This is a genomic window from Vibrio sp. 1167 (genome assembly GCF_033340375.1).
Classification (GTDB): Bacteria; Pseudomonadota; Gammaproteobacteria; order Enterobacterales; family Vibrionaceae; genus Vibrio; species Vibrio alginolyticus.
On sequence record NZ_JAWOWK010000013.1, the window covers coordinates 1 to 57,671 of the forward strand.

The window sequence follows — 57,671 nt, forward strand, 5'->3', positions numbered from 1 at the left end:
CGAGGTCTGCCGCGCTTGCCTTGTTTGTTTTGCTTCCACTCGGCTATCGCTTCCTCATCAATCCAAAAGGTCAGAGAACCACGGTTTATTAAGGCTTTGTTGTACTGCGTCCAGTTAGTTGTTTTGTAACGAGGTTTAGGCATGAGGCTACGATGATTAATGGGTGTAGCCGATCAGATCGTAGCTTCTTGATTTAGTTCCATCGATTTAAGCAACAAAGCCAGCTCGCGGGTGAATAGTTACTATCAAAGAACTGATAGATGAATTAGATGTTTTCACCGTGAATTTAGTTTGCAAGCAATGAAAAGGTTAGTGATGATACTGGGTAAATAAAATTTTATCATAAATAAAGCTTGCCTTTTGAATGGCTTCCTTACGGTTATTTACTTTTAATTTTTTATATATGTTGTAAACATGTGTTTTAACGGTACATTCAGCGATAAATAAATCTTCAGATATCTCACGATTGGATGCGCCTTTGATGACAAGTTTAAATATTTGAATCTCTCTCTTGGTTAAATGAGTCTGTTTCGCTTGCAGCTGTAGTGCATAAGGACGAATGTCGGTTATCATCTCTGTCATTACTTTTCTTGGCAGCCACAGATCACCATCAATTACGCTTTTTAAACAACGCGTAAAGTGCTCTATAGGTGCATCCTGGTAGATAATCCCTTTCAAATCTATGAGATACATTAATTGTGTTTCTGCTACTATCATTTCTCCAATTTCTTTAGGAAAATCATAAATTATCCATTTATTGGATAATACCTGTGATAACGTTACTTGGATATCGATAACCTTTTCTAAGGTTAGATAACTAATAAGAACGAGATCAGAGCTGATGGTCTTAGTAGATTTATTAATTTCTTGTAAGCATTTTCTTTCAAAAGAAAAATAGCCACTTTTGTTTATTTCTTGTATTATAAATTGGTTGCTAATCCCGTCATCGCCTATCAAAAGTATATGCTTTATAGCCCGATTACAATTATGTTCTTGTTCTACATAACTCATAGTTATAATTTCCGTTTTTTATTGTGCTCACTTATAGATTAGTCAATTCTAGGTAACAACGCGGAAGTTTGCCAATGTGGTATTCATATTTTGATATATGTATCGCTTTATGGCTGTTGGGATAAATTAGGTTCGATTGATATCTGCAATGTGTCTTCGTATTGACCTCCAGGTTTTTCTTCTGCGTTACCAATAACAAAGATCAGAGGAATAGGTTGACCAGTCGTAGCAGCGTGACGTGGGATACGTACACTAAATTGTGTAAGATTGACGTAGTCGTTGTCGAAGATAATTTGATAGGGAATATCCCACTTGGGTTCATGTGATTCGTGGCGTAATGCACCATGATTTGATGACTCCAAAACAACCGCATAGGCAGAGTTACTTTGAACCCATAGGTTAGGCGATGAATTGATTACTTTGTTTGAGTGTAACGTTCCTAAGTCAAGGTCATAATGTGGTTGTGATAATCCGTAAAAATGAATTTTCGCTGCTGGTGGTACATCCACAGTGACAGGAAGCAAAGTAGGACTTATTTCTATTTTGCCGTCTATTTGTGCATATGACGTAGCAACTTCTAATACGCCTCGATAGATCCCTGACGTTAACCATTGTTTAGCGGGAAAGCGCATTTGTACGGTTGCAGCAGGTTGGTTCTCGGTCAAAGTAAAGCGCCATTGATTAGCTATTGTGTTACCTGATTGCCCACTCCACTCGAAAAAGAGCGAATCTTGACGGCTACTTTTCAATGATTTACTTGTATCGTCAAGCTGTAAAACTAAGTTCAGTTTGCAGCCCTCACCAATAATATTTGCACTCACACGATAGGTATTGGTTGTTGCAAAACTGCTGTTATTGAAGACATCGTATTTTGCTTGTGTTGATACTGGTTGGATAGACAGAGAGTTAGCTTCACAAGCCCAAACAGAAGGTATATTAGCCAATGGTAGCAAGAACAACGCGCTCCGCTTTAGTTGTTTAATCGACATATAACTCTCCTAATCTGATCAAGGTGTCACTTCGTTCACTAAGATTAATAACTACTGACTCTTGTTCTTTAGTGTCAAGAACGAGTTTGTATTGCCCCGGTTTTAATCCAGAAATCGCAAAAACACCACTACGGTTTGTAAAGAATTCAATTGGTTGTTGCTGTGTTTTACCAAGGTACTGCGCAAAGCCCGCAACAAGTGAAATAGGGCTGTTACTTTGACGATCGAACAGTTTACCAATGACGGTTAATACCGCATCAGAACCAATTTGCAGTTGGAATCCTTTTTTATAGCCAGGTTTAACCCAAAAAGCGCCTTCTCCGAGATCGTAACCGGGTGGTAAGTTTTCCACGTCGTATCCGATCACTTGGCTGCTATAGGCCACAAGGTCAGGAACCAACGCAGAAGAGTCTTCATAGAGATAGACGCGTGCTTGCTTACCGTCTCGGGTAGGGTCGATGGCAATGTCGTTCTCTGCAAGGCTTTCATGTTTATTAATGATGGCAAACGCTTCTCTAACGGGTCTTCCTATTGTCACTGATGACCCTGCAAATGCCACCGCACTACTAAGCTTAAGATCGGTGCTATGATTTCTCGTATTATCACTGATGCTCTCAAGGCGAGAGGTGTGACTCGCGCTTAATTCATAGCGGTTTGCCGTATAGTTAACCCCAAGATTAACATCCGCGTCAGTCTCTTTGTTATTAATGGCACTGGCAAATGCAGAAACGCCGCCAGTGCTTCCAATATTATTTTGATAACTATAATCTAAGGCACTTTCATTGAGTTCTGTTGAATAACGACCAACGACACGTGTTTGTTTGCTGAGTGGCCAACTTAAGGTGAGAGTCGTGCTAATGTCATCGCTCCCCCTCTCGTTATTCTTATAATTAACACGAGCGCTCCACGTGGCGGGTGTATCGAATAATCTTGCAGATAGGCTGGGGCTTACAATCCAATAGTCGTTTTTTTTATCAACGCCAGCTCGATAATTTAGAGTAACAGCCGCGCGTAATGAACGTGAAAGATAGATGGATCCAAAAGCACTAGCATAATGAGTCGTTAAATTAATATCACTGCTTGATGCTTCATATGCCGATATTCCACTGAAGCTATTGCTTAAATATTCATAACTGAGGCTTAACTGTGGCTCTAGTGAGTTTGATTTAGAAAATTCGGCATCGAATGCTACTTTATAAGCGTCACCGCGACCATAAATCGGATGATCACTGTGTGAAGCGTTTAATTCAGTAATGCCTAGTTTAGAAGCGAAAAGTGCGCTAGCACCATATTGGTATAGGTTTTCACGCACTTGAGAATTAACTCCTAAGGTTAACCAAGGTGAGACACCAACATCGAGATAACCGTGAAAAATACGTTCATCCGTGAGGTATTCTAATTGTTTATTTTGGATTTCTGATGGAACGCCATACATGATACTGTATTCGAATTCGCCACTGTTTAATAAATCATTACCGGTCGCAATCGAAAATTCAATGCGTTCTTCATTTCCTGAACGATCAGTAATAACGAGCTCAATATCATTGTTTCCTTGTGCTAGTGGAATATCACTGAGATTATAACTGCCCGCACCAAGGGTTAATCTTTGTACAGGGATGCCATCGATATACACATCGACATTAGACGTGCGCTGGAGTGTGAATGATTGACTTGCACGAGGGCGTACATTTTTGGTGGGTATAAGAGTGAAGTCACGCGTCACGCCAACTCCCAAAATGTCTGTTCCATCTTGAAAAGCTTGACCACTGTTGTACATATCGCCTATTACTACTCGAGTACCTTGTTGGGGGTAATCGATATTAAGGCGTGTGCCTTCTCTAATGTAGCTTGAACCGGTTAGAGAACCATTTTCTATAAAGGATTCATATTCAAAATTAAGCATGCTTAGATTGAATGCTGAGTCGAATCGACTGCGATATAGGCTTTCTCGAGCAGAGTCTTCGTCGACAAATTGACTTTCATTGGCGGAAAGCGACACATTCACATAGCCACTCAAAAGGCTTGGCTTCGCATAATTATATAAATTTCCCGCTTCGCTCATAGATAAATTCTGTGTCAGGCTGGACTGTGGTGGGATTGTCAAGACACATTCTAATGAAGCAAAATCAAAGGTTAAACTTACCCCTGTTTGTGCGAAGTGCTGTTGAGACAATATGTCATCACCACTGGATTCTTTAAGCGCATTTATTACCTCTTGTGTCACAACTGACGTTAGGAGAGACAGGGTGTCCTCTTTGGGTAATAAAATTTGGTTGTCTGCCGTAATGGTGATGTCTGCTTCACCTAATATAGTATCACTGACCCTTAGTAAAGAGGTGAGTTTAATATCTCGGCCAGTTGGATTAAGCACCATTTCTTGGCTGTGGGCAGCAGAATTTATTATGAATAGAACCAAGCAGCACATGAAAGTGGGCGTAACCAACGTGCGCATGATCTTAAAAATGTCAGTTTTCATAACCATGATATATGCCAACGGGTAATTGAATCGAAGAAGAATGTACAGTAATAGTAGAATGAGGCGGAACAAACTGCTCACCCAGCGCCTTATGCACGGTCTGATTAATATCATCAGGAAGGTTGTCGAACCTGAGTAATGAAGTGAAGGTAAATCGATTCCCGGTGTTAGTGAGCGTTAAACTACCATGTTCACCAATATGTAACTTTATGTCCGGTTGAAGAGAAGACGAGTGAACGTGTAACAGTGCATTGTAGTGGATCTGTAGATTAATCCCAGTAGACAAACCATTCACCTTTTCAACTTGAGTACTGCTTCGATTTATATCGGCGGTGCTAAAGCGGATAAAGTAACTTTGCGACATTTCGAGAGGCACTTTACTTAGCCATTGTATTCTAAATGTTTGACGCTTTCCGGGCGCGAGCATTGCTGCGGGCGGAAACACCAAAATGTCTTCATTTGGTGAGCTAGACGTAGACGTTTCAAACGTACCATTAGGCGCAAATGTCAAACGTCGAACGTTGGCTTCAAGTGCGAGCGTTTTGGTTGAGTTGTTGGAAACTACCAACTGCGAAGTTAGTTGATGATCCGTATTTAGCTCAATGACCGTGGGGGAGAGTGTAATTCCAAACGCTTGAGTATATATAAAGCACACTATCACTCCGGCTAATAAACGCCATTGCATCGTTACTCCTCCTGTTCAATATCAATTGATAGTGTACGAATGTTGAAGTTCTCGAGTGGCAACATTTCAAAAGAACGTTTGGAGTGGGGCAATACTAACGTCCCTGAGATACGTTGTGAAATTTCATTTCCTTTTAAATAAGTAGATTGAGTGCCATCGGATACTTTCCACGTCGTGTTGGTTAATCGTCCGTAACTGTTGCCGCTATTCAGCACATCTAGAACCCAATTGTCTTTGTCGTTTTGTTTTATACTTGTGACGGAAAACTGGGGCGAGGTGTTTTGCGGACGAACATTGATGAGCGTGTTGAATCGAAGAAGTAAACTCACTTGGCCTTGATTGCTGCTGGCTCGTTCCACTTTAACTTGTTTAACCGCAACCCGATACGCTTTAGATTCAGTGATGGATGGATCGCCTAAGTAACGAATCATAACTGATTGTGCCCGGCCTGGTTCTATAATGGCAGTGACGGGTATGACCAATAATTCTTCATCCGCAGGCACAATGGTCTCGTTACCATATTCATCCATGGTCATGAAATAGGGTTGTAGTTCTACCGTCAATGGCACAGTAGAGGTATTCTCCACCCGCATCGTCATTTGAGCACGTTTCCCTAATGGTGCCATCTCGGCAGACATCGGTTCTACTTTAAAAGCATGTGCGAACATACACGTAAACGACAAAAAGAAAAATGTGAACCAACGAATCATAGCAGTGAGCTCCATCAAAAAAATCTTACATGACAATAAAGGAGGAGGCGAAATACGCCCCCTCATTCTGTACGTTTAGTTTGAGGTGATATTCACAGTTAATGTGTCAGAGTAGCCACCAGCCCAAGGAGATGTCTCGGTAGTAACAATGTCAATTGATGCACCTACACCAGTAGCCAAATTGCCTGAACCACCATAAGATTGAGAAGCTGAAACATCGTTTAGACCAGGGCCACCCGGTGCGTTCAATGTAAAGGATGCTAAACCGCCAGCAGGGTTAAATGTTGCGTCATATTTTAGAGCAAAGTCTTCATTATCATCCGACTCCAAACCACCTTCCGCACTGGTCATGGTAACGGTCGCACCATCTGCATCATTACATTTCAATTCCAGACCACCTACACTAACGCTTTGAATTGTTGAGACGTTACCAAAGTCAATTAACTGTGTGGCAAGGCCAGTCACTTCACAAACAGGTGATACATAACCAACTAACTGAACGTCACCTGGAGCGGCGTAAGCGTTAGCACCAAAAATAGCGGTTACAGCAGCTGCACAGAGTGTTAGCTTTTTCATAAGAAATTCCTTTCACTTTTGATTGTTGGCTCAATTACGGCTGAGCGTATATTGCTCTGCAGTTATTTGCAGAGTTCCTACTTTGTTACGCTATGAATTGAAGGGTATACTTCAATTTCAATAACGTCATGATAATAACCCGCATAAAGCAAGTTATTTTCGAGCGTTACCCTAAGTACTCCTCGTTGAGTAAAAGGAATAACACCAGAGCTGTCTATCATTGCGGGCGAAAGCAATTGTCTACTAAGTCGACTTTCATTTAATCGAAGCTCATCGACTTGCAACGATAATTCGTAATTTTCAATTAATTCAACGCCCTGATGTTCATATTTAAGGCCACCATATTGAGAATTGATGGTGATCCCCAAAGGGCGATTGCAATATAGTGAGAAGGGCAATGATTGCGTCTTCTGCTCAGAAAAGGTCATCACATTGCCTGATAAAAAAGTAATCTCACAACGATCTTTAATTTGACCTGCTAACCCCATGGTCAAGGTGTTCGCACGGACATAGAAAGGGATCGATAGGCTCATAACCGTTAGCGTTATCACGAATCTACGAAGAGTAAAAAATATTTTAGTCATTTACTCGCCCCTATCTGTTCAATTGCATTCGTTGTTTAACAATTCAAACTATAGAAAGCACAGACTTTGGCATAGTAGTAAAAAAAGTTGATTATTAATGGAGAGTAGGAGAAATAGTATGAGTTTAGTTAAAAGAAATGAGCCCATTTGTTTGCAATAGGTTGATATAAAATGAGTTGTATTTATTGAGGTTAAAAGTTAGCGAATAAAGAATATTTTACTTATTGTAAATGTCTGATTTATAAACTAGCAGAAGTATGCGTTTACGATATGTTTTCAGGCAACGAATTGCTAGTACAAAAAGGGGATAGGAATCGACATTTCTGGTATTAATTTATACAAATAGGTGGATTTATCTCCAGTCAGTTGATAAATAGAATATTTTTTGTTGACCAGATAAATTAATCCGTTAAAGTACGCCTCGTTCTCACGGCAAAGGTCGCTGAGACAGATGGTGTCTAACCCATCGCATGATTGCGTTGCCCTGGTGGTGGAATTGGTAGAAACAAGGGATTTAAAATCCCTCGGCGTTCGCGCTGTGCCGGTTCAAGTCCGGCCCGGGGCACCATCAAAATCTTTGGTGACAGAGATACAAAATCAGAAAGGCGCCTTGGCAGAGTGGCTATGCAGCGGATTGCAAATCCGTGGACCTCGGTTCGACTCCGGGAGGCGCCTCCATTCTTTTACTTGTCCATGAGTTCCGATAGTAACCTGTAGGATCTCAACTTCTCAGATTGTTCAAACACCATCGTGTTTACCATAATTTCATCTGCCCCAGTGCGTTCCACAAGTTTCTCAATTTTCTGTCTTACATATGTTTGATCACCATGGATAGATTCACGTAATTGAGTTTCAACGTGAAGCTTTTCCTGTGCTGACCATAGTGGTGCCATACTTTTCACTGGTGCGCGAAGTTTTTCGCGATTGCCGCGAATCATTTTTAAGAATTTTTGCTTCTCTGTTGTCGCGAGAAAATCTGCATGTGACTGAGTATCCGCTACGATAACGTTGGCACAAATCATCACATAGGGTTGAGCTAAATGCTCGGATGGGACAAACTCATCTCGATAAAAGTTTAGAGCACGAGACATTGCATCTGGAGCAAAGTGTGCAGCAAATGCGAAAGGTAAGCCTCTCTTAGCTGCTAAACGTGCGCTGTATGTACTCGACCCCAGAAGCCAAATCGGCAGAGATGTGTTGTTACCTGGATAAGCCGCGACTGGTTGATTTCGAGATACGGGACCAAGAAAGAAATTAAGCTCCTCCAACAGCTCTTCAAAGTCAGGATCCATATGCTCTGGTTCCCGCCTTAATGCATGCATTGTTTGGTAGTCGGTGCCTGGTGCGCGTCCTAATCCGAGGTCAATACGACCAGGGTATAATGCCTCTAACGTTCCGAATTGCTCTGCAATAACTAGTGGTGCATGGTTAGGTAACATGATTCCACCTGATCCTAAACGGATCGAGTTCGTGTGCGCTCCAATATGACTGAGTAATACACTGGTTGCGGCACTGGCGATGTCGGGCATGTTATGGTGTTCAGCCATCCAAAACCGATGATAGCCCCAGGACTCGATTGATTGAGCTAATTCAACGGAGCGTTCGAACGTTTCGGTGAAGTTTGTTCCGTCGGACACGGGTGCCAAATCCAGAACAGATAAACGAGGAAAAGACATAGGATAGTTATAGCCTGTTAATGAATCTTAACTATCATATGGTGGTGAAAGTTGACGTTTAAAAGGGGAGGATTAACCATTCACAATGGATTATTTTTCTTCAATGCCTGGAGAGCGTTTAGCTTACGAGTTTAGCTTTTGCTATGTGATAAAAGCGGCTTTATTACTGTAAGTGGCCACAGTGGTCGATGTCGTTGAATATTCGCATGTAGAACGTTTCCACAGCTACTTTAGATTAAAACATAGGCCTCTTTAACAGCGAACTGCTGTTGCCGACAATAGTGAACGAGCTAGCTTTAGAACGTTTTGACTGATACATAGACTTGTCTGCCGCTGTTAATAATTCATGTACATTCGACCCATGCTCAGGATAGAGTGCAATACCAATGCTAGCTCCGACGCATAACTCTTTACCTTTAAAATGAATTACTTTTTCTATTTCTTGGATATAGCGTAGTGCACATGCAGACAGAGACGTACCTGTTGTGTGTGAACGATGAATAATAATAAATTCATCTCCACCAAAGCGGCCTACCATGTCTGATTCGTCGATAATACTTGATAATCTACTAGCTACAGATTTTAACACTGCATCACCTGCCTCATGGCCATGGCTATCGTTAATATCCTTAAATAAATTTAAATCTATAAAAAACAAACTAAAACTATTCTCACTGCCTCTGAAATTACGCGTAAGCTGGATCAAATGTTTTTCTATTGCTCGACGATTGTAGATATTAGTTAAGGAGTCGTGCTCAGACAAAAATACCAAACTTTCTTTTTGACGATTTAGAACTGAAGTTTGATTCTCTACTTCTTCTTTAAGTTTTGATTTTGATATTGTTGTGTGGTTTAACAATGCCGCCATTTTATTGAAGTAACAAGACAGATTTTCAAATTCCGTGAATTGATTTTCTGAAGGGATTTTATAGTCAAAATTTGACCTGCTTAATTGTTTTATTCCATTTATAAACCTTTGAAAGCTTCTCTTGAACTTTATTTTTATATAAAAGCATAATAGCATAACAACCAGAGAGATAAAAATAATACCTGCTTGAGTGTAATAATTTAAATTTTGTAGTTTTGTAGACTTATTATTAAGTATTTTTTTATAAATATATATTATTTCATTATTCATATCCTGGGATACAATGTTTATTCTGGATTGTATGACAGGATTTGATTTATTATAATTTACGACTGAATCATAATGGCGATCTTTGTCTAGTAAATGATTATTTTCGTATTGAACTAAAAAATACAGTTCGAGATTCATTTTTTTTAGGTCTTTAGTAAGGTATAAAACATCTTCATTTTGAGATAATAATTCGTTTAATTTGTTATGAGAAATCATGAATTGTGTGAAATTGTTTTTTCCCCTATTTTGAGTGTAAGCCCAAAGATAACTACTTAATGACTCTAATGATATTTGTATGTCCATTATTTGGTTTAATTGTTTCTTGGCTTTATAATCTTCTATTTTTATGAAGCTTATGTATACTATAACGCTGATACATAGTATTACGCTTAGACTGAATAGTGATGCTAAATAGTGGTTTAACGAACGATGCATTTTAATCTAGACCATCAAAATATGAATTGATATAGTTTTCTTTAAATATTTTTCTGTAATTTGGAATCTGTCCTTCTACATAGTTTTGTTTTAATGCCCAATTAGCTTCTGATTGTAATGTAAATAATAAAGAATTCGTTAAATTTAATCGAAAGTTATAATCATCCCAACTCCAAGATATTTCTTCAACTGTTGTGTTAAGTTTTTGTGATAGTATTTTCATTGTTAAATGAGGGTTTTTATCCATCCAGTTAATTGAGTGATGAAGTGACTTTATTATTTTCATTACTTCTTGATCTGATTTTTCAATGTGTATTTCTTTTGATACAAGCAAAAAGTAAAGTTTATACACGCCAATAATTCCTATGTTCTTTACTTCTTCATTTATTCTATTCTTGGCCATAAATCCGTATGGCTCCCAAGTAGATATTGCATCGACGTTTCCTTGCATTAAATGATTTATAATAACCTGCGTTGTTGATGATATTTTTTCTACTTTTTCTAAATCAATGTCATTTACCTGTAGCAACAAGTCTAAGTAATATTCGCTAGCGCTCTTTTTTATTACACCAACCTTTTTTCCTGGTAATTTATCTATACTTTCTATGCCAGACCGATTTTTAGTTAGCAGCTTAATATCATTCGTAGAAGATGCAAAAGAAGTGATTAATGCTAAATCTTTGTATTCAAAGCTTTTAAACATCAGTACGCTTTCAGAAAAAGTGGCGTAATTAACATGGTTTTCTAGAAGTAGGTTTGAACATTCGACCCCTCCAAAGCACATGATAAGTTCGACGTTTAAATCGTTTTCTTCAAACGCACCTATGTGCTCTGCAATGATAAAAGGGGCTGACAGAGGCGTCTTAGATATACCGATTGTTGTAGGTTTGTGGATAGCATTTGATACCGTTGTTAACTTTAAATAAGCAACTACTAATGCAGAAAGAACTAAAATTATGATAACTGTAGAAATCTGTTTTGTATCCATCAAAAACAACTCCCTTCATAATAGTAGTAATTAATCTATCAGTTAAATGAGTGTAGTTGCTTATTGGGTTGATGCTAGGAGAGGAGGGGATTTATTTGTATCGTGCCAAATTTATGAGTACCTAGGGGTAATTTCGGTAACTGGCTTAGATATAAAGAATTTATCTTTAGTTAGTTCAAGTTGTAGCAAATGACTGATTTCATAACATGATGATTTATGGAGAGATATCAACTTTTTAAGTTGAAAAATTGTACTCCATTTTTGCCATTTTTCTTTATCTCATACATTGCGTGATCGGCTTTTTGATACACTTCATTAAACGGTTGCTTTCCTTTGTTAAAGAGACAAACACCGATACTCATTCCTATCGTTACTTTATGTAAGTCTTGATTTATCGCTGGAATGATTGAATCTAAGAGTTGATTGCAAAGTTGGGATATTTCCTCTCGACTTGAATGCCAGTTTAAGATAACAAATTCATCGCCTCCTATGCGTCCAACTTGAGACTTGCTTGACGCAAGCTCTGTTAAGCTATTGGCGATATTGATGAGGAGGGTGTCGCCAGTATGATGGCCTAGCTGGTCGTTAACTGCTTTAAAATTATCTATATCAACAAACACTAAAGCAGACTGCTGAGACGGTTCGGTTTGAGGTTGATGATTAAAGTTTTCCTCAATTGCTTTTCTATTTAACAATCCAGTCAATGGATCACTCGAAGCCAACTTGGCCAGTTGCTGCTCATAACGCTTTTCTTTTGTAATATCGATATGAGTACCCATCATCCGTAGTGGTTCGCCATCAGAACCATACTCGACGATGCGCCCTCGATCGTAGACCCAGCTATCACTGCCGTCTTTATGAATCATGCGATGCACTACCTCATAAAGGTCGGTCTTGCCTGCTAGGTGATCTTCAAATGCACCCACCGCAAGATCATAATCTTCAGGGTGGAGATTGTTTTTCCACGTTTCAACCGTCGCGGTTAACTCATGGGGCTGATAACCTAGCATTTTTCCCCACTGCATATTGAATATCGTCAAAGTACCTGAAGGAATATGCTGCTCCCACAAGCACAGTCCATTACTGTCGAGTGCAGCATTCAACTTTTCTTGTAGTCGCGCATTCTTCCGCTTCAGCTCTTCATTTTCTTTTTCTAAGCAGGCAATTCGAGTTAGATATTCTTCCATTTTGCGCATAATTTACGTCGTTTTCGGAGCGACAATATACGAAAAATACTTTGCAATTTCTATGATTGAGCTTGGAGATATAAATATTGAATATGCGGTAAATAATAAAGAATCGGTGATGTTACTTAAGAGCAGTAAAGTAAATGCTTGGAAAACAAAGAAGGAAATAGGGGGTAAGCGAGGGGCTCTCCTGGTGCAAAGTCTTAAATGGAGGCCTTTGCACCGGGACTACTGAGGGTTAGCGGTTTAGTGCACCACAACGCTCAGGTTGGTATGTGATATCGACAATTTCAATTGTCTTCACTTGATTATTTGGCATTGGCCAGTCAAGTTTTTGGCCGACAGACAAACCGATCAGTGCGCTGCCTACGGGTGCAAAAATAGAGATATCATCACTGCTTTTCAGTTCAGAAGGGTAAACCAGTGTCTTTGTCATGGTTCTATCTTCACCTGAAAATTTAAACTCTACAGTCGAGTTCATCGTGACCACGTTATCTGGCATTTGTTCTGGCTCAAGAACTGTTGCTCGGTCGAGCTCTGCTTCTAATTCCACAAGCTCCGCTGCGATGTTTGGCATTTTATCCAACAAAGCCGTGATTCGGTTCATATCTAAGCTTGAGATGTAGATAGAATTGTTTTCTGACATTTTATGACTCCCAAATAAAAGGCCGCCTCACAAAAATGGGACGGCACTCTATATGTCAATTACGGTATCAATCATATGGACGCTATTCCATATGAACTAAACCTGATTTTAGTCTTTATAGTGCGACTTAGCTAGTAAAAAATTTTTGTTGTGAAGCTTGATTTTTCTAAATCTTTCAATCACTTCAGATATTGTTCTCTGATCACCTTGAAACGGTGAAGTCAAGTGAGTGCGTCGTTTAGAAGCAAAGCAGGATTTATCGTAGGTGTGCTCGGTTTCGATGGTCAGCCTAACTTCATAAAAGCAAAACGGTATAGTCCGTTGCTAGCATGGCTTCGGTTATCTCAGTTTGTTAAAACTACCAATATCCGTTAATAAATTACTTTTTATTTCGCAATAGTCAGATAAATACGTTCATCTACCCCTTTAGGGTAGTTTGAAATTGTAATTGATTTACATCATGTATTAATTTTCTTTCACAATTAACAATGAGCTCAGTGATAAGAACCTAACCCTTAGGAATTATAATGAGCAAGTTGAAGCTAGTAGTCATCGGTAACGGTATGGTAGGGCACCGTTATATTGAAGACTTAGTCGAGAAAGCTGATATGTCTAATATAGACATTACGGTTTTCTGTGAAGAACCTCGTGTCGCATACGACCGTGTGCACCTTTCCTCTTACTTTTCTCACCATACTGCAGATGAACTTTCTTTAGTAAAAGAAGGCTTCTACGAGAAACACGGTATTAACATGCTGATCGGCGAACGCGCGATTAACATCAACCGTGAAAACCGCATTGTTTACTCAAGCACTGGCCGTGAAGTTCAATATGACAAGCTGATTCTTGCTACTGGCTCATTCCCATTTGTTCCACCTATCAAAGGTCACGAAAGCAAAGACTGTTTTGTTTACCGTACTATCGAAGATCTTAAAGCGATCGAAGCGTGTGCGAAGAAGAGCAAATCAGGCGTTGTTGTCGGTGGTGGTCTGCTAGGCCTTGAAGCAGCAGGCGCACTGAAAGCACTGGGTGTAGAAACGCACGTTGTTGAGTTCGCGCCAAAACTAATGGCTGAGCAACTTGACCTGGCTGGTGGTAACCAGCTTCGTCAAAAGATCGAGCGTATGGGCGTGAACGTTCACACCAGCAAAAATACGCTTGAGATTGCGGCAGAAGGCACAAACGCACGCAACGTTATGCGTTTTGCTGACGGTTCAGAGCTAGAAACAGACTTCATCGTATTCTCTGCAGGTATTCGTCCACAAGACAAACTAGCACGCCAAATGGAGCTAGAAGTGGCACCTCGTGGCGGTGTTGCTATTAACGACCACTGTCAGACTTCTGATGAGAACATCTACGCTATCGGTGAATGTGCGTCTTGGAACGAAATGTTCTACGGCCTTGTTGCTCCTGGCTACAAGATGGCGACAGTTGCCGTTGATCACCTACTAGGTAACACAGAAAGCAAATTCGAAGGCGCTGACATGTCTGCGAAGCTGAAGCTTTTGGGCGTGAAAGTAGGCTCTATCGGTGACGCAAACGGCCGTACTGAAGGCTGTAAGAGTTACGTTTACCAAAACGAAGAGCAAGAAGTTTACAAACGTCTTATCGTTTCTGAAGACAACAAGAAACTGCTTGGCGCGGTTATGGTTGGCGATACGTCTGACTACGGCGACCTGCTTCAACTTATGTTGAACGAAATCGACCTACCAGAACACCCGGATGCGTTGATCCTTCCTGCACACGCAGGCGCTGAGAAACCAGCACTAGGTGCAGACGCTCTACCAGAAAGCGCAGTGATCTGTTCTTGTTTCGACGTGACAAAAGGCAAGATCGCACAGGCGGTTGCTGATGGGCACCACACATTGGGCGACATCAAAGCCGTGACGGGCGCGGGTACAGGCTGTGGTGGTTGTATTCCTCTAGTGACGTCTGTTCTAAATGCTGAGCTTGCTAAATCTGGTATCGAAGTGAAGAACGACGTGTGTGAGCACTTTGCATACTCACGCCAAGAGCTGTTCCACCTAATCCGTATTGAAGAGATCAAAACGTTTGATGAGCTTCTAGAGAAATACGGTAAAGGTTACGGCTGTGAAGTTTGTAAACCACTGGCTGGTTCTATCTTGGCTTCTTGCTGGGGTGAGCACATTCTTAAGCCACAACTGGTTAAGCTGCACGACACGAACGATAACTTCCTAGGTAACATCCAAAAAGACGGTACTTACTCTGTTATCCCACGTATGGCGGGTGGTGAAGTAACACCTCAAGCACTGGGTGCGTTAGCGAACGTTGCAGCAGAATACAACCTATACACCAAAGTAACCGGTGCTCAACGTATTGGTCTGTTTGGTGCTCAAAAAGACGATCTTCCAGAGATCTGGCGCAAGCTTATCGACGCTGGTTTCGAAACAGGTCAAGCGTACGCAAAAGCCCTTCGTATGGCGAAGACCTGTGTTGGCTCAACGTGGTGTCGTTACGGCGTTCAAGATTCTGTTGGTCTGGGTTCTTACATCGAGAACCGTTACAAAGGCATTCGTACACCTCATAAGATGAAGTTCGGTGTTTCTGGCTGTACTCGTGAGTGTGCGGAAGCACAAGGTAAAGACCTTGGTATTATCGCGACTGACGCAGGTTGGAACATGTACGTATGTGGTAACGGTGGTATGAAACCTCGTCACGCAGACCTACTTGCAAGTGACCTAGATAAAGAAACACTAATCAAGTACATCGACCGCTTCATGATGTTCTACATCCGTACTGCTGCGCCACTACAACGCACATCAGTTTGGATGGAAAACATGGAAGGTGGCGTTGACTACCTACGCGAAGTGATTGTTGAAGACAAACTTGGCATCAACACTCAACTAGAAGCTGATGTAGCGAAGCTTGTAGACGAGTACGAGTGTGAGTGGACTGCGACCATCAACGACGAATCACAACTGACTCGTTTCGCGCACTTCATCAACTCTGACAAGCGCGATGAAAACGTTGTGTTTGTACAAGAGCGTGAACAGCACCGCCCTGCAACCTTCACGGAAAAACATCCTGAAGCGAAAGGCGACATCCTACACGTAGCGATCACTGAAGCATAAGGGAAGGTTGATTATGTCATTTGAAAAGATTTGCCAAATCAGCGACATCGTACCGGGCACAGGTGTTTGTGCACTGGTTGATGGTCAGCAAGTTGCGGTATTCCGCCCAACACAAGCAGAAGAAGTGCTGGCGATCAGCAACACAGACCCGTTCTTCCAATCAAACGTGCTTTCTCGCGGTTTGATCTGTGAGCACCAAGGCGAGCTTTGGGTGGCTAGCCCACTTAAGAAGCAACGCTTTAACCTGACAACAGGTGCGTGCATGGAAGACGAGCGTTTTAGCGTGAAAGCGTACAAAACCCGCGTAACCAACGGCGAAGTAGAAATCTCTGCGTAAGCTTGGTTTTCATTCCCTCCTCTTAGGGGGAGGGAATGAACTGAAACCTAGATTCAATAGACAAAGGCTTTCCAAGCATCATCTCAGGGGAACAGGGAAGCGAGGTGTTGTAGACAGCGTTCAGGTGTCAACGGGAAGCCTTTCTCTATTCAATCTTTAACTTTTTAACTTTCAATTTTGGATAAGGACACATTCATGTCTACTGATTTTAAGCCTGCAGAATTCGTGCAAACCATGATCAATGTTGGTGAAGCGAAAACCAATACAAGCACGCGAGACCTTCTGCTTCGCGGTACGATGGCTGGCGTTATTCTTTCGCTTGCGGTGGTGGTTGCTATTACCGCGATTGTACAAACGGGTATCGGTCTTGTAGGAGCACTTGTTTTCCCCGTTGGTTTCGTAATTCTAAGTGTGATGGGGTATGACCTAGTAACCGGTGTTTTTGGTCTAGCGCCTCTGGCTAAGTTTGCTAACCGTCCGGGCATCACTTGGGGTCGTATCTTCCGTTGTTGGGGTCTTGTAGGCTTGGGTAACCTTATCGGTTCTCTGATCGTTGCTTACCTAGTGGCTATCTCTCTAACAGGTAACTTCTCTCTAGAACTGAACGCAGTAGCGAAGAAATTTGTGGCTGTTTCTACCGCGCGTAGCCTTGGTTTTGAAAACATGGGTATGGACGGATGGATCACATGTTTCGTACGCGGCATCTTCTGTAACCTAATGGTGTGTCTAGGCGTTATCGGCAACATGACGGCACGTTCGGTGTCTGGTCGCGTAGCAATGATGTGGTTCCCAATTTTCATCTTCTTTGCGCTAGTATTTGAACACACCGTAGTAAACATGTTCCTATTCCCACTAGGTATGATTCTAGGTGCGGATTTTGGTATCGCGACTTGGTTGAACTTCAACCTTATTCCAACCATTCTAGGTAATATTGTCGGTGGTCTCGTAATGACTTGTATTCCACTGTACCTAACTCACGCGAAAACAGCGCCTTCTATCAACGTAGTTGAAGAAGAAGTAAAAGCAGAGCCTGCAATCGCAAAATAAACCGCTTTTATCTGGCCCTACCTATGGTAGGTAGGGCTATTCAACTCATTTAACTTTCGATAAGTATTGTATTGATTTAGCTATAAAAAGTAATGACTCCTTGGGGTGATTTTAACCTTGAGTTAATGACTTGAGTGTTACTTTTTATGTCCAAATTTTCGATAGGCGTTGATATGACTACTGCTCACTCATCTTTAAACAGCGGCTTTATTTCTCTTGTTGGTGCAGGTCCAGGTGATCCTGATTTGCTCACAGTAAAAGGCTTAAAAGCCATTCAAGCGGCTGAAGTTGTTGTATACGACCGTTTGGTGTCGAAAGACATTCTAGAATTGGCTCATGCATCAGCAGAGATGATCTACGTAGGTAAAAAATTAGACTTTCACTGTGTGCCTCAAGATCAAATCAACCAAATCTTGGTGCAGAAAGCACAAGAAGGTAAGCGTGTTGTGCGTCTGAAGGGCGGTGACTCATTTATCTTTGGCCGTGGCGGTGAAGAGTTAGAAGAACTAGCGGAATTTGGTATCAAATACGAAGTGGTTCCGGGTATCACAGCAGCAGCGGGTGCAACGGCTTATGCTGGTATTCCATTAACACACCGCGACCATGCGCAAAGCGTTCAATTCATCACTGGTCACGTACAAAAAGATGGTCGTGAGATTGAGTGGCATTCACTGGCGCAATCCAACAACACGCTTGTGTTCTACATGGGTTTGAAGCAAAGCGGCCACATTATGGATAAGCTGATCACTCACGGCTTAGATCCTGAGATGTCATGCGCCATTATTGAAAACGGTACGCGCCCGGAGCAGCGCGTGTTCCAAGGAAAGTTGAACGAGTTATCGAGCATGGCAGAGCAAGCTGTGAGCCCAGCATTGATTGTGGTTGGTAGCGTTACTCAGCTGCACAACAAATTGGATTGGTTCGCAAAGTAATACTGCCCAGAAGTGACTATATTTTACAGGGGCTTTGTTGCCTCTGCATTTCTTGCTTACGCATAGGCATTTGATCAATGAGGTTGTTGATAAACGGCCAGTCTGTTTCTGCGCCCCAACGGTGCTTTTCTAGACCATCTTTACCAAGCAAAATAGCAGTATGAGAACCTTTTTCGACCGCATAAAGACGAGCTAGCATTTTTAGGTCGAACTCTTCTTTAAGCCAAGCAGGAAAAGTATAACCTTGTTCTGTAATGACCAGTGTGACGACATCTCTGTCTTCCAACTCACACTCATTCATAAGTGTTTCTAGCAAGAATTGTTTGACGTATTCATCATTTTCCGGCGCAAAGTAGAGCACACTTCTATGTGGCCAGTATTTGGAGTGCGCTGGATAACCAAATGCTGTCGATGACAAGATACAAGAAAGCAGTATCACTAGTAACTTTCCGCCCATGACAGTTCCCCTAGAAACCCAAATAACTTTTTATACGTTAAGTTTAGTGGAATTGGCTCATTGTGCTTTTTCCAAAACTGGCATAGGGTAGGCAGCAAATAAATTGAGCGTAGAAATAGATGAGTTCGGAAAGCAAACAAAAAATCGCCATTTTGGTTGATGTACAGAATGTGTATTACACCTGTCGCGAAGCGTATCGAAGCAATTTTGATTACAACCAGTTTTGGTATGTCGCTACACAAGGGAAAGAGGTGGTAAGTGCTCGTGCTTATGCCATCGCGAGTAACGATCCAAAACAACGTCAGTTCCACCATATTCTTCGTGGTGTTGGATTTGAGGTGATGCTTAAACCCTACATCCAGCGTCGTGATGGCAGCTCGAAAGGCGATTGGGATGTGGGTATTACTCTCGATGCAATTGAAATTGCTCCCGAAGTTGAGGAAGTGATTCTAGTTTCGGGAGATGGAGACTTTAGTCTGCTAGTAGAGAGAATTCAGCAGTGCTTCAATAAAACGGTGACCGTTTATGGTGTACCTAAGCTAACATCCCAAACTCTGATTGATTGTGCCGACAATTTTGTCGCGATTGATGACGATTTCTTGCTGTAGTGAATAGTGCAATAAAGAAAGGCGAGTCACTCAGGCTGTACGAAACGTACAATGACTCGCCTCTAATTTATCGTTGATTTGGCTAGTTACGAAGGAATGATCATTTGCCCTAGCAAGTAACCCAAGCAACACGCACCAATCACGCCGATTAAGCCCACAGACATGAATGAGTGGTTGAAGTACCACTTACCAATCTTAGTTGTGCCCGAGGTATCGAAGTTCACAGTCGCGATATCTGAAGGGTAGTTGGGAATAAAGAAGTAGCCGTATACCGCTGGCATTAAGCCGATAAGCAGCGCAGGTTCCAAACCTAAGCCGAGACCAACAGGCAGCATCATGCGAGCCGTTGCAGCTTGAGAGTTCACCACAACCGACACAATGAATAATGCAAGCGCGAATGTCCAAGGATAGTTAGTTACCATCTCTACGATGCCAGATTTAAATTGAGGCATAGCGTACTGGAAGTAGGTATCTGACATCCATGCAATACCGAAGATAGCAATCGCCGCCACCATACCAGATTTAAATACCACCCCATTTGGTACGTCACGCGGGTCAGTTTTGGTCGCAAGCAAAATGATACCGCCGAAGCAGAGCATCATCATTTGAATCACAACTGCCATGCTGATTGGCTTCGAGCCATCTACGATGGTACGAATGTCTGGCCACATCGCGATAATGACGATAACCAAGATCGATGCAATGAACAGCAATACAGAGTTACGAGCACTTGTTGGTAGTACTTCATCAAGAGACGTTGCAGTTGTGTTGAGGATTTTTTCTCTCCACACTGGATCTTTCAAACGCTCTTGGTATTCTTCATCGTCGTCTAGCTCTTTACCACGCTTTAGGCTGTAAAGTGACATCAACAACGTACCGAATAGCGTTGCAGGTACAGTAACGAGCAGAATTGAGAGCAGAGTGATCTCGTGTTGAATGTCGGAGAGTTGCGCCAAGTAGTAAACCACTGCTGCTGAAATTGGCGAGGCTGTGATTGCGATTTGAGACGCGACAGAAGCGGCAGCCATAGGACGCTCTGGACGAATGCCATTTTTAAGTGCAACGTCGCCAATGATTGGCATGATAGAGTAAACCGCGTGACCTGTACCAAGTAGGAAGGTCATAAAGTAAGTCACGAACGGAGCAATAAGGGTGACGCGTTTTGGGTTCTTACGAAGCACACGCTCGGCAACTTGCAGCATGTATTTCAAACCGCCAGCGGCTTCAAGAATGGAAGCACATGTTACCACCGCTAAAATGATCAACATAACGGTGACAGGAGGAGAGGTTGGCGGCATCTTAAAGATGAAGACTTCAATCACCAAGCCAATTCCGGATACGACCCCAAGGCCTATACCACCATAACGTGAGCCGATATACAGCATCACGAGCAAAAATAGAAACTCAAGATACAACATGTGGATTTCCTTATTCAAAACAGAGGGCTACATAGCCAAATTACCTCTTTGTATTGTCTCGATATTCAGAAAGAAAATACTTCATGTTGTTCACAATCCGCTGGATAAGAAACAGCAATATTCAATTATTGGCAATAACTCACGCTACACAGGGAAACTGTTAACACAGTTTTATCAGGGTGTTTTTATGCTGTGTATTTTTGCGATCATCTGAGCGTTAAATGCGAAGAGGTTTAAGAGTTTGTTGCTATTCATCGCATACGTAACCAGACCTTACAGCTTCACAGAACTCGGAAATACATTCATAACTAACCCTAAGAGTGCTTCTTTGTTATGAAAACGCAAAGGATAATAGTTTGCATTGCGATTGGTGCTTGGGTATAAAGGTGTCAGAATGACTACACCAACAATAAGCCATCATGTCTGAGCAATTTTTCCCGCAACTGTTTCAAACTTCGAGTGAGATTACACCTTACCTACACGGTGATATCGGCGAGATAGGGCAAGAAGCTATCCATATCGAGAATGATATCAACCCGCTCATCCAAGGCCTTTACCAGCAAATCTCGGAGGCTCATCCGGAAGCGGGAAAAGCATATTGGTTGACAAGAACGTGGGATTTACTTTGTTGGCAGCCAGTTTATGTCGCATTCATCTCTATTTACGGTTACCACACGTTGCCAAACATTCGCGAGATAGCGCAGCACCTCAAACCTTGTTTTGTTTCTGGGTACCGATTCGCCGACGAAGCGCATATACATGGCGAGCCAGAAGCGTTGATAAAAGAGGCGGGGCGTCAAATCCGAGAACTGTTCGACTTCTATCAACAAGAGATGAGTCAATGGACACGCATTCGTCCTGGCTTCACCCATCAATTGATGTCGGACGGAATCATGGCTTGTTTAATTCGTCTCCAACAGCGCTTTCCGCAAATGACTAACTCGACACTTCAGGAGCATGCGGTCTTGTGGCTAAGCGCAATGGGTTTGGATGTTGATAATAGCCGCTCACTTCATGAGACGGAATCTGATCAGCCGCTAAAGTTAGTAAGAAAAAGTTGTTGTTTAGTCTATAAGTGTGAAGGCAGAAAGCTTTGTGCAGATTGTCCTCGTTTAGAGGAAAATCGACAGCTTATGAGCAAGAAGGTTCTTAATTAACATTTATTTAACTTGTGTAACAGTGCTCGATTTGAGAGTGAGAATAAGTATCATTGCATGCTCTTGTTGACAACAAAAAGATAAATACAATGATGAAAAGGACGTTTTCTTTCAATCTCATCGTACTTGCGATGAGCAGTGGATACGCAGTTAGCTCAATAGCAGCAGAAGATCTTCAACAAACATCGACTCCGAGCGATGAGCAATTGGTTGTTGTAGGCAGTGTGATGCCGAAATCGATCTCCGATATTCCAGGAACGGTTTGGTTTGTTGGCCAAGAAGAGATTGCTCAGCAATATCGTGCGGGCAAGACACTGGGTGATATTCTTTCTGCAACCATCCCTTCTTTAGACGTCGGCACCGGTGGTCGAACTAACTATGGTCAGAACCTTCGCGGTAGAGCAATGTTGGTAATGATTGATGGTGTCTCGTTACAGTCTTCTCGCCCGATTAGTCGTCAGTTAGACGCAATAGACCCATTCAACATCGAGCGAATTGAAGTACTATCTGGTGCAACCTCCATTTATGGGGCAGGCGCTACTGGTGGTGTTATTAACATTATCACCAAGAAAGCGTACTCGGATGACTTGTCGTTTGAATCCTACGTGAGTGGCACTACAGGTTTTAATAGCAGCGATGACTTTGATTACAAACTCGCTCAGTCTATCTCGGGTGGTAATGAGCGAATTACCGCTAGAGGTTCGGTTGTGTACACCGAGACACAAGGTGCATTTGACGCAAATGGCGACATTGTCACCCCAGACATTTCACAGGGCTCTTTGCAGTATAATTCAACGCTCGATGTTATGGGATCGACCGAGATTCAAATCTCCGATGCCAGCAAGTTAAACCTTGTCGCACAATACTATGACAGCCAGCAAGATTCGCCATACGGTTTGTACATTGTTAACAATAAATTTGTTGATGTACGAGAGGGGTTCGATTCCGACCGTGAACATGGTACAGAGCGAGTTCTCTTAAGTGCGAACTACGCTCACGACAGCGTATTCGGTCATCAACTGATAGGCGAGTTATCTTACCGTAGTGAAGACCAAACCTTTACTCCTTATTACCAAAGTGCCTCTCAACAAAAAACAGAAGTTTTTGCTGGGCGCTTAGCGTTAGCTAAAAGCTGGGAGTCATTCAAACTTGTTTATGGTGTCGATGCGTACTTAGACCGTTTTGAAAGTAACCAGGCTCTGTTCGATCCAACCATTGCGAACAGCTCTGGGAACTTAATTAATCGAACCTATGCCGAAGTGGGGCGTTACCCTGATGTTGATGTGGCGTCTTACGCAATGTTTGTCCAGGGGGATTACCAAATCAATCAAGATTGGTCAGTACAAGCAGGCTACCGCTACCAATACATGGACAATAAGATTGATGATTTTGTTGCCTATAGTATACAAAAGAAGATCGCATCGGGTAATGGTGTATCAGCGGATGCGGTACCAGGTGGCAGCACTGACTACTCTGTGAGCTTATTTAATTTGGGCACCATTTATCAGCTTAACGATGAATCTCAGCTTTGGGCGAACTTCTCTCAAGGTTTCGAACTCGCTGATCCTGCAAAGTACTACGGCCAAGGTAGCTACGATGCCGCGGATGCAAATGGTCACTACGCGTTGAACAATAGCATTAATGTATCTGACTCAAAAATGTCGGGCATCAAAACGGACAGCTATGAAATTGGTTACCGATTAGATACGGATACTGTCGCACTGCAAGCGGCGGGTTACTACTCGGTTTCGGATAACTCAATCAAGTATGACAAGAAGACGCTCCTAATCACCAATGTTGATGACGAGCAACGTGTATACGGTGCCGAAGCAAACATTAACTACTGGGTAAACCGTGATATTTTGTTAGGTGCATCAGGTCACTATGTGGTTTCTGAGCTTAAAACCAACGGTAAGTGGGAAGATCTAAGCGCGGGTAAAGCAAGTACATCAAAAGCGAACGCGTGGGCGGCTTACTATCAGGATGGCTATTCAGTACGTTTACAAAGCCAGACGATGTTTGATTACGAAGATGACGCAAACAATAAACTAGATGGATACACTACGTTTGATCTTCTTGGTAACGTAACACTACCTATCGGGCAGTTAGGTTTTGGTATTCAAAACCTATTTGACGAAGACTACACAACCGCTTGGGGACAACGTGCGCAGATTCTTTATGCAGCACACTACGATGCTGCAGCGTACGACTACAAAGGAAGAGGTCGCACATTCACACTGAACTACAGTGTCGAATACTAAAGCTAACTATCTCCGAATATCAAAAAAGCCGCTTGAAGCGGCTTTTCTTTTAGGCTTGATCTGTCTGCGCTGTGTCTACAACGTTTTCCGTGTGTTCTGAAGCTTGGTTTTGTTCTTCAGCTTCCATTTTCGCGCGTTCAGCTTTGGAGATATAACGCGGCTTATTGCTCTTATGTAGCTTAGCGTTATGCTTCTTCTGCTTCGCTTTCAAGATCTGATTGATTTTCTTCTTGCGGTTCATGGTGGTGGTCCTTTAATTTAGCGAGGCAGGATAGTTACTTTTTTATCAAGTTACAACTAAATAAGCGCCGGTATCGGTCGCAAAATTCAAGTACGTTCCTATGTCCAATCATCTATCGCGTTTTAATGGAGCCCAAATGAAAACACTGTACACCGAACGTTTGATACTGCGTCTTGTGAGTGTAGATGATGCACCATTTATTCTAGAACTTTATAACCACCCAGACTTCTACCGTTTTGTCGGAGACAAATAAATTCGTACCGAATATGAAGCGGCGCGTTACATAAAAGAAAACATGCTACGCATGCAACAAATTAAAGGCGTGAGTTTACTCGTTGTAGAGAAGAAAGAAGATGGGCAACCCATCGGGATTTGTGGGTTGGTTAAACGTGACACATTACAACACTATGATCTCGGATATGGATTTTTACCTTCCGCTTATGGCTACGGCTACGGAACGGAGTCTGCAACCGCAGTGCTGGAATACGCTAGAGAGGAAATGAAACTCGATAATTTGGTTGCCATCACCAACAATGACAATATTCGTAGTATAAGTTTGCTCAAAAAACTGGGCTTTGAGTTTGAACGAGTTGAGCAGCAATATGATAATGGCCGCACGTTAGAACTTTACACAATGATGTTGTGATTTTTGGATAGCGCATGAGCGATATTTTACTTGGCAAACTCGCCACTGAATTTAAGACAGTAAAAGCCATGGTAGAGGTTTACTGTCATGACCATCATGGAACAAAACGTGACTTATGCTCAGAATGTCGTGAGCTGCTTGAATACGCAGAAGTGCGCCTCGACCGCTGTCCTTATGGAGAGAATAAACCGACGTGTAACAAATGTCCGATTCACTGCTACAAACCAGAGCCGAAAGAACAAATGCGTTTGGTCATGCGTTACTCTGGCCCCAGAATGTTACTGAAACATCCCATCTTGGCGGTTCGTCATTTGCTTCATGAAAAGCGCATGGTACCGGAAAAGCCTGCAGCGAACGCTTCAAACCGTCACAAGCGTTTATCTAAACAAAAATGCGAAGAATAAAAAAACGAGGGCGGCATGCCCTCGTTTTCGTTGAGTTCGTTGAGTAGAAGCGGCGTGATTAGAGGCCAGCGGCCATACGCTGCTTGGTTTTGCTCGCAGCAAGTAGCATGTATACGCCAGTCGCAACCAAAGCGGCAAACAAGTAGCCTAGCAAGCCGTGTTCTTGGCCCATGAATTTATCAGCGACAACAGGACCAGCAACAGAGCCGATGCTGTAGCTAAACAGCATGACTTGTGTCGCAGAGACAATAAAGCGCTCATCAAGTCCTTCGCAACCTAAGTTGATTGCTATTGGGTACAAGGCAAAAGTAGCTGCACCTAAAAAGAATAATGCAGCAGCCAATACCACGGCTGACGAGGAAATAAAGGTCATACCGATCGAAAAAATACCCAAAATACAGAAAAACGCCATTAGCACTGTGCGGCTCATGTATTTGTTTAACGCGGTCACCATTGGTTGAACTAGCATGCCACCTAGAATAACTAGCGCCATCAATGTACCAATGTCTTGATGGCTAATTTTACGGTTAGTTAACTCAACTGGCATTAATCCGTAGATCGCACCTAAGGTCAAACCTGAAACAACACAACCAATAATTGCTGCATGGTTTAGTTTGGCAATTTGCTTAAATGATAAAGCGGTTGATTCATGGCTGTTTGGCTGCTCACACTCAATGAACATTAGCACCAGCATCGCCATTAGGATCAACGTCGTGATCGCAATAAACGGAACGCCGCCACTTACGCCAAGCACGCCAATACCAAACTGGCCTAATGCTGAACCACCATAAAGCGATAGCATGTACAAGCTCAAACGTTTCGCACGCGATGCTTCGTCTCCAGACATTAGCCAAGATTCAACAATGACAAAAACACCAGCAACCGCGATACCCGCAATAAAGCGAGCGGCAAGCCACATCAATCCGTTAGCAAACACGGGTAGTGTGACGATAGTTAGCGAAAATACGGCCAAGCAACCAATAAACGCGTTACGGTGACCAACTTGACGTACGATACGTTCAATAAAAATAGCACCGGTTAATAAGCCGCCATAAAACACACTCGCCAACCAACTCGCGTAATCTGCTGAGATGTTGTATTCACCGAGCATGAGAGGGATCAAGCTCATTAAATAGCCCGAAGCCACCGCATAAAGAGACAGTGCGACGACTGGAACTGTAACTCGTGGTGATGCTGCAGGAACGACTGTGTTTTCCACTGTTTTGCGCCTATAAGTTAAATGAAATCTAAGGGTTATTCGGCGCGAATATGAGGCTAATAGTTAGGCAAGTAAAATGATAAATTTAAGTCGTTTCGATAAATAATATTTGTTACCTAGATAGGTTGATAAGTTGCATAAAAACGCCAACCTACAAACAAGGTTGGCGTGGAAGATTATTTAGTAAGTGCTTGATTTAACCATTGATCGAATTGAGTTTTAGGTAACGCACCATTGATCATATCAACGCGTTGACCATTCTTGAAAACCATAATGGTAGGAATACTGCGAATACCAAATTGCGTCGCAAGTTGTTGTTGAGCTTCGGTATCAATCTTAACAAAACGAGCCGTTCCGGCTTGCTCATGAGCAACATCAGAGAAAACAGGAGCAAAGCCAACGCACGGGTTGCACCATGGGGCCCAAAAATCTACTACAACAGGCATATCACTTTGTAATAGAGCAGAAAAGTTATCTTGTGTACCTTCGATAGGCGAGCCGTCTAAAAGTGCACTTTTACATTTACCGCAAGTTGCAGATTCGGCAACGCGCTCATTAGGGACACGATTTAGACCGCCGCACGAAGGGCAGCGAGTTTTAAACGATGACATGACTTCTTCCTTTATTACGTATTGATGAAAACATGACTTACCAGTCAGCCTCATTATTTGTATACTTATTTTTTAACCTGCCGAAATAACGCAGCGCAGGTTTGTATTTGAGCCTAAGGTTCTAAGAAATTTTATTAAAATACAACAATAAATAGGTCTGCGATGACAAATTACTACGCTGAAATTACAGGTTGGGGGAAATGTGTTCCGCCAGCCGTGCTCTCTAACGATGATCTTAGCACTTTCCTCGATACTTCCGATGAGTGGATTCGTACCCGCACTGGTATCGAAAACCGCCGTATTAGTCATGTAAACACGTCAGACATGGCGACCGTTGCTGCTAAACATGCATTAGCTCGAGCAGGCGTCGATGCAACAGACGTGGATTTAATCATTGTGGCGACCTGTTCACCAGATTCATTGATTCCAAATATCGCGTCTAAGGTACAGCAGAACCTAGGTATTCGTGCAGCCGCTGCCTTTGACTTAAATGCCGCATGTACGGGATTTGTCTATGGCCTAGAAACGGGCACACGTTTGATTCAATCAGGTAACTATCGTAACGCGATCATTATTGGTGCGGAAAGATTGTCTTTCTACATCGATTGGGCAATGCGAGATACCGCTGTTCTATTTGGTGATGGTGCGGGCGCCGTTGTGTTATCAAGAACGGAAAAAGAAACGGGTTTACTACAGTCTCAAATCGGTTGTGACGCAAAAGGCCGCGATATTCTGTCCGTACCAAAGTTTGGTACTTGTATGGATCGCTTTGCGGAAGACAACGGTTACTGGGATTTCAACTTTGTAGGACAAGAAATTTTCAAACGTGCAGTAAAAGGCATGGGGCTAGCTGCGAAAACCGTACTGAAAGCATCACAGTTAACGACGGAACAAATCGATGTTGTGATTCCGCATCAAGCGAATATTCGTATTATTCAAACCTTGTGTGACCTGTCTGGAATTCCACACGACAAAGCGTTTGTTAACATTCAAAACTATGGCAATACTTCAGCTGCGACCGTGCCAATTGCATTGTGTGAAGCGGTAGAGCAAGGTCGAGTTAACCCAGGTGATAATATGCTTCTTGCTGCGTTTGGTGCAGGTTTGACATGGGGTGCGGCAGTATTGAAATGGGGTGACCGCGTAACGCCAGTTTCTGAAAGTGATGCGGTTCTGCCTGAATGTGAGCAATCCGCGTTAGAATTACTTGAGCGTGCCATTAAGCTGTGTAATGAACGCCGTCGCGACGAGGTGTAACGGACACTCTGCAAACATAAGATGAGTAAGGGAGCGCGAGGCTCCCTTATTTGATGATGCGTTCTACAGCTAACCTGTAAAATATCTTAAGCCATAAAACCCAGGTTTGAATGAGTAAAATTACGGATGTTCGGGAAGACGTATTCCAGTGCAGCGTTATCACTCACGCCCATCCACTGTGCTAGTGTTGAACCAACTTGATCAGCGGCAATTTTGGGTATGAGTCGGCCTTGAGAGTAATCATCGTTTCCGCCCAGTATTAGTTCCGGCCATGTACCGATAGGTTGTTTCCCATTTACCGCGCCTCCAATTAATAGTTGATGGCCACCCCAGCCATGATCAGTACCATTTCCGTTGCTCATCATCCGTCGACCGAAGTCAGACATAGTGAAAGAGGTGACTTGCTTGTTTAGCCCTAACCGTTCGACCGCACGATACATTGCCAAAAGGTTTGTCGCGAGATCCTCAAGTAACACTGGATGACGTGCCAGTTGCGAATCGTGTAGGTCATACCCAGAGTGTTTAACGAAAAAGACTTGTCGTTGCTGCTTCAGGACATCTTGGCTTGCTATCAATTTGTACACGGTTTGCATCTGCTTGCCGAGCGTCGATGACGTAAACAGCGGCTCGTCAGCAATGTGGTTGAGTTGCTCGCTCAGTACACTGCTCATTACCATCGACTCATCAACCATCAAATTAAAATGACCATTAAATGGATTGTCAGTTTGATGAGAGAGAAGGCGATCATAGATCCCCTTGTATAGCGGGTTATCAATCGCGGTAAGCTGAACTGCGCGATCTTTTTTCAGGACGGTTTGGCGGTGTTCCATTGCCCGTAACCAAAGCGAGTTGCCATGCACACTGTATAGCGGTGTTATTTCTGATTCAGAGTTTAATACATCCAACATTCTGCCAGCCCAACCAAGATTTTTAGACTCACTCATTCCACCAAGTAACCAAGCGTCTGTTTGAGAATTATGAGAAAACAGTTGCTCGGGAAGTGATGCTTCATCTTGCTCAATAGCTTGTTTGGTGACGGGGTGGTTGAGAATGCCACTATTGAGCACGATGCTGGCATCGCCTTGTTCGAAAACGGAAGTCAACGCATTTAACTTTGGGTGTAAGCCGAGCTTCACTGGGTGATTTGAGCTATCGACAGCACTCAAATTGATAGGGAGTATGTCTTCTTTGGCGACAGAGAGTGGCCCTCTGACTTTGGAATATTGACGATAGTGCGCCTCCGATAATGGCAGTATGGTGTTGAATGCATCGTTTCCGCCTGCTAAATACACACATATTAATGCTCGAAAGTCATTGGATGGCGCTGCGAGAGAGTAACCTGGCAGACTAAGAGAGGCTAGTGCGCCCATCGATAGCGTGCTTTGTATAAAATGTCGTCGTGAAATATCCATAATTCACTCCTAATCCTGAATATAGAATTCGTCGCCAGAAATGGCGGTAAATATCACTAGAGCGAGTTTTGTTGTTGGCACATAGTCACCACGATAATCATTCAGGGCGGTGAGCATGAGCTCTTTCAATTCAGCAGAAGCCGTTCCAGCAAAGAAACGCTCGTTAACCAATTCGACTAAGGCACGGTGATCGTCCAGAAGAAGATAAAACTCGTTAAGATCGAAGTGGTAGGAATCACCACCTCCTCTACGAGTGCTGGTTAACATATAGTTGACCAAATCGGTATAAACAGACCAATTGAGAAGTTCATACTCTGGAGAGTTAATACCAGACTCCGTAAACTCGTTAGACGGCTGATAGTCTGGAGAGTAAAAATTAAACACGGAAGGAGAACGAAGCGGCCCTTGATTAGCGATGTTCATCATCGTTGTTGCGTCTTCGTAACGTGATCCTTTAACCGTAAAACCTGATGCTCGATGAAAATTAGTCAGGACCAGTATCGGTTCTTTCACTTTTATAGGCGGGGTATCCGTCATCCCTAATGCTTCAGGGTCGAGCAATATGGCTCGAACAACGGCGGTTAGATCGCCTTTTTCTCCTTCCCCATTGTTGTTAAATATCGTAGCAACACGCGCGACGTACTCTGGGCTTGGATTTGAACTGACCAAACGTTGGATAAGTAACTTTGAAACAAATGGAGCAACATTTGGGTGAGACATCAACATATCAATCACTTTTGAAAGCTCTTCTTGTGCGGTTAGACCCGATGGGATCACGTTCCCTAGAAATCGCTTCTCGCCGGTGTCGTGTCTTTGACTGATAACTCGCATCGGTTTCACGAATGCGATGTCGGAATTTTTCCATCCAGTTAATGCTCGCGCGAGCTCTTGAATATCAGTTTGATTGTACGTGGGGATAGGTTTGCCTGTTGCGTGGTTTAGCTTTTTACTGCCATCTAAATTGAGTTCATACAAACCGATAGTGAATAACTGCATTAACTCTCGAGCAAAGTTCTCATCGGGAAGCGTTCCTGTCCCACTATTTTCTTTTGCACTACCGAGCATAGACAAATAGCTCCCCATGACTGGATGGATGGAAACGTCATACAACAGGTCTCGGTAGTTGCCAAACGCATGCTCAACCAACAGATCGTAGTAATTCACTAACCCTGTAGGTTTGCTGGAAAGAACGCCGCCATAACGAGAAACGACTACGATCTGACTCAATGCATAAGCCGTTCGCTGTCTGAGCTGATCTTCAGCAGTAACAACAATCTGATACCAAGCATTTTCTCGGTTTGACTGTAGGCCTTTAGAAAAAGGCGTTTGATAAAGTGGTTGATGGTAGGTTGCTGGCAGGTTGATTTGTTTCTGTATCCAGTCCCCTAACCCGTTTTCCCTAACCTCATTAATTAACGCAGGAGTTGGTCCAAAAGAGGTTTGATAGAGAAAACGCGCAACGGTTTGATCGGATGGGGATTGCTGTATTTGTGCTGATACATTAGACCCATGGCTCAGCAATAAGATAGCCAATCCTAGTACCCAAGCAGAGATTTTATTTAGCTTCTGACGTCTCATAGTTAACTCGCTTACCCGAAGTAACGATTTAAGTCCATTTAACGGGAGTTATTAAGCTCTTTTGAGCTGTTTAGTAAATTTATGAAAATCAAGCAGCTGCATAGGCGAGTATAGTAGCAATAAGTGGTGAACAAAAAACTCAAACGATGAATTTGGTACTATAGTGCTAGAATTTTTTGATGCTATTTTTTCTAAGATACTGATATTAAATATGGCCAATGAAGAGTGACAAGCAGAGGTATCGCAATGGATATAGAAGGGGGACAGCTAAAGTACTGTTAACAAGAGATTGGTATGTTTGTTAAGGCTTAAGTTAGTTTCAAGAAATTATTGAGCCAATAAATAAAGTCCATTGGTTTGCACAAGAGAAAACCACACGGATGTTCTCTTGTACAAAGCAACAAAGGTTATTTTCGGGCAAGCTTATGGTGAGCACGAGAAAAGTGATCGGCACAAAATGCGCCCACAATCGAGAGTTCGCCAGCCAGACAAAGCGAAGCTGCGACTTCGGCTAACGCTTTCGCATTGCCGTTGCCGTGCAAACCCAAAATATCCAAACATGCTTTTTGCGTTGGAAGGCCAGTACCACCGCCAACCGTTCCCACCATGATGTTTGGCAAGGTCACGCACGCGTACAAGTTGCCTTGAGCGTCCACATCCATACGAGTGATTCCAATGGCAGACTCTGCAACGCAAGCGGCATCTTGACCACAAGCAATGTAAAGCGCGGCAAGGGCATTTGCGTAATGCGCGTTGACGCCAATTGTCCCGCTGAGTAAACCACCCACCGTGGTCATTTTGCCAAATTGAACCATAGACTCCGGCGTCGTATGCAGATATTTTTCCACCAACTCAGCAGGAATGGTCACTTCGGCGGATACTTTCTTACCGCGTACCGAGCGCAGTGTGTGTGCGTTTGGTTTTTTGTCGCCTGATAAGTTGCCATCCAAGAATGCTTGAATTGGTTTGATTGGGCTGGTCGCCAAAATATGATGGAACACTTCGTTTGTTGCGATGGTCACCATGTTTTGTCCGGAAGCGTCACCAGTCACGTATTCAAAGACCAAATAAACGTGGTTTCCTTCGATATTTACATTGATGTCTTTGAGTTTGCCATGTGAGGTGGTGGATTCCGCAATTTGACGAAATACGTCAAACTGGGTCACAACCCAACTGACGAACTGGCCGGCGTCAGCAAGGTGATTAAAGGCGAATACTGGTGTTCGGCTCACCCCTTCACTTAGTAACAATGCGCTCGCGCCACCAGCGGCGGTGATAAGATTTGCGCCACGGTTGTAGGAAGCGACTAACGCAGCTTCTGTCGTTGCGAGCGGAACCAAAAAGTCATCGTTCGCATACAAACCGTTGACGCGCAAAGGGCCTGCGATGCCGACCGGCACATTGACAGTACCAATGAAGTGCTCGATGTTGTTGGAGTAAGCGTCGCAATGTGACTGTGTGAAAGGATCAAGAAGATGATCTTTATTGGTCACTTGTTCCAATACTTGCCAACGGCGCGCCAAATGCTTATCCGATAGGCCAGGGCTTAAGCAGAGACGTTTCTCTGGCTTGTGAAACTTCGGTTCTAATGCCGATTGAATCTTACTGCTGGTTTCGATATCGGAAAGGGCGGAGCTTTGAACAGGGTTATCTTGGTTTAACTTCGGCATACAAACGTTAACTGAAAAATCGAACCAGAGATTGTAGTGATTGAGGCTTTGATTACAACGTTGATTATACGTTTTGCAACAAATACCACTGTGCAAGCGCCTTTATTATCCAAGTGATTTGATATTGGAGCGGCGAATTTACTGGAAATAAATGGGTTTTGACAATGAATGTTGCAGTGAATAGAGGAATCTATGGTTCTTAGAGAACTTAGATGGTTTAGACCGCAGCGGCTTTGAGTCGATAAGGTGTAAGAATGAGTGTCTTAAAACCGGACAGGCTCAATCTATGAGAGGAATAAGCTGTCTAACCCAGTCCCTTGGGTCAGACGCTAGCTTGAATCCGTTATCCAGAAGTTAGTTAAAGGTGCGAGCCACACGTCCCGCACTTTGAATACGGTAATGGCCAACGTAAGCAGGAACAAATACCGATTGTCCTTTCGCGGCGGTTAACGTCTCACCGTTATCACTGATGAGTGTCAGGTCGGCATCAATCGCCATCAAAATCTCTGCGCTGTTAGCCTCAATCACTTCATTGTTCGGTTCGTTAAGAATGCTGAAACTAAAGTCTGCCACTGGAACGGGGTAAAGGCTTTGGCAACCATTGGCATTGGGTTCTAGAACAAGGCCGTTAAACGGCTTAGGCACAAAGTCTGTGCATTTAACCAGTTCTTCAACATCCATATGTTTCGGCGTGAGTCCTGCACGCAAAACGTTATCTGAGTTCGCCATGATCTCTAATCCCGTACCTTTAATGTAAGCGTGTGGCGTTCTTGCGCTCAGGAACATCGCTTCGCCAGATTGCAGCGTGATGACATTCAACAGTAATGGCGCAAACAAGCCGACATCGCCAGGGTATTGAGTGGATAGATCCAAGATGAGCTGGAAAACGTCGCTGTCAGTGCCTTGCTCCGATTGACGTGAAGCGTGGGCAAGAAGCTGTTTCAGTGCTCGCTCTTTTGTTTCTCCTTCCATGGTAAGAATGTGCACAAAGAAATCGCGTAAACCTTGTGAGTTGATTTCGCGTTTGAATGTGTCAAGAGGCGCGCGTAGCTCATCGATATCGCAAAGGCTAAATGCCTCAATAATCTCGGCATACGAGCGAAAACCGTTCATGGCTTGGTAACTTGTCAGCGCGTACACCAACTCAGGTTTGTGGTTTGGATCCTTGTAGTTACGATGGCTTGCGTTTAGTGGGATCCCGGCACTTTGTTCTTTTTCGAAGCCTATTTCGGCATCTTGTTTGCTTGGGTGAACTTGAATCGACAGTGCATGTTCGGCCGCTAAGATCTTAAACAGAAAGGGCAGGTCGCCAAATTTCGCTGCGGTTTCTGCTGATAAGTAAGCGGGTTGGTTTTGTTTGATCAGTTCAGACAAAGGCAGCGTGTTTTGCTCAATCTGAACTTCAGAGCAGCCGTTTGGGTGAGTACCCATCCATACTTCTGCTTGAGGCTCATTCGTTTCGTTAGAAAAGCCAAACAAATCGTGAATAGAAGAGGTGCTTCCCCAAGCGTAGTTTTGGATTTTGTTGTTCATTTGAAAGAAGCTATGCGATGAAATAGTGTTCAAATTCATGAATTTTTCCCATAGTTAACCCTCCGAACTGAATCGGAAGAAAAATTGAGCAGAGATACGTTAAATAAGGTGGGCGAGCGCGGTTAGGTCACTCGCCAATTTGCCCGAAGGGCGATAAGTCGATTTACAACCGAGGTTTTGGTTCGAGTGGTTTTCGTGATGGTTGCGCTTGCAAAAATGGCAGTAACAAAAGGCCAATGACGGCTGCACAAACTGAAATGGTGATGAAGAAACCCGTCCAATGATATTCTTCAAGAATTAACGCCAGTGGATAACCAGACAATGCTGCGCCCATGTAGGCGAACAAGCCCACGAATCCTGTTGCCGCGCCGGCAGAATCTTTGTGAGAGCACTCCGCCGCCGCCATACCGATCAGCATTTGTGGTCCAAAGACAAAGAAGCCGATGGAGAACAATCCCGCGGCTTGGAACGCAAAGTTGGTCAGGGGCATCAGCCAAAGCGCAGAGACAGATAAAAAAATCCCAATCGCGAACAGCAAGTTCATTGGTCCGCGGTTACCGCCAAAGAGTTTGTCTGAACCCCAACCCGCAACTAATGAACCAACAAAACCGCCGATTTCAAACATCGACAGAGCAGCGTTGGCGTTAATCAGGCTATAGTGATGCTGCTCGGTTAAATACAGGTTTCCCCAGTCGTTGATTGCGGTTCGGACGATGTAAACCAACACATAACTGAACGCGAGTAGCCAGATGTATTTGTTGTTAAATACGTACGATTTCAGAATTTCTCGGTAGGTGAGGCCACGTCCGTAATTTTCTTGCGCAAGTTCTAGTGCGTCGTTGCGCCATTGGCCGACACTTGGTAAACCCATTGTTGTGGGTTTGTCGCGCAATCGCCAACAAACGAATAGACCGAGTAATACCCCGATGATGCCGGGTAGAATAAAACCTTCACGCCAGCTGTAGTGCAACGTTATATAGCCCACCAAAATAGGGATCAGCGCGCCACCAACGTTGTGTGCGGTGTTCCAAATCGCCCATAAGAAGCCACGCTCGGAACGTGAATACCAAGTGGTTAACAGCTTCGAGCATGAAGGCCAGCCCCAGCCTTGGAACCACGCGTTTAAGATCCACAGAGTAATGAAAGCCGCGAGTGAGCTAGAAAAGCCGAACGCGATGTTGACCAGACCTGTCGCAATCAATCCTAGTCCCATGAAATAACGAGGATTAGAGCGATCCGAAATCGTGCCAGAAATAAACTTCGAGCAGCCGTAGGTGATGTAGAAAAGCGTACCGATAAGACCCAAATCGCCTTTATCTAAGCCAAGATCGGTAATCATCGCTGGTGCGGCGTAGTTAAAGGTCTTACGGGTAAAGTAGAAACCTGCGTAGCCGATGTACATCCCCAACATAATGTGCAAACGCCAATGGCGGTAACGCTGGTCGATTTGCTCGTTGCTTAGACTCGGTTGAGTAAATTTAGGTGAACGTAAAAATCCAAACATCTTGAGTTACACCTTAGGTAAAGTAATGCTGATTTGTGTGCCGATCACTTGATCGCTGGTGGAGTAGATAACCATTTTTCCACCTAACGCGTGCACACGCTCTTGCATGCCGCGAACGCCCATGCCTTTCATACTGTCCTGAACTTTGAAACCGACACCATCATCGTGAATCATCAATGACACCGCCGTTTCTCCAATTGTCAGTTCAATATTGATCAACTGCGCTTCTGCGTACTTGGCAGCGTTATTTAATGACTCTTGGCATAAACGGAATAGGGTTACTTTGAGTGTGTCACTCAGGCTTGTGTAATCGCCTTGCCAGTTCAGTTGAACAGTCGTTCCGTGATTGGCGAATTCCATCTCTCGCGTCAGTTGCTCGACGGATTCTTTCAAGTCCAAATCATCCAGCATTTTGGGTCTTAGCTTGCTTAACAGTCGCTTAGTAGTGTCGTACACGTTGAGGGAAAGCCCTTCAATCATGTCGGCGCAACCAACGCGTGTTTCTGCGTTATTTACCCGCTTAATGATGTTGGCTTGTGTGCGGATTGCCGTGATGTTCTGGCCGATTTCGTCATGTAGCTCGCGCGCAATATCGCGTCTTACCGATTCTTCCGCTTTGATAAGCTGGCGAGACAAATTCTGATTGCGTGCAAGTTCGCCGCGCAGTTTGTGATTGAGGTCTTTTTGTTTCTGAATCCCTAAGCCGAGCATAATGCCGGTGATGGTTTGCGCCGAGAGAGATAATAACAAATCGGTGATTTCTAGATTTGATACGCCGCTGCGAGCCGCAATCAGCGCAATGCTGTTGAGCATGGTGGCGAGCAGGGCTCCTTGCCAGCCGTAACGCAGAGCAAGCACGATGATTGGAATCGCCATACAAAATGGCGCAAATCGTTTTAGCTCTTCAGGCAAACTGGTTTGCACCAAAATACTGCCGATCAAAAGTAGCGCATAAAGCACGATATGACGCACCTGAAATACAACGGCATTACTTAGTAGGAGAGAGCTAAGCGGAGACCAACGACTTTGGAACAAATAACTCCATAACAAGTAGCACATAGGCACCACGAGCAAGCCTCCAGAAATGCTAGCCAGCCATACCATGTAAACCGAAGGAACGTGAAAACCAACGGCCATCACATTAATAAACGCGCTAATGATAATGACTGCGCTCATCACGGCTAAATGGCGGTTTTGGTCTCCGTAGTAGTATTTTTTCGCAATCAGAGTGACCGGGATACTGGCAATGCTCGCAATCAGCACGGTAAGCCACTGCGGTTGACCCAGTAACATTGCAAGTGCGATGGAAAGTCCCCACTCCGAAAGGTAAATCGTCGGCCAATAAGCGGTGCGAGTGTGTAGGGCGACACCTAATCTTAAAGCGAAAGGAAACAATAAGATCGCCAGTTCGGGATCATTGACAAAGTAATAGGCAATCACCCATAAGCAGAACCAGGCGCAAGCCATAACAAATAGTCCGCAAATGGTGGTAACAGCGTAAGCTCGCATTAAAAGGACTCTTGAGAAAATAGTTTGGCGAGCTCAACGTTGTTTTTCACGCCGAGTTTGTCGATGGCATTCGCACGATGCACATGCACGGTCTTGTGGCTCAAGCCAAGCTCTGCCGCGACAGACTTTACATCCAACCCGGTCGCAAGTAGCTGACATACCTCGTTTTCACGTTTTGTCAGTTGGCATAGAGAGGTGGTGTTGTCGCTAGGCGTTGCAAGTTTAAGTGCAATATCTGATGTGAGGTAACAGCCGCCAGAAGCACTGGTTCTCACGGCTTGAATAAGTTCGTCTGGGCTACAGCGTTTACTAAGATAGCCTTTTGCACCTAGCTTTAGTGATTTTTCCACCATCGCAGGGGAGTCATGCACGCTAAGCATCACGCAGGCAATGCCAGTTGGTATTTCGCTAAGAAAGTTTAAGCCGCTTTCATCTGGCATGGAGATATCTAGGATGACGACATGAGGGTGTACCGCAGGCAAGCCTTTGCGCGCTTCGGCGACAGAGCCGAATTCACCGACAACGGTAATATCACTTTCTAAATTTAATAATTGTGCGAAACCTGAACGCACGATGACGTGATCATCAACTAGAGCAACATGAATCATTATTACAACCAAATAGAGCAGACGACTAACAACAATAAGCTCCAACAGGAGCCAATAGAAAAACCTTTAATGATACTGAATTGATCAACTCATTTTAATGATCTTGCGCGCTTTACCGAAGTAAAGCGCGCAGAGAAGTTAGGCTTGGTTTTGTGCAAGTTGAAGCTTCTTCGCGTGTCGAATCTTCTTCTCTTCCGCGATAGCGACGAAAGCAAGCAAAACAATACAAATCATGGCGGAGGTATCTAGAGCTGCGAAGGTACCTTTCCAACCTGTTAAGCCGAAGATAGGTGTACCGTCTGCAATCATACCGAGACCAAGTTTCGCGAAGCTGTCACCGATTAGGTAAGCGAATGTACCTTTTACGCCGTCAGCCACACTGATTGCTTTTTTAGGGACAAAACCAACTGCGGCAACACCGATAAGAAGTTGCGGACCAAACACCAAGAAGCCCAATACAAATAGTGAGGCCAAGTACATGAACTCGCTAGTGGCGTGCTGGTAGAACTCAAGCGATACGATGATCAAGCCAAGAGACACACAAGCAACCAATGCGCGGCGACCGTTTGCTAGGTCAGACAGGTAACCCCACATCAAAGTACCCACAAGCGCACCGACTTCGAACAGAGTAAAGCCAGAGATTGCCGTTTCTTTTGACAGACCAAGCTCTTGGTACGCGTATACCGTTGACCATTGGTCGATGCCGATACGAACGATGTAAAGGAAGATGTTGGCAAAGCAAAGTAGCCAGATAACTTTGTTTTTAAGAACGTATTCAACAAAGATTTCTTTTTTGGTCATCTGGTTTTCTTCTGCGGCGGTGTCTTCTTCACTCACTGCTTCATCGAAAAGTTCTTCTACTTTACCTAGACCGTAAGCTTCTGGAGAGTCGCTACCAAAGCGCATACCGATAAAGCCAACGATGATCGCGATGATAGAAGGGAACACGAACATGCCGATTACGTGGCCGTCGAATAGGTAGTTAGCACCGAAAAGAGCAACACCCGCTGCGCCCGCACCACCAACGTTGTGTGACATGTTCCACAAGCCTAGGTAAGAGCCGCGTTTGTTACGAGGTGTCCATTTTGTAATGGTTGAGTAACTAGAAGGGCCACCAGTACTTTGGAAGAAACCACTTAGAGCGTAGAAAGCCACCATCAAGAACAGGCTTGCACTACCGCCGCCCATGCTGAAGCTGAAACCAAGCATTGCAAGACCAGAAAGGATCAGCATAAAAGGGAGGAATTGCTTGGTGTTCTTACCGTCAGCGTAGTAAGACACAACGGTTTTACCGATGCCGTATGTGATGGAGAAGCCAAGGCCAATAAGACCTAGGTCTGTCATGCTCAAACCGTAAGTTGAGATCATGTCGTTTTGCGCGACATTGAAGTTCTTACGAATCAAGTACATGGTTAGGTAGCCGATAAATACGACCAAGTAAGATTGGATGAACGGTTTAAACCACATCTTTCTTCTAACTTCGACAGGAAGATCGAGGGTCGGCTTCCGCACCTGTTCGAGGAATTTTAACATGATGAACTCTCTTGTAATTGTTTTAGAAACACAACGGAGACCGTTATGCGCTCTTGTTACCTTTGACTGAGCGGAATTCTAGAGAGTGGTTTTGTAAGGCACATGAGATGGTTGCCTAGATCGGCTAGGAAAAATTCCTAGAAATGCCTAGGAAGGCGGAAAAGCGTGAAAAGAGTCACACAAAATCCTTACTAATTTATGGGTTTTTGACAGGGTTCTTATCGGGTTGGAAAGCGTTCAAATGCAAGCAGGTTAATATACGCAAGCTTAGTGCTGACAAGGGGTGAGCACGTTTGGTTGGAGAGAATAGTGTCTTGTCGCTAAGTATCAATTGGGAACGAGAAGCAAACAACAGAGACCCAGAGGTCTCCGTTAGAAATATTACGAATTCGATTAGGTTGACGTGTTAAGGCGCGGGGCTGTATAGACGCGGCGAGCCGTGTTTTGGCAAGTGAATTAGGTTCAAATGGTTTCTTCTTGCCCATTCGACAGTTAACGCTGTAGGCGCAGATAAGCAAACCAGAGTGGGGATACGCGCGCGAACGGCTTTGTGGATCAACTCCAAGCTGCAACGGCTTGTCATGATAGCGAAGCCACTTTGAGGTTCGATGTGATTGTTGGCCAATGCGCCAATCAACTTATCTAGCGCGTTGTGACGGCCGATGTCCTCTCGGCACAACTTGATGTTGCCTTGTAAATCTGAAAATAAAGCGGCGTGTAGCGCGCCAGATTCACGTGCGGCTTCTTGATGCAGTGCGACTTTGTCTCGCAGCCCTTCGAATACATCGGAGCGCGGAGGAAGAGACGGTGTTAGCGGTGCTAAATCAGGCAAAGCTTGTTCCAGAGCCTCGACGCCACAAATGCCGCATCCGGTTGTGCCTGCAAGATTCCGACGTTGTGTTTTTAGCGCCCAGAAAGCGCGGTTGCTGATTTCTACTTCCGCATAATGAGATTCGTGATCGCCACCAATTTCAATGTCTTTGATCTCTTTGAAGTCGTGGACGATGCCTGTGCTTAGGCTAAACCCTTTCACAAAGTCTTCCAGATGGCCTGGCGTCACCATCATGACCGCTTGGCTAATGCCGTTATAGCTGATAGCTAAAGCTGACTCACTCGCCAGCGACATTTGTTGCACTGGGCGGCCATCAATCAATTCTCGGTAATTGAACGCACTTGGTTGAGGTGGTGCTTGATTGAAATCGGACAGTTCAAAATAAGATTGAGTAGTACATCTCATGAAATCACCTCATAAGCCGTTATGTATGCCAAAAATTGACGTGTGGGTTGTTGTTATCGATTGAATATGTTCTTCGCTTCTGCGAAGCACTGATCGGTTAGCGCGGAGAAGGGTTCTTGTTTTCGCTTTAACAAACCTAGCGGGGCGTGAACGGCGGCTTCTTCGATAGGGATAATGCGAAGCGTATCGTTCAACTCTTCTAATCCACAGTTCAGCGGCATAATGGCGCAACAAAGGCCACTGGTTACTGCTTGGATCAAGTGAAAGGTGGAGTTACTTTCAATGACGGTTTGCGGAACCAGCCCTTTACTCACAAAGCTAAGATCAATTGAGTGGCGATAGTGCATACCCTTCGAAAGCAGCCCTAGCGGAATGTTATTGAGTGACTCCCACAACACTTCAGATTCGGCAAAATCGAAATGACGCTCATCGAATAAAACGCCAAGTTTGGTCGAGTATAGCTCGATAACATCGAAGTAAGCGGTGTTGACTTGATCGACATAACACATCCCCAAATCAAGTTGATTGCGATTGAGTTGGTCTATGATCTGTTCGGTCGTCATGGAGAGTATTTGAAAGCGTAACTCAGGGAACTGTTGAGCTAATGGTTTGAGCAATTCCATCGGGTTTTGGCTGGCGAGTGGCACCATTCCAAGCCGAAGTGAACCGACCAACTGACCACGGCAGTTAGCAGCCTCGGCTTGCAGTCCATCATGAGCGGCTAAGACGGTTTTCGCCCAAGCTAAAATGCGTTCTCCTGCTTCAGTAAACCCTTCAAATCTTTGACTTCTTTGGATTAATTCGAGATCGAGTTCTTCCTCTAAGCTTCGGATTCTCATGGACAAGGTAGGCTGCGTAATGTGGCACAATGCGGCGGCTTGACCAAAGTGTTTGGTCTGTTCAAGTGCGATGAGATATTTAAGTTGTTTGATATCCATAATGGCTTGTTAACCTTGCGTTGTGAGTCACATGTACGGGGGGAACTCCCTAAAAAGGGCACAGCACTACCGTACTTTTTAAGCGCTGGAGCGTTTTAACTGGGGAATGGAAAACCAAAACCAAGTCAAGAATAAAACCTCACTCAAAATTGATCTGAATCAAGGCTATTCCTGATATTAATTAGGGTCAAATTTAAAGTATCTATAGTGTGATAGATATTATCTATTATCAAGAGTGGCGATTTTATTGAGTTCGTTAAGCGAACTAGGTGGAATCGGATGGGAAAACGATTAACCTCATAAATTGTATTGATTAAAAATGTGATGACCGTCAGTGGAAAAATTCGTCATAGATTTTGTTTATCACTCGGTCAGGATTATCAATTGGACGCATATTGAATAACGACTTAATCTTTGATTTAGATCAAGACGCAACAATGCGCATTGAATCTAACAGTCTTAGAAGCAGTAGGCGGGTATCCGATATCAAGAATCTAGATAAGTAAACGCTCGGACAAGCGAGAGCATGTTGAGTGGTTACTTATTTGGATTAAAAAATACATGGATTAGAAACTAAGCCCTTCAATACTTCCGCATTATCTCAATAAATAACGCGCTTGTTTTCACGGGCACCCTGCTTGCTGGTATATCTGCGAGGAGTAAAGTCGTGAGCCAAAAAGAACAAATAAAAACATACAAAGGTCCAGCTGGTGGTTGGGGTGCACTGAAAGCCGTAACCAGAAGTTGGTGGGGCAGTGAAAATGCAGTTAAAAACATTCGCACTATGCTCAAAACCAACCAAAATGGCGGTTTCGACTGCCCTGGATGTGCATGGGGCGAGTCGCCAGATAGTGGTAAAGTCAATTTCTGTGAGAATGGCGCGAAAGCGGTAAACTGGGAGGCGACCAATCGTCTGGTTGATCCTGAGTTTTTTGCCAATCACAGCGTTTCTTCTCTCTCAACGCAAACCGATTACTGGTTGGAATACCAAGGCCGTATCACGCACCCAATGCGATACGATGCTGAATCCGATCACTACGTGCCAGTCTCTTGGGATGAGGCTTTTGCACTTGTCGCGAAACATCTCAATCAATTGGATTCACCACACCAAGCTGAGTTTTATACCTCTGGTCGTGCAAGCAACGAAGCGGCGTTTTTGTATCAGCTATTTGTGCGCGCATTCGGTACCAATAACTTTCCAGATTGTTCCAACATGTGCCACGAAGCCAGTGCTATCGGGATGAAAGACACCATTGGCGTTGGTAAAGGCACAGTGATCTTTGATGATTTTGAAGAAGCTGATGCGATTTTCGTGATTGGTCAAAACCCGGGTACGAACCACCCACGAATGCTTGAACCTCTGCGTGAAGCGGTAAAACGTGGAGCACAGGTTATCTGTCTAAACCCGCTGAAAGAGCGCGGATTAGAGCGTTTCCAAAACCCACAGATGCCGATTGAGATGTTGAGTAACGGTTCAGAGCCTACCAACACGGCGTACCTGCGTCCTGCTTTAGGTGGAGACATGGCAGTGTTTCGTGGCATCGCGAAATTCTTGTTGCAATGGGAACGCAAGGCATTGCAAAACGGTGGAAAAGCGGTATTTGATCGTGAATTCATCAAGCAACACACAACAGGTATTGATGAGTATTTGGCTGAAGTGGACGCAACCTCTTGGGAACACATCGCGGAACAATCGGGTCTTGATTTAAGTGAAATCGAGATGGTGGCGAGCATGTATCGACGTGCAGAACGTGTGATCATGTGTTGGGCGATGGGGTTGACTCAGCATCGTCACTCTGTGCCAACCATTAAAGAAGTCGCAAACGTGCAAATGTTACGAGGTAACGTTGGTAAGCCGGGAGCGGGGCTTTCACCAGTGCGTGGTCACAGTAACGTTCAGGGCGACCGTACGATGGGCATTGATGAAAAACCTTCAGATCTGTTGTTGGATCGCATTGAAAGTCGATTTAACTTTGACGTCCCGCGTGGTGAAGGCCACAACACTGTGCAAGCCATTAAAGCGATGGAAGAAGGGCAAGCGAAAGTATTTATCGGTTTGGGCGGCAACTTTGCACAAGCAACGCCAGACACAGAACGTACGCACAACGCGATGCGAAACTGTAATTTAACCGTACACATTTCGACGAAGTTAAATCGTTCTCACCTTGTCACAGGTAAAGATGCGCTTATTCTTCCATGCTTAGGCCGTACCGAGATTGATCAGCAAGCGACTGGCCCACAAGGCGTGACGGTTGAAGATACCTTCAGCATGGTACATATCTCATTTGGTCAGCTAAAACCGCGTTCGGAGCATTTGCGTTCAGAACCAGCGATTATTGCCGGTATTGCCAATGCTACACTCGGGGCAAAACCAATTGATTGGTTGTGGGCGATTGAAGATTACGACCGTATTCGCGATTTGATTGCAGACACGATTCCGGGCTTTACCGACTTTAACCATAAGCTTAAACACCCGGGTGGATTCCACTTGGTAAACCCAGCTGCCGAGCGTCGATGGAATACACCAAGCGGCAAAGCACAGTTCAGCTCTAGCGAGTTGCCGAAGCAGTTGATCAGCGAAGCGATACTCGAAAAAGGCCAAAAGCCAGATTTGATCTTGCAAACCATGCGCTCACACGACCAATACAATACGACACTTTACGGCTTGAATGACCGTTATCGTGGAGTATTTGGTATGCGCGAAGTGCTGTTTATCAATGAAGCGGATATTCGTAAACTCGGTTTTGAACCGGGCGACAAAGTGGACATGGTGTCATTGTGGGAAGATGGCGTTGAGCGCCGTGTGAGCGGATTTACGCTTGTTGCCTATGATGTACCAGCAGGTCAGGCGGCGGCTTACTATCCAGAAACAAACCCATTAGTTCCTTTGGACAGTTATGGGGATAGAACGTTTACGCCAACCTCTAAGTTTATTGCGATAAAATTGGAAAAATCGACATCCGATAAGATCGCTTTGGTGGAAGCGGAATAGTGACCAAACCGGCACAACGACATTTCCGATAAGCAAACGGCTGATATTAATTATCAGCCGTTTTTAATTGCGCTCAGTCTGCATTTAGTGCGCATAGCTTGTGTATAATGTTAATGACATTATGCTGCTCGATAATAGACAGATAAGGCCGATTTGAATCTAATTTCAAGTAGTAAAACTAATAAGAAGATGCTTATGACCTTGAAAAATATAATTAAATTAACAATCAGTCACTTAGTGGCAGTTTCTATTGGCATTGCGATAGGTATCTATACTTTACCGATCCTTATTGCACCACCTGCGCCGACCGATGAACAAGTTGCTAAGAGCAAGCAAGGTGCAGAATACAGCGCAGTGTTTAAGAGGGAACTCAAAGGTAGCGACGCTTTTCATTGGGGAGAGGGAGAAATTCATTTGAGTTCTGAAGTCATTACGTTGGTAGGAAAACTCGCTCCCGGACCAGACTATAAACTCTATCTATCTCCTAAGTTTGTCGAAACGGAACAAGAGTTTAATGACCTTAAATCTGAGATGAGCTTAATTGGTGATGTCAAAACGTTCGATAACTTCGTTGTTGAGGTTCCTCAAAGCACTTCAATTTCTGAATACAATACGGTTGTTGTATGGTGCGAGACATTCGGTGAGTTCATTACTTCGGCAAAGTATCAATAAACCTTAGCAGTAGAGTGAAAGGCTTTTCTTTTCACTTTACGCTAGGATGTTGTTTCGCATAATTAAGAGGCAAAGACTCTTAAACACTCTAAATTTAAGAGCCTTTGTTTAGAGTTATTGACAGAACCATTCGACCTGTAAGTCGTTTGCACCTTTCAGGCTACGTTCTGGAAAAACAAGATTTCGAACTATTTAGAGTTATTCTCTGTTTGGCTTGTTTCGTTCGATGACGCTAATCGCAATGGCTAAAAATAGAATATCTTTTACTAAAAAGAAGTTTGTCACCAAAACCCCATCAGACACTTTCCATGTATTCGGTGTCGTAATTAGAAAGCTGAGTGTCGCAAGAAAAATAATTGCGGCGGCTATGCCAGAAAAATAAGCGACTCGTGTGTTTTTAAGGCCAACGATTAATCCAATAGCGACAATGATTTCTGTTGCGCCAATGATGTTTGATACGGCTTGAACTGACATCACATCATACAACCAACTCATCAGAAAATGATTTTCAACGAGCGGTTGTATAAGCTTGGCCTCTGTAGGTGTGAATTTATAAATACCAATCCATATTAGAACTAAAGAAACGCCGAAAACTCCGATAAGATATCCAATTGAGTCACATTGATGATGGCTTTTTACGTTTTGCATAATTAACTACATTCTCCTGTTTGTTAGCGCTTCCAACAAGACCTATAAGGTTGGTAGAAAATTTCATAGGTTTTTTTCGCTCAAACAACAGATATTAAAAATCACGTGATACAGAATTACGTGTTTGATAGAACTTAAGGATATTTCGTGGAAGTTAAAATTTTTCAGGTTGACTCGTTTACATCAGAGGTTTTCAAAGGTAATCCCGCGGGTGTTTGTATCACAGAGTCAAGCCTTGATGAGGAAACGATGTTGGCCATCGCGGCCGAGATGTCGTTATCTGAAACGGCATTTCTGTCACTCAGTACAATGCAACTTCGTTGGTTTACACCGAGGACGGAAGTTGCTTTGTGTGGACACGGCACACTTGCAACGGCGCACGTTCTGAAAGAGCAGGGGTTATATAATACTGGAGATACGATTGAGTTCGTTACGCTATCTGGGGTTTTAACTGCACAACTCGATCATGAAGAAATTCATTTGGTGTTTCCTGCTCCAACTTTAGATATGCGAGCTAGTATTAACAAAGACTTACTTCATGGTTTGGGGCTAGATGCCGCCAATGTAGTCGCCTACGGTCAGTTTGATAATAAGCAGTTGGTCGTCATTAATGATGAATTTGTGCTTGAACAGCTCGACCCTGATTTTGGTGCGCTGCTTAAACAAAAAGGCCGTGGCGTCGTCATCACTGCTCAATCAAGCACTGACGCCGATTTTGTCTCTCGATACTTCGCGCCTTGGGTAGGTGTTAATGAAGACCCAGTTACAGGCTCTGCACATTGCGCTTTATGTGTTTACTGGGCTAAAGAGCTCAACAAAAAGCAACTGAAAGGCTTCCAAGCCTCCAAGAGAAGTGGGGTCGTCCATACAGAGTTGTTAAGCACTGAGCACGTTAAGCTTTCTGGAAATGCAGTAACGATATTGCGAGGATATATGAGAATCGCGTAGCGGTCCTTGTGGGAATGATTTTATTTTCGTGTTACCCAATGCTCAATAGTGAAGACGCTTGAATGCTGCTTATTTAAGTGGCTGATTTTTTTTTGTAAAAACACCCCTGGCACGGTGGTGTATAACGATTGGAGAGTTATATGAAAACTATCGGTCTTCTAGGTGGTATGAGCTGGGAGTCGACGCTTAGTTATTACAAATTGATCAACGAAGGAGTCAAAGAGGCGTTAGGCGGCCTAAATTCCGCAAAAATTTGTATGTATAGCGTGAATTTTTCGGAGATAGAGAAACTTCAACATCAAGGTAAATGGGAAGAAACGGCAAGCATTCTATCTGATGCTGCATCTTTAATAGAAAAAGGGGGCGCTGACTTCATTCTTATTTGTACTAACACAATGCACAAAGTTGCGCCTCAAATTGAAGCCAGTATTAATATCCCCATACTACATATCGCAGACGCGACTGCTGAGTTACTTCGTGAGAAAGGGGTTCAAAAGGTCGGACTCCTTGGTACTCAATTCACAATGGAGCAAGACTTTTATAAAGGAAGGCTTTCCGACCGTTATGGGCTTGATGTCGTCATTCCCGATCAAGACGACCGCTCTAAAGTACATAACATTATTTATAAAGAGTTATGCCAAGGTGAAATCAAAGAGGAGTCAAGGACGATATACTTGCAAATTATTGAAAAACTAAAAGAGCACGGAGCTGAAGCTGTGATTCTCGGGTGTACTGAAATTGCCTTACTTGTAAACCAAAGTCACACCGATGTTACACTACTCGATACCACTTCTATCCATGCTCAAGCAGCAGTCCGTTTGGCAATTGAAGGTGAATGATCTACGCTTTCTTTCCTGCAAAAAAAGAGAAAACCAAGCACGTGGTTTTCTCTTTTTTATTATCAAGTTATAAGCGAGCAAATTTGAGAGTTCTGTATCCACCAATCAAGTTGCGGGCTTTGTAACCATTGTTGACCAGCTGACGGTATGCTACGTTACCGCGTAACCCAACTTGACAGTAAATCACGATCTCTTTGTCTTTAGGAAGTTCGTGCATGCGACGACGTAGTTGATCGACAGGAATATTAATTGCACCTTCAAGATAACCAACGGACTCCAATTCACCAGGATTACGAACATCAAGTAACAGTTGGTCTTCTGTCAGTGAATCCATTTCATCATAATGAATCGCGGTCGCATCGCCTTTGATGATGTTATTTGCCACAAACGCCGCTTGGTTAATTACATCTTTAGCAGAGCCATAAGGTGGCGCGTAAGTGAGCTCGAGGTGTTGCAGTTGCTCTACCGTCATACCAGCACGCTGAGCAACTGCCATTACGTCGATACGTTTATCAACACCGTCTTTACCTACTGCTTGCGCACCTAATATTTTACCTGTTACTGGATCAAACAGCATTTTGAATGACACGGTTTCTGCACCTGGGTAGTAACTCGCGTGACTTGCTGTATGCACATACACTTTTTCATAAGCGATGTTTTCACGTTTCAGCTGTTTCTCGTTTTTACCAGTAGAAGCGACGGCTAAATCAAAAATCTTACAGATCGCCGTGCCTTGCGTACCTTGGTAAGTTTCTTGGCGGCCAAGCATGTTGTCTGCTGCCATTCGGCCTTGACGGTTTGCCGGGCCCGCAAGTGGCACTAGAGTTTGCTCGCCAGTCACAAAGTCTTTCTCTTCTACCGCGTCGCCGACAGCGTAGATCGAAGGATCGCTGGTTTGCATGTATTCATTGGTATAAATACCACCAAGAGCGCCGATTTCTAAGCCAGCTTCTTTCGCTAATTTGGTCTCGGGGCGAACACCAATTGCCATAATCAAAATATCGGTGGTGAGTCTTTCACCGTTGTTTAGTGTTAATTCCAATTCACCTTCTAGATGTTGGTGTTTTTCGCTCTCACCAGAGTCGAAACTTGCCACGTGCTCGTTAGGTACGAATTTCACCGACTCAAGTGCGACGCCAAGTTTAAGGTCGATGCCTTTCTCACGAATTTCAGCATGTGCGAAGCCAGCCATTTCACGGTCAACGGGCGTCATCACTTGATCCGCCATTTCAACTAATGTGGTTTTTATGCCTAGCTGGTGGAAGGCTTCCATCATTTCCAAACCGATAAAACCACCACCAACGACCGTAGCGTGTTCAACTTTGTTGGTTTCGATCGTTTTAATGATGCGATCCATATCTGGAATATTGCGCAGCGAGTGCGTTAACGGGTTATCAATACCCGGAATAGGCGGCACAACTGGACCTGCGCCAGGGCTGAGTAGAAGAAAGTCGTAGCTCTCTTGGTATTCCGAGCCATCAAGCAAATTCTTAACCGTAACCGTTTTGTCTTGACGGTTAATAGAAACCACTTCGTTCATCACACGGACATCAACATTGAAACGCGCTAAAAAGCTCTCAGGCGTTTGAAGAAGCAGTTTGCTGCGCTCTTGGATATCACCACCAATGTGATAGGGTAAGCCACAGTTTGCAAATGACACAAATGGACCGCGTTCAAACATAATGATTTCTGCATCTTCACTTAAACGACGAGCGCGAGCTGCTGCAGATGCACCTCCAGCAACCCCACCAATAATCACGATTTTGCTCATGGATTTCTCCTGCTGAATGATCGAAAACGCCTACACCTTACTTAAATAAATTAGCTGAGTCTAATGTTATTTAATCTACATTAGCATTGACTTAATAATATTAATTAGTAATATCTAATGAAATGTAATGTAGTAATGAAGAGGCATAAGAATGGGCGACAGTATGCTACAAAGTGCGACCGAAGCGAGTGAGCTGCTTAAAATTATGGCTCATCCAGAGCGCCTAATCGTGATGTGTAAGCTGATTGAAGGCGAGAAAGGGGTCGGTGAACTGTTTGAAGGTTCATCATTAAGCCAATCTGCTTTTTCACAACATCTCACCGTATTGAGAAAGCACGACATCATTAAAGCTAGGAAGGTTTCTCAGCAGGTATTTTATTCAATTTCTGATGAAAGAGTTGGTCCGCTGGTTGAAGCGTTTAAGCAAGTTTTCTGTAAGTAATTAGTTTGGCGGTTGCTATGTTTGAAGTTCCTTGGATGTCGCTGTTGGGCGGCATAATAGTTGGCGTATCAGCGATAACACTGATGCTATTTACTGGCAAGACTGCTGGGATCAGTGGGATCTTAAACGGTGCCGTTGAGAGCGCAGACCGCGTTTGGCGAATTGTTTTTTTAATTGCGATGGTATTAGGTGGCTTGTTTGCTGTTTATGTTCTTGGCGGGCATGTACCAGATCAGTACAGCGGTTCTCTTATTTTAGTTATCGTTGCTGGCTTGTTAGTCGGTGTTGGTACGCGTATCGGCAATGGTTGTACTAGTGGCCATGGCATTTGTGGAATAGGGCGTTTCTCAATCCGTTCTGTGGTCGCGACGTGTACTTTTATGGCCACAGCCATGTTAACCGTCTTGCTAGTATCGTGAGGAATAGTGTCGTTATGAAAACTCACGTAATGAAAAGTATTAAGCAAATGTCCGTTGTTGCATTTTCTGGTGTGCTCTTTGGTATTGGTATGGTGGTCTCTGGTATGGCAGATCCGGCAAAAGTGATCGGCTTTCTTGATATTACCGGTTCATGGGACCCAAGCTTAGCCTTCGTTATGGGCGGAGCACTTGTTGTGTTCGTTCCTGCTTATCTTTTATTAATAAAGCCAAGAAGCGAATCTGTGTTTGGTGATGAGGTTGTCTGTCCGACTTCTAAAACGATAGACAAAAAGTTAGTCGGTGGTGCAGCACTGTTTGGTATTGGTTGGGGCTTACTGGGTGTGTGTCCTGGTCCTGCGGTTGCCAGCCTTTTTACTGGCAACACACAAGTTCTGCTCTTTATAGCGGCAATGTTGGTTGGGTCATTCACCGCTAAAAGAGTGGTTCGTCAATAAAGAAAGTACTTCAACGTTAAAAAGAGTACTTAAACGCTAAAAAGTGAGTGTCGTAGAAACCGGGCAATGGTCACTCAGTTTATAGTCGAGTACATCTTGTGTTTTGAAAACGGTTTGAACACCAGACGACGCCTTTAAATCACCACTCGCAATAATGTGGTCTATCACCGAGCGGAATTGGTGGGTTTTATTCGGATTACGATTAGAGCGCACTTTACATTCCGCTTTAGTGTCTTTAGTCACTAGCTTTGCACTAGTATTGTCCGATATCACGTCCCACAACCAATCTCCTTGATAACCCAAGTTGTGGTTAAAGTCGCCAAGCACGACATAATGTTGTTTGTTGTCCTCGCGCGCCTTTATCCACTTAGCTAGTGCCTGTCCTTGTTGTTTCACTATCTTACAATCGCGGTTATTACGATACGCGCCACTGCAACCCGCTTTCAGATGTACAGAGAGTAGGTGAGTCTCGTGTTCTTGGTTTGGATTTAAAACAAGGTAGCTCGCGAAGCGAAGCTTGCTGTTGCCTCGTGTGATAGAGAAGTCTGGCTTGTCTAATACGCTTACGCCATTGCGCACGGCAAAGCCTGTGTATTGGTTGGTGTCGTTAAACTGAAGGTGTCGGTTGGAGGCGTTTGAACGATCGGAAAGATAAATAGTGAAGTCATTGCCAACGGCTTTTTGGATGGCAGCAGCACTTTCGACTTCTTGAAAAGCAAAAATGTCGGCTTGTGTTTTATCCACATAGTGGGTCAGCTTTTCAAAATCTTGTGGTGTTCTCGACACTTTTCCACCATCTATAGATAACCATTCTATGTTCCAACTGGTTAGATTGATGGAGTTTTGAGCAAATGAAAGAGAACTAAAAAGTAATATTAACGTAACAAAAAGTGATCGCATTTTGGCCTGTTGCACTCCTATCTTTTAGCGTATTCCTTTCCATCCTTTATCCTACAAGACCTCCAAAAATAGCAAGTAGATTTAGTACCAATTTTGCAATTTTCATGGTTTTCTTCGCAACTGAGATCAACGCCAATAAGATCGATTTCTTCTTGTTCGCTAGCCAATCTTTATTGATCAAAATCAATGTTTTCGAGTGGTGCTTCTCGTTAAATACGCCACAATATATTGTGTTGCCAAAATAAAAAACAACCCCATATAGTGTGTTTGTGGATAACTCTGTGAGTATGCTCGGGTAAGGAGAACAAAGTGAAACCAATCGTAATCAAACGCGACGGATCAAGAGCTCCGTTCAACAGGGATCGTATCCAAGCAGCAGTTGAAGCAGCAGCGGAAAACAAAGATAAAGATGTCGCTATTTATGCTCTTAATGTGGCTCTTGCTGTCGAGTTACAGTTAAGAGAACACGATGAAGTTCACATCCATGAGATTCAAGACTTAGTCGAAAATGAACTCATGCAAGGTCCTTACAAAGCCCTAGCGCGTTCTTACATTGAATATCGCCACGATCGCGACATCGCTCGTGAGAAGCAAAGTGCACTAACTCGCGAAATCGAAGGTTTGATTGAAGAAAGTAATCTGGATCTAATCAACGAGAACGCGAACAAAGACGGCAAAGTAATTCCGACTCAACGTGACTTGTTGGCTGGTATCGTAGCGAAACACTACGCGAAGACGCACATTCTTCCTCGCGATGTGGTTCAAGCGCACGAAGTGGGTGACATTCACTACCACGATTTAGACTACGCACCGTTCTTCCCAATGTTTAACTGTATGCTTATCGATCTTAAAGGCATGCTGACGCATGGTTTTAAAATGGGTAACGCTGAGATTGATACGCCAAAATCAATTTCGACTGCAACAGCGGTAACAGCGCAAATCATTGCTCAAGTCGCGAGCCACATTTACGGCGGTACAACCATCAACCGTATTGATGAGGTTCTAGAACCGTACGTAATCACAAGCTACGAGAAACACCTAGAGATCGCAAAAGAGTGGAACATTGCTGAGCCAGAAGAGTTCGCAAAAGCACGCACTGAGAAAGAGTGTTACGACGCGTTCCAATCTCTAGAGTACGAGGTAAACACGCTACACACGGCGAACGGTCAAACACCATTCGTTACGTTTGGTTTTGGTCTTGGTACAAGCTGGGCATCACGCCTTATCCAGAAATCGATTCTGAAGAATCGTATTGCAGGTCTAGGCAAGAACCGTAAAACAGCGGTATTCCCTAAACTTGTATTCGGCATCAAAGATGGTTTGAACCACAAATCAGAAGATCCAAACTACGACATCAAGCAACTTGCGCTTGAGTGTGCGTCTAAGCGTATGTACCCAGACATTCTTAACTACGACAAAGTAGTGGAAGTAACCGGTTCATTCAAAACGCCAATGGGTTGCCGTAGCTTCCTTGGTACTTACGAAGAAAACGGTGAGCTGATTCACGAAGGTCGTAACAACCTTGGCGTCGTGAGCTTGAACCTTCCTCGTATCGCTATCCGTGCAAACGGAAGCGAAGAGAAATTCTACGAGCTTCTAAATGACCGCCTACGTCTTGCTCGTAAAGCACTAGAGACACGTATCTCTCGCCTTGAAAACGTGAAAGCACGTGTGGCCCCAATCCTATACATGGAAGGCGCATGTGGTGTTCGCTTGAAAGCAGACGACTCAATCGCAGATATCTTCAAGAACGGTCGTGCGTCTATTTCTCTTGGTTACATCGGTGTACACGAGACAATTAACGCGCTATTCGGTACAGAAGCGCACGTTTATGATGACGCTGTTTTGCGTGAAAAAGCGGTCGCGATCATCAAGCATCTAAAAGATGCTGTGAATCAATGGGCTGACGAAACAGGTTATGGCTTCAGCTTATATGCAACGCCAAGTGAAAACCTATGTAGCCGTTTCTGCCGCATCGATGCGAAAGAGTTCGGCGTAATTGAAGGCGTAACAGACAAAGGTTACTACACCAACAGCTTCCACCTAGATGTTGAGAAGAAGGTGAACCCATACGACAAGATCGACTTTGAGATGCCTTACCCAGAAATCTCAAGCGGCGGCTTTATCTGTTACGGCGAGTTCCCGAACATGCAACGTAACGTTGAAGCACTAGAAAACGTATGGGACTACAGTTACACCCGAGTGCCTTACTACGGTACAAACACGCCAATTGATGAGTGCTACGAGTGTGGCTACAACGGCGAGTTTGACTGTACAAGTAAAGGCTTCACTTGCCCAAGCTGTGGTAACCATGACTCAACTAAAGTATCAGTAACACGTCGAGTTTGTGGCTACCTAGGCAGCCCAGATGCACGCCCGTTTAACTTCGGTAAGCAAGAAGAAGTGAAGCGCCGAGTTAAACACCTGTAAGGTTTACTACCACTCGTTTTAACACTTTGAAAATCAACTTTAAACAGGTTGATTTTCTCTTTCGCGATAACACAGAGACGCATTATGAATTACCACCAATACTATCCAATTGACGTTGTTAACGGACCGGGTACGCGCTGCACGCTGTTTGTGTCGGGTTGTGTGCATCAGTGCCGTGGGTGTTATAACCAGTCGACGCAACGTTTGGATTCTGGTGTACTTTTCACGCAAGAAGCGGAAGACAAAATCATCGCTGACTTAAACGACACGCGTATCAAACGCCGTGGCTTGTCGTTGTCGGGTGGAGATCCGCTTCACCCTGCTAATGTGCCTCATATTTTGAAGATAGTGAAAAGGGTGAGAGAGGAGTGCCCAGGTAAAGACATTTGGGTTTGGACTGGCTACACGCTGACGGAACTGAATAACGCGCAAAGGGAAGTGGTGCAATACATCGATGTTTTGATTGATGGTAAGTTTGAACAAGACAAGAAAGACCTCAATCTCGAATGGCGTGGCAGTTCAAACCAAATCATTCATCGCTTTACGGACATCTAATCAAGCATTCTCCGCACATAAAAAGGGCTCACGCGTGCATAACGGGTGAGCCCTTTTGGTGTGAGTTCGTTAATGTCTTTTTGGTTACGCCGTCACCGATTGGTCATCTTCAACCATATTATTTATCCAACGTTTAGATTGAATACGGTAAGTCGTCAGTACGCCTTTCACTAACTCTTCCGCGAGCAGAGACATCAAGACAAAATGCAAAGGCAGCCCTAACACCATGCCTGTGTAATAAGTAAGGGGGATGCCAATAGCCCACTGACCGAACGTGTCGATGAAAATGCTATAGCGAATATCAGCGCCACTCTTTAGTACGCCGCCAATCCCAACCATGTTAAACACCCTCAAAATCATACCTAGCGCCATGACTAAACATACGTTAAGTGCCATGTCTGCATCGGTTAACGGGCTCAGTACCAATAGGTGATGAATCATGGGCGAGCTCAACCACACTAGGAAAAACAGCAAGGTGGCTAAGATTGCGCTGGTTAACACATACCACCACGCCGTTTTCTCGACTCGGTCATAATGTTTTGCACCAATATCATTCCCAAGAAGAACGGATGCAGCGACCGCAAATCCCATAAAGGTTGAAATCAGTACCCCTTCAATCGGTGATAAGAATGAGATGATCGCCAGTTCTGAAACGCCCAATTGACCATAGATGATGCTGTAAACGATCAATCCACCAGTCCAAAGCGCATCGTGGACCAACATGGGTAAAGAAACCTTAAAGTACTTTTTTCGATACTGTTTTAAGCGGCCTTGTACCCAATCGAACTTAGTCGGAATTAGGTAAGCATATCGTTTGTAGAAAAAATAAATCAAGACGGCGGTTTGGAAAAATCGAGAAACAAAACTACCTACGGCTGCACCAAATACGCCCCATTGAGGGAAACCAAATAAACCAAAAATCAAAACATAATTAAGCGCGACGTTAACGACAATGGCGGAGATACTAACGTTGGTTGCCAGTTTGGTTTGGCCCACGGAGCGCAATACCGCTTCAATCGGTACTACTATCGCCGTAGCAATGAGGCTAAAGCCCGTAACCACAAGATAATCACGTGCATAAGTGACGTATTCAGGATCGTCTGACATAAAAGAGACGATCTCTTCATCAAAAATCGCATAAAGAACGATAAACGGCAGCGTCACCAAAATGGAAATAAACCAAGATTGCGCCAACGTTCTGCGAATTCCGGCTAGGTTTCCTGAGCCGTAGTATTGCGAAGCAAGTACGGTAACTGCACCGCACAGGCCAAAGACAACCGCTAGGTTGAAGAAAAAGATACGATTTCCAACTCCAACTGCTGCCGTTGCAGATTCTCCGAGTAGGCTTACCATGAAAATATCCACGACGCCGAGCAAAGCAAAAAGCATGGACTGAAGTGAAACAGGTAGGCCAATCGTAATCAGCTTTTGCCAAAATGCTTTATCGATGTATTCGCGTGTTAAGAGCATCGCATTTCTCCTTAAAGATTAATGCGAGTAGTTTATCCTCATGATTTGGCGGTGTATTTTTCAAAGGAATCCAAAACCTTTGTAAAACTCTCTACTAACGCACATGTGAGCCAATAAATCATGGAAGATAAACAAGAACGCTACGCGATTTCAGAAAAAACTTATCAAGAGTTTATTGATCACAGTCGAGTATTAGCACTTGAGGAGAGAGGCATTGTGCAGTGCGGCATTGCCACTTGTCGTGACTTCTTCTCTGTTTATCGTAAAAACCAAAAGAAACACATGCTGCTCTATACGGTGCGTGGTAAAGGGTGGCTAGAGAGTGGGACTTATCGATACGATTTGGAACCGGGCTCGTTGATTACAGTACCCGCAGGTGTTGAAAACGGTTTTGGTATAGAAGAAGAACCTTGGCAGATCGCGTGGCTTTTTCTTGCTCCTGATAGAGAGTGGCCGATATTAGAATGCGATGTTCGCTACCAGCTTTCATCTACACCTGAAGTGATGTATGCATGTATCCAAACGTTACTACGCAGCATTAACCTTCCAATCGATTATGGTGGTGCGGTAGGTGAGCATAGTGTGGCTCAGTTAGAGCTGATGTTAAACATGCCGCCCTCAGAGTCGATATCACGCAGCCAATTGAGGCTTCGGCGTGTATTTGACCTTGTCCAACGTCAGCTCCATAAGGATTGGAGCGTTGAGCAGGTGGCGGCTCTATATCCATGTTCGGAGCCTCATTTGCATCGACTGACTCAAAAGCAGTTTGGTCGAAGCCCAATGGCACATTTAACGCGTATGCGCATGGAATATGCTGCTA

The 57,671-nt window shown here is 43.9% G+C and carries 51 protein-coding genes, 2 tRNA genes and 1 pseudogene (1 of these 54 running past the window's edge); 22 read left to right on the forward strand and 32 right to left on the reverse strand.

The window, feature by feature from the left end; translation table 11 throughout:
- The 8 genes from R7Z78_RS20145 to R7Z78_RS20180 all read right to left on the reverse strand — a co-directional run.
- Positions 1 to 143, reverse strand: a 143-nt coding sequence (locus R7Z78_RS20145; protein WP_169643946.1) for a transposase, incomplete at its 3' end; no start/stop codon positions are given.
- Between the two features lie 166 nt (positions 144 to 309).
- Positions 310 to 1,011: a response regulator transcription factor gene (locus tag R7Z78_RS20150; protein ID WP_169643992.1), complete on the reverse strand. Its 702-nt coding sequence runs from the start codon at positions 1,009 to 1,011 to the stop codon at positions 310 to 312.
- 107 nt (positions 1,012 to 1,118) lie between these two features.
- Positions 1,119 to 2,000 carry a hypothetical protein gene (locus tag R7Z78_RS20155; RefSeq protein ID WP_169643994.1) on the reverse strand — a complete coding sequence of 294 codons (882 nt, stop codon included), beginning with the start codon at positions 1,998 to 2,000 and terminating at the stop codon, positions 1,119 to 1,121.
- Complete coding sequence (locus tag R7Z78_RS20160; RefSeq protein WP_169644015.1) at positions 1,990 to 4,374, reverse strand: fimbria/pilus outer membrane usher protein; 2,385 nt, start codon at positions 4,372 to 4,374, stop codon at positions 1,990 to 1,992. The genes R7Z78_RS20155 and R7Z78_RS20160 overlap by 11 nt, the downstream gene beginning before the upstream one ends.
- A gap of 91 nt (positions 4,375 to 4,465) precedes the next feature.
- Positions 4,466 to 5,161, reverse strand: a complete 696-nt coding sequence (locus R7Z78_RS20165) for a fimbria/pilus periplasmic chaperone (RefSeq protein ID WP_169643996.1) — start codon at positions 5,159 to 5,161, stop codon at positions 4,466 to 4,468.
- Positions 5,162 to 5,163: 2 nt separating this feature from the next.
- Positions 5,164 to 5,871 carry a molecular chaperone gene (locus R7Z78_RS20170; RefSeq protein WP_169643998.1) on the reverse strand — a complete coding sequence of 236 codons (708 nt, stop codon included), beginning with the start codon at positions 5,869 to 5,871 and terminating at the stop codon, positions 5,164 to 5,166.
- 75 nt (positions 5,872 to 5,946) lie between these two features.
- Entirely contained in the window at positions 5,947 to 6,447 is a 501-nt protein-coding gene (locus tag R7Z78_RS20175) for a hypothetical protein (protein ID WP_169644000.1), read from the reverse strand.
- A 77-nt stretch (positions 6,448 to 6,524) separates the two neighbouring features.
- The gene (locus R7Z78_RS20180) at positions 6,525 to 7,031 is read right to left on the reverse strand and encodes a hypothetical protein (protein ID WP_225492135.1); all 507 of its coding nucleotides are present in this window, start codon (positions 7,029 to 7,031) and stop codon (positions 6,525 to 6,527) included.
- 481 nt (positions 7,032 to 7,512) lie between these two features.
- On the opposite strand from R7Z78_RS20180, the gene R7Z78_RS20185 reads away from it, so the two are divergent.
- Positions 7,513 to 7,599, forward strand: a tRNA-Leu gene (locus tag R7Z78_RS20185).
- 36 nt (positions 7,600 to 7,635) lie between these two features.
- Positions 7,636 to 7,709, forward strand: a tRNA-Cys gene (locus R7Z78_RS20190).
- 5 nt (positions 7,710 to 7,714) lie between these two features.
- Here the strand turns inward: R7Z78_RS20190 and R7Z78_RS20195 are convergent.
- The 5 genes from R7Z78_RS20195 to rnk form a co-directional block, all read right to left on the reverse strand.
- On the reverse strand, positions 7,715 to 8,707 hold the full coding sequence (locus tag R7Z78_RS20195) for an LLM class flavin-dependent oxidoreductase (protein ID WP_104976068.1): 993 nt from the start codon (positions 8,705 to 8,707) through the stop codon (positions 7,715 to 7,717).
- Positions 8,708 to 8,942: 235 nt separating this feature from the next.
- Complete coding sequence (locus R7Z78_RS20200) at positions 8,943 to 9,983, reverse strand: GGDEF domain-containing protein (RefSeq protein ID WP_225467761.1); 1,041 nt, start codon at positions 9,981 to 9,983, stop codon at positions 8,943 to 8,945.
- Between the two features lie 298 nt (positions 9,984 to 10,281).
- On the reverse strand, positions 10,282 to 11,268 hold the full coding sequence (locus R7Z78_RS20205; protein ID WP_132936431.1) for an ABC transporter substrate-binding protein: 987 nt from the start codon (positions 11,266 to 11,268) through the stop codon (positions 10,282 to 10,284).
- A 227-nt stretch (positions 11,269 to 11,495) separates the two neighbouring features.
- Positions 11,496 to 12,455: a GGDEF domain-containing protein gene (locus R7Z78_RS20210; RefSeq protein ID WP_025767735.1), complete on the reverse strand. Its 960-nt coding sequence runs from the start codon at positions 12,453 to 12,455 to the stop codon at positions 11,496 to 11,498.
- A 238-nt stretch (positions 12,456 to 12,693) separates the two neighbouring features.
- Positions 12,694 to 13,101 carry a nucleoside diphosphate kinase regulator gene (gene rnk / locus R7Z78_RS20215; RefSeq protein ID WP_005390213.1) on the reverse strand — a complete coding sequence of 136 codons (408 nt, stop codon included), beginning with the start codon at positions 13,099 to 13,101 and terminating at the stop codon, positions 12,694 to 12,696.
- Between the two features lie 527 nt (positions 13,102 to 13,628).
- On the opposite strand from rnk, the gene nirB reads away from it, so the two are divergent.
- The 4 genes from nirB (at position 13,629) to cobA (ending at position 18,509) form a co-directional block, all read left to right on the forward strand.
- Positions 13,629 to 16,193: a nitrite reductase large subunit NirB gene (gene nirB / locus R7Z78_RS20220; protein ID WP_104976071.1), complete on the forward strand. Its 2,565-nt coding sequence runs from the start codon at positions 13,629 to 13,631 to the stop codon at positions 16,191 to 16,193.
- Between the two features lie 13 nt (positions 16,194 to 16,206).
- Positions 16,207 to 16,530, forward strand: a complete 324-nt coding sequence (gene nirD / locus R7Z78_RS20225) for a nitrite reductase small subunit NirD (protein WP_005387969.1) — start codon at positions 16,207 to 16,209, stop codon at positions 16,528 to 16,530.
- Between the two features lie 195 nt (positions 16,531 to 16,725).
- A complete protein-coding gene (locus R7Z78_RS20230; RefSeq protein ID WP_025767739.1) occupies positions 16,726 to 17,577 on the forward strand; it encodes a formate/nitrite transporter family protein in 852 nt (283 codons plus the stop codon).
- Between the two features lie 173 nt (positions 17,578 to 17,750).
- Complete coding sequence (gene cobA, locus R7Z78_RS20235) at positions 17,751 to 18,509, forward strand: uroporphyrinogen-III C-methyltransferase (protein WP_086047380.1); 759 nt, start codon at positions 17,751 to 17,753, stop codon at positions 18,507 to 18,509.
- Positions 18,510 to 18,525: 16 nt separating this feature from the next.
- Here the strand turns inward: cobA and R7Z78_RS20240 are convergent, their stop codons facing one another.
- Positions 18,526 to 18,966, reverse strand: a complete 441-nt coding sequence (locus R7Z78_RS20240) for a DUF4174 domain-containing protein (RefSeq protein WP_017820187.1) — start codon at positions 18,964 to 18,966, stop codon at positions 18,526 to 18,528.
- A 119-nt stretch (positions 18,967 to 19,085) separates the two neighbouring features.
- On the opposite strand from R7Z78_RS20240, the gene R7Z78_RS20245 reads away from it, so the two are divergent.
- Positions 19,086 to 19,574 (forward strand): NYN domain-containing protein, encoded by a 489-nt coding sequence (locus tag R7Z78_RS20245; RefSeq protein ID WP_086047381.1) that lies wholly within the window; start codon positions 19,086 to 19,088, stop codon positions 19,572 to 19,574.
- Positions 19,575 to 19,660: 86 nt separating this feature from the next.
- On the opposite strand, the gene R7Z78_RS20250 is transcribed toward R7Z78_RS20245, so the two are convergent.
- Positions 19,661 to 20,992, reverse strand: coding sequence for an anaerobic C4-dicarboxylate transporter (locus R7Z78_RS20250; RefSeq protein WP_104976072.1), 1,332 nt, complete (start codon positions 20,990 to 20,992; stop codon positions 19,661 to 19,663).
- Between the two features lie 419 nt (positions 20,993 to 21,411).
- Between R7Z78_RS20250 and R7Z78_RS20255 the strand changes: the two genes are divergently transcribed.
- Both R7Z78_RS20255 and R7Z78_RS20260 read left to right on the forward strand, forming a co-directional pair.
- The gene (locus R7Z78_RS20255; RefSeq protein WP_104976074.1) at positions 21,412 to 22,149 is read left to right on the forward strand and encodes a siderophore ferric iron reductase; all 738 of its coding nucleotides are present in this window, start codon (positions 21,412 to 21,414) and stop codon (positions 22,147 to 22,149) included.
- A gap of 89 nt (positions 22,150 to 22,238) precedes the next feature.
- On the forward strand, positions 22,239 to 24,410 hold the full coding sequence (locus tag R7Z78_RS20260) for a TonB-dependent receptor (protein WP_005376064.1): 2,172 nt from the start codon (positions 22,239 to 22,241) through the stop codon (positions 24,408 to 24,410).
- Between the two features lie 49 nt (positions 24,411 to 24,459).
- Here R7Z78_RS20260 and R7Z78_RS20265 read toward each other — a convergent pair whose 3' ends face one another.
- On the reverse strand, positions 24,460 to 24,651 hold the full coding sequence (locus R7Z78_RS20265; RefSeq protein WP_005376066.1) for a DUF2986 domain-containing protein: 192 nt from the start codon (positions 24,649 to 24,651) through the stop codon (positions 24,460 to 24,462).
- A 136-nt stretch (positions 24,652 to 24,787) separates the two neighbouring features.
- Between R7Z78_RS20265 and R7Z78_RS20270 the strand changes: the two are divergent.
- Positions 24,788 to 25,297 (forward strand): annotated as a pseudogene (locus tag R7Z78_RS20270) (GNAT family N-acetyltransferase).
- A gap of 14 nt (positions 25,298 to 25,311) precedes the next feature.
- Positions 25,312 to 25,701 carry a nitrous oxide-stimulated promoter family protein gene (locus R7Z78_RS20275; RefSeq protein WP_005387988.1) on the forward strand — a complete coding sequence of 130 codons (390 nt, stop codon included), beginning with the start codon at positions 25,312 to 25,314 and terminating at the stop codon, positions 25,699 to 25,701.
- A 58-nt stretch (positions 25,702 to 25,759) separates the two neighbouring features.
- On the opposite strand, the gene R7Z78_RS20280 is transcribed toward R7Z78_RS20275, so the two are convergent.
- Both R7Z78_RS20280 and trxC read right to left on the reverse strand, forming a co-directional pair.
- Positions 25,760 to 26,920: an MFS transporter gene (locus R7Z78_RS20280; RefSeq protein WP_033907039.1), complete on the reverse strand. Its 1,161-nt coding sequence runs from the start codon at positions 26,918 to 26,920 to the stop codon at positions 25,760 to 25,762.
- Between the two features lie 176 nt (positions 26,921 to 27,096).
- Entirely contained in the window at positions 27,097 to 27,531 is a 435-nt protein-coding gene (gene trxC, locus R7Z78_RS20285; RefSeq protein WP_005387991.1) for a thioredoxin TrxC, read from the reverse strand.
- Between the two features lie 162 nt (positions 27,532 to 27,693).
- Here trxC and R7Z78_RS20290 point away from each other — a divergent pair, with 162 nt between their 5' ends.
- Positions 27,694 to 28,788: a ketoacyl-ACP synthase III gene (locus R7Z78_RS20290; protein WP_053349917.1), complete on the forward strand. Its 1,095-nt coding sequence runs from the start codon at positions 27,694 to 27,696 to the stop codon at positions 28,786 to 28,788.
- Between the two features lie 86 nt (positions 28,789 to 28,874).
- On the opposite strand, the gene R7Z78_RS20295 is transcribed toward R7Z78_RS20290, so the two are convergent.
- The 10 genes from R7Z78_RS20295 to R7Z78_RS20340 form a co-directional block, all read right to left on the reverse strand.
- The gene (locus R7Z78_RS20295) at positions 28,875 to 30,200 is read right to left on the reverse strand and encodes a DUF1501 domain-containing protein (protein ID WP_104976075.1); all 1,326 of its coding nucleotides are present in this window, start codon (positions 30,198 to 30,200) and stop codon (positions 28,875 to 28,877) included.
- Positions 30,201 to 30,209: 9 nt separating this feature from the next.
- Complete coding sequence (locus R7Z78_RS20300; RefSeq protein ID WP_104976076.1) at positions 30,210 to 31,778, reverse strand: DUF1800 domain-containing protein; 1,569 nt, start codon at positions 31,776 to 31,778, stop codon at positions 30,210 to 30,212.
- A 407-nt stretch (positions 31,779 to 32,185) separates the two neighbouring features.
- A complete protein-coding gene (locus R7Z78_RS20305) occupies positions 32,186 to 33,448 on the reverse strand; it encodes a hydroxymethylglutaryl-CoA reductase (RefSeq protein WP_104976077.1) in 1,263 nt (420 codons plus the stop codon).
- Positions 33,449 to 33,802: 354 nt separating this feature from the next.
- On the reverse strand, positions 33,803 to 35,020 hold the full coding sequence (gene manA, locus R7Z78_RS20310) for a mannose-6-phosphate isomerase, class I (RefSeq protein WP_104976078.1): 1,218 nt from the start codon (positions 35,018 to 35,020) through the stop codon (positions 33,803 to 33,805).
- A 124-nt stretch (positions 35,021 to 35,144) separates the two neighbouring features.
- Entirely contained in the window at positions 35,145 to 36,485 is a 1,341-nt protein-coding gene (locus R7Z78_RS20315) for an MFS transporter (protein ID WP_017634643.1), read from the reverse strand.
- Between the two features lie 6 nt (positions 36,486 to 36,491).
- Positions 36,492 to 37,994 carry a signal transduction histidine-protein kinase/phosphatase UhpB gene (gene uhpB / locus R7Z78_RS20320; RefSeq protein WP_104976079.1) on the reverse strand — a complete coding sequence of 501 codons (1,503 nt, stop codon included), beginning with the start codon at positions 37,992 to 37,994 and terminating at the stop codon, positions 36,492 to 36,494.
- A complete protein-coding gene (gene uhpA / locus R7Z78_RS20325; protein WP_005376090.1) occupies positions 37,994 to 38,602 on the reverse strand; it encodes a transcriptional regulator UhpA in 609 nt (202 codons plus the stop codon). Before uhpA ends, uhpB begins: the two co-directional genes overlap by 1 nt.
- Before the next feature lie 138 nt (positions 38,603 to 38,740).
- A complete protein-coding gene (gene uhpT, locus R7Z78_RS20330) occupies positions 38,741 to 40,135 on the reverse strand; it encodes a hexose-6-phosphate:phosphate antiporter (RefSeq protein ID WP_021707729.1) in 1,395 nt (464 codons plus the stop codon).
- Between the two features lie 406 nt (positions 40,136 to 40,541).
- Positions 40,542 to 41,372 carry a formate dehydrogenase accessory sulfurtransferase FdhD gene (gene fdhD, locus R7Z78_RS20335; protein WP_005460891.1) on the reverse strand — a complete coding sequence of 277 codons (831 nt, stop codon included), beginning with the start codon at positions 41,370 to 41,372 and terminating at the stop codon, positions 40,542 to 40,544.
- A 53-nt stretch (positions 41,373 to 41,425) separates the two neighbouring features.
- Positions 41,426 to 42,310 carry a LysR family transcriptional regulator gene (locus R7Z78_RS20340; RefSeq protein WP_054730252.1) on the reverse strand — a complete coding sequence of 295 codons (885 nt, stop codon included), beginning with the start codon at positions 42,308 to 42,310 and terminating at the stop codon, positions 41,426 to 41,428.
- Positions 42,311 to 42,977: 667 nt separating this feature from the next.
- On the opposite strand from R7Z78_RS20340, the gene R7Z78_RS20345 reads away from it, so the two are divergent.
- Together R7Z78_RS20345 and R7Z78_RS20350 are read left to right on the forward strand one after the other, a co-directional pair.
- Positions 42,978 to 45,302 carry an FdhF/YdeP family oxidoreductase gene (locus R7Z78_RS20345; protein WP_085569020.1) on the forward strand — a complete coding sequence of 775 codons (2,325 nt, stop codon included), beginning with the start codon at positions 42,978 to 42,980 and terminating at the stop codon, positions 45,300 to 45,302.
- A gap of 195 nt (positions 45,303 to 45,497) precedes the next feature.
- Positions 45,498 to 45,974, forward strand: coding sequence for a DM13 domain-containing protein (locus R7Z78_RS20350; RefSeq protein ID WP_005376099.1), 477 nt, complete (start codon positions 45,498 to 45,500; stop codon positions 45,972 to 45,974).
- 198 nt (positions 45,975 to 46,172) lie between these two features.
- On the opposite strand, the gene R7Z78_RS20355 is transcribed toward R7Z78_RS20350, so the two are convergent.
- Positions 46,173 to 46,622 carry a YkgB family protein gene (locus tag R7Z78_RS20355; RefSeq protein WP_005376100.1) on the reverse strand — a complete coding sequence of 150 codons (450 nt, stop codon included), beginning with the start codon at positions 46,620 to 46,622 and terminating at the stop codon, positions 46,173 to 46,175.
- A gap of 147 nt (positions 46,623 to 46,769) precedes the next feature.
- Here R7Z78_RS20355 and R7Z78_RS20360 point away from each other — a divergent pair, with 147 nt between their 5' ends.
- Positions 46,770 to 47,570, forward strand: coding sequence for a PhzF family phenazine biosynthesis protein (locus R7Z78_RS20360; RefSeq protein WP_031781164.1), 801 nt, complete (start codon positions 46,770 to 46,772; stop codon positions 47,568 to 47,570).
- Between the two features lie 140 nt (positions 47,571 to 47,710).
- A complete protein-coding gene (locus R7Z78_RS20365) occupies positions 47,711 to 48,409 on the forward strand; it encodes an aspartate/glutamate racemase family protein (protein WP_053349909.1) in 699 nt (232 codons plus the stop codon).
- A 67-nt stretch (positions 48,410 to 48,476) separates the two neighbouring features.
- On the opposite strand, the gene R7Z78_RS20370 is transcribed toward R7Z78_RS20365, so the two are convergent.
- Positions 48,477 to 50,180, reverse strand: coding sequence for an FAD-dependent oxidoreductase (locus tag R7Z78_RS20370; RefSeq protein WP_104976080.1), 1,704 nt, complete (start codon positions 50,178 to 50,180; stop codon positions 48,477 to 48,479).
- A 151-nt stretch (positions 50,181 to 50,331) separates the two neighbouring features.
- Here R7Z78_RS20370 and R7Z78_RS20375 point away from each other — a divergent pair, with 151 nt between their 5' ends.
- The 3 genes from R7Z78_RS20375 to R7Z78_RS20385 are packed head-to-tail and all read left to right on the forward strand — an operon-like array spanning position 50,332 to position 51,496.
- Positions 50,332 to 50,622, forward strand: coding sequence for an ArsR/SmtB family transcription factor (locus R7Z78_RS20375; protein WP_005376206.1), 291 nt, complete (start codon positions 50,332 to 50,334; stop codon positions 50,620 to 50,622).
- A 5-nt stretch (positions 50,623 to 50,627) separates the two neighbouring features.
- Complete coding sequence (locus tag R7Z78_RS20380) at positions 50,628 to 51,041, forward strand: YeeE/YedE family protein (RefSeq protein WP_372036149.1); 414 nt, start codon at positions 50,628 to 50,630, stop codon at positions 51,039 to 51,041.
- A 14-nt stretch (positions 51,042 to 51,055) separates the two neighbouring features.
- Positions 51,056 to 51,496, forward strand: a complete 441-nt coding sequence (locus R7Z78_RS20385; RefSeq protein ID WP_017820171.1) for a YeeE/YedE family protein — start codon at positions 51,056 to 51,058, stop codon at positions 51,494 to 51,496.
- 36 nt (positions 51,497 to 51,532) lie between these two features.
- On the opposite strand, the gene R7Z78_RS20390 is transcribed toward R7Z78_RS20385, so the two are convergent.
- On the reverse strand, positions 51,533 to 52,396 hold the full coding sequence (locus R7Z78_RS20390; RefSeq protein WP_104976081.1) for an endonuclease/exonuclease/phosphatase family protein: 864 nt from the start codon (positions 52,394 to 52,396) through the stop codon (positions 51,533 to 51,535).
- 309 nt (positions 52,397 to 52,705) lie between these two features.
- On the opposite strand from R7Z78_RS20390, the gene nrdD reads away from it, so the two are divergent.
- Both nrdD and nrdG read left to right on the forward strand, forming a co-directional pair.
- Positions 52,706 to 54,826: an anaerobic ribonucleoside-triphosphate reductase gene (nrdD, locus tag R7Z78_RS20395; RefSeq protein WP_005388026.1), complete on the forward strand. Its 2,121-nt coding sequence runs from the start codon at positions 52,706 to 52,708 to the stop codon at positions 54,824 to 54,826.
- Positions 54,827 to 54,910: 84 nt separating this feature from the next.
- Positions 54,911 to 55,381: an anaerobic ribonucleoside-triphosphate reductase-activating protein gene (gene nrdG, locus R7Z78_RS20400; protein ID WP_017634628.1), complete on the forward strand. Its 471-nt coding sequence runs from the start codon at positions 54,911 to 54,913 to the stop codon at positions 55,379 to 55,381.
- Positions 55,382 to 55,465: 84 nt separating this feature from the next.
- On the opposite strand, the gene R7Z78_RS20405 is transcribed toward nrdG, so the two are convergent.
- Positions 55,466 to 56,851 carry an MATE family efflux transporter gene (locus R7Z78_RS20405; protein WP_005388027.1) on the reverse strand — a complete coding sequence of 462 codons (1,386 nt, stop codon included), beginning with the start codon at positions 56,849 to 56,851 and terminating at the stop codon, positions 55,466 to 55,468.
- Positions 56,852 to 56,971: 120 nt separating this feature from the next.
- On the opposite strand from R7Z78_RS20405, the gene R7Z78_RS20410 reads away from it, so the two are divergent.
- On the forward strand, positions 56,972 to 57,671 hold the 5' portion of the coding sequence (locus tag R7Z78_RS20410; protein ID WP_025767758.1) for an AraC family transcriptional regulator. Its footprint extends 158 nt past the window's final position; 700 of the gene's 858 nt are visible here — the first part of the coding sequence; the start codon lies at positions 56,972 to 56,974; the stop codon falls past the right edge of the window.

Excerpts from the sequence above, each read along its gene's own strand:
- R7Z78_RS20150 (WP_169643992.1), bottom strand. The coding sequence starts at position 1,011 with ATGAGTTATGTAGAACAAGAACATAATTGTAATCGGGCTATAAAGCAT.
- R7Z78_RS20155 (WP_169643994.1), bottom strand. The coding sequence starts at position 2,000 with ATGTCGATTAAACAACTAAAGCGGAGCGCGTTGTTCTTGCTACCATTG.
- R7Z78_RS20160 (WP_169644015.1), bottom strand. The coding sequence starts at position 4,374 with ATGGTGCTTAATCCAACTGGCCGAGATATTAAACTCACCTCTTTACTA.
- R7Z78_RS20165 (WP_169643996.1), bottom strand. The coding sequence starts at position 5,161 with ATGCAATGGCGTTTATTAGCCGGAGTGATAGTGTGCTTTATATATACT.
- R7Z78_RS20170 (WP_169643998.1), bottom strand. The coding sequence starts at position 5,871 with ATGATTCGTTGGTTCACATTTTTCTTTTTGTCGTTTACGTGTATGTTC.
- R7Z78_RS20175 (WP_169644000.1), bottom strand. The coding sequence starts at position 6,447 with ATGAAAAAGCTAACACTCTGTGCAGCTGCTGTAACCGCTATTTTTGGT.
- R7Z78_RS20180 (WP_225492135.1), bottom strand. The coding sequence starts at position 7,031 with ATGACTAAAATATTTTTTACTCTTCGTAGATTCGTGATAACGCTAACG.
- R7Z78_RS20195 (WP_104976068.1), bottom strand. The coding sequence starts at position 8,707 with ATGTCTTTTCCTCGTTTATCTGTTCTGGATTTGGCACCCGTGTCCGAC.
- R7Z78_RS20200 (WP_225467761.1), bottom strand. The coding sequence starts at position 9,983 with ATGAATCTCGAACTGTATTTTTTAGTTCAATACGAAAATAATCATTTA.
- R7Z78_RS20205 (WP_132936431.1), bottom strand. The coding sequence starts at position 11,268 with ATGGATACAAAACAGATTTCTACAGTTATCATAATTTTAGTTCTTTCT.
- R7Z78_RS20210 (WP_025767735.1), bottom strand. The coding sequence starts at position 12,455 with ATGGAAGAATATCTAACTCGAATTGCCTGCTTAGAAAAAGAAAATGAA.
- rnk (WP_005390213.1), bottom strand. The coding sequence starts at position 13,101 with ATGTCAGAAAACAATTCTATCTACATCTCAAGCTTAGATATGAACCGA.
- nirB (WP_104976071.1), top strand. The coding sequence starts at position 13,629 with ATGAGCAAGTTGAAGCTAGTAGTCATCGGTAACGGTATGGTAGGGCAC.
- nirD (WP_005387969.1), top strand. The coding sequence starts at position 16,207 with ATGTCATTTGAAAAGATTTGCCAAATCAGCGACATCGTACCGGGCACA.
- R7Z78_RS20230 (WP_025767739.1), top strand. The coding sequence starts at position 16,726 with ATGTCTACTGATTTTAAGCCTGCAGAATTCGTGCAAACCATGATCAAT.
- cobA (WP_086047380.1), top strand. The coding sequence starts at position 17,751 with ATGACTACTGCTCACTCATCTTTAAACAGCGGCTTTATTTCTCTTGTT.
- R7Z78_RS20240 (WP_017820187.1), bottom strand. The coding sequence starts at position 18,966 with ATGGGCGGAAAGTTACTAGTGATACTGCTTTCTTGTATCTTGTCATCG.
- R7Z78_RS20245 (WP_086047381.1), top strand. The coding sequence starts at position 19,086 with ATGAGTTCGGAAAGCAAACAAAAAATCGCCATTTTGGTTGATGTACAG.
- R7Z78_RS20250 (WP_104976072.1), bottom strand. The coding sequence starts at position 20,992 with ATGTTGTATCTTGAGTTTCTATTTTTGCTCGTGATGCTGTATATCGGC.
- R7Z78_RS20255 (WP_104976074.1), top strand. The coding sequence starts at position 21,412 with ATGTCTGAGCAATTTTTCCCGCAACTGTTTCAAACTTCGAGTGAGATT.
- R7Z78_RS20260 (WP_005376064.1), top strand. The coding sequence starts at position 22,239 with ATGATGAAAAGGACGTTTTCTTTCAATCTCATCGTACTTGCGATGAGC.
- R7Z78_RS20265 (WP_005376066.1), bottom strand. The coding sequence starts at position 24,651 with ATGAACCGCAAGAAGAAAATCAATCAGATCTTGAAAGCGAAGCAGAAG.
- R7Z78_RS20275 (WP_005387988.1), top strand. The coding sequence starts at position 25,312 with ATGAGCGATATTTTACTTGGCAAACTCGCCACTGAATTTAAGACAGTA.
- trxC (WP_005387991.1), bottom strand. The coding sequence starts at position 27,531 with ATGTCATCGTTTAAAACTCGCTGCCCTTCGTGCGGCGGTCTAAATCGT.
- R7Z78_RS20290 (WP_053349917.1), top strand. The coding sequence starts at position 27,694 with ATGACAAATTACTACGCTGAAATTACAGGTTGGGGGAAATGTGTTCCG.
- R7Z78_RS20295 (WP_104976075.1), bottom strand. The coding sequence starts at position 30,200 with ATGGATATTTCACGACGACATTTTATACAAAGCACGCTATCGATGGGC.
- R7Z78_RS20300 (WP_104976076.1), bottom strand. The coding sequence starts at position 31,778 with ATGAGACGTCAGAAGCTAAATAAAATCTCTGCTTGGGTACTAGGATTG.
- R7Z78_RS20305 (WP_104976077.1), bottom strand. The coding sequence starts at position 33,448 with ATGCCGAAGTTAAACCAAGATAACCCTGTTCAAAGCTCCGCCCTTTCC.
- manA (WP_104976078.1), bottom strand. The coding sequence starts at position 35,020 with ATGAATTTGAACACTATTTCATCGCATAGCTTCTTTCAAATGAACAAC.
- R7Z78_RS20315 (WP_017634643.1), bottom strand. The coding sequence starts at position 36,485 with ATGTTTGGATTTTTACGTTCACCTAAATTTACTCAACCGAGTCTAAGC.
- uhpB (WP_104976079.1), bottom strand. The coding sequence starts at position 37,994 with ATGCGAGCTTACGCTGTTACCACCATTTGCGGACTATTTGTTATGGCT.
- uhpA (WP_005376090.1), bottom strand. The coding sequence starts at position 38,602 with ATGATTCATGTTGCTCTAGTTGATGATCACGTCATCGTGCGTTCAGGT.
- uhpT (WP_021707729.1), bottom strand. The coding sequence starts at position 40,135 with ATGTTAAAATTCCTCGAACAGGTGCGGAAGCCGACCCTCGATCTTCCT.
- fdhD (WP_005460891.1), bottom strand. The coding sequence starts at position 41,372 with ATGAGATGTACTACTCAATCTTATTTTGAACTGTCCGATTTCAATCAA.
- R7Z78_RS20340 (WP_054730252.1), bottom strand. The coding sequence starts at position 42,310 with ATGGATATCAAACAACTTAAATATCTCATCGCACTTGAACAGACCAAA.
- R7Z78_RS20350 (WP_005376099.1), top strand. The coding sequence starts at position 45,498 with ATGACCTTGAAAAATATAATTAAATTAACAATCAGTCACTTAGTGGCA.
- R7Z78_RS20355 (WP_005376100.1), bottom strand. The coding sequence starts at position 46,622 with ATGCAAAACGTAAAAAGCCATCATCAATGTGACTCAATTGGATATCTT.
- R7Z78_RS20365 (WP_053349909.1), top strand. The coding sequence starts at position 47,711 with ATGAAAACTATCGGTCTTCTAGGTGGTATGAGCTGGGAGTCGACGCTT.
- R7Z78_RS20370 (WP_104976080.1), bottom strand. The coding sequence starts at position 50,180 with ATGAGCAAAATCGTGATTATTGGTGGGGTTGCTGGAGGTGCATCTGCA.
- R7Z78_RS20375 (WP_005376206.1), top strand. The coding sequence starts at position 50,332 with ATGGGCGACAGTATGCTACAAAGTGCGACCGAAGCGAGTGAGCTGCTT.
- R7Z78_RS20385 (WP_017820171.1), top strand. The coding sequence starts at position 51,056 with ATGAAAACTCACGTAATGAAAAGTATTAAGCAAATGTCCGTTGTTGCA.
- R7Z78_RS20390 (WP_104976081.1), bottom strand. The coding sequence starts at position 52,396 with ATGCGATCACTTTTTGTTACGTTAATATTACTTTTTAGTTCTCTTTCA.
- nrdG (WP_017634628.1), top strand. The coding sequence starts at position 54,911 with ATGAATTACCACCAATACTATCCAATTGACGTTGTTAACGGACCGGGT.
- R7Z78_RS20405 (WP_005388027.1), bottom strand. The coding sequence starts at position 56,851 with ATGCTCTTAACACGCGAATACATCGATAAAGCATTTTGGCAAAAGCTG.